General features: G+C 47.6%; 59 protein-coding genes (2 of these 59 cut by a window edge). 28 read left to right on the top strand and 31 right to left on the bottom strand.

Features of this window, described 5'->3' with window-relative positions; genetic code table 11:
• Positions 1-1,605 carry the 5' portion of a molecular chaperone DnaK gene (gene dnaK, locus H8K36_RS12645; RefSeq protein ID WP_186916838.1) on the bottom strand. The gene continues 333 nt to the left of window position 1, outside the view, so the window shows 1,605 of its 1,938 coding nt (coding positions 1-1,605); its start codon is at positions 1,603-1,605; its stop codon lies beyond the left edge, outside the window.
• Positions 1,606-1,782: 177 nt separating this feature from the next.
• Positions 1,783-2,373 carry a nucleotide exchange factor GrpE gene (gene grpE, locus H8K36_RS12640; RefSeq protein WP_186916837.1) on the bottom strand — a complete coding sequence of 197 codons (591 nt, stop codon included), beginning with the start codon at positions 2,371-2,373 and terminating at the stop codon, positions 1,783-1,785.
• 359 nt (positions 2,374-2,732) lie between these two features.
• Here grpE and rfbB point away from each other — a divergent pair, with 359 nt between their 5' ends.
• From rfbB to waaC, 15 genes are all read left to right on the top strand, one after another.
• A complete protein-coding gene (gene rfbB, locus H8K36_RS12635) occupies positions 2,733-3,788 on the top strand; it encodes a dTDP-glucose 4,6-dehydratase (RefSeq protein WP_186916836.1) in 1,056 nt (351 codons plus the stop codon).
• Between the two features lie 37 nt (positions 3,789-3,825).
• Positions 3,826-4,719, top strand: a complete 894-nt coding sequence (gene rfbA, locus H8K36_RS12630; RefSeq protein ID WP_186916835.1) for a glucose-1-phosphate thymidylyltransferase RfbA — start codon at positions 3,826-3,828, stop codon at positions 4,717-4,719.
• Positions 4,720-4,743: 24 nt separating this feature from the next.
• Entirely contained in the window at positions 4,744-5,289 is a 546-nt protein-coding gene (gene rfbC / locus H8K36_RS12625; protein ID WP_186916834.1) for a dTDP-4-dehydrorhamnose 3,5-epimerase, read from the top strand.
• A complete protein-coding gene (gene rfbD / locus H8K36_RS12620) occupies positions 5,286-6,224 on the top strand; it encodes a dTDP-4-dehydrorhamnose reductase (RefSeq protein WP_186916833.1) in 939 nt (312 codons plus the stop codon). The genes rfbC and rfbD overlap by 4 nt, the downstream gene beginning before the upstream one ends.
• On the top strand, positions 6,221-6,640 hold the full coding sequence (locus H8K36_RS12615) for a sugar 3,4-ketoisomerase (RefSeq protein ID WP_186916832.1): 420 nt from the start codon (positions 6,221-6,223) through the stop codon (positions 6,638-6,640). Before rfbD ends, H8K36_RS12615 begins: the two co-directional genes overlap by 4 nt.
• Positions 6,637-7,098: an acyltransferase gene (locus H8K36_RS19625; protein WP_186916831.1), complete on the top strand. Its 462-nt coding sequence runs from the start codon at positions 6,637-6,639 to the stop codon at positions 7,096-7,098. Before H8K36_RS12615 ends, H8K36_RS19625 begins: the two co-directional genes overlap by 4 nt.
• Before the next feature lie 10 nt (positions 7,099-7,108).
• A complete protein-coding gene (locus H8K36_RS12605; protein ID WP_186916830.1) occupies positions 7,109-8,212 on the top strand; it encodes a DegT/DnrJ/EryC1/StrS family aminotransferase in 1,104 nt (367 codons plus the stop codon).
• Positions 8,213-8,246: 34 nt separating this feature from the next.
• Positions 8,247-9,494 (top strand): O-antigen translocase, encoded by a 1,248-nt coding sequence (locus tag H8K36_RS12600; protein WP_186916829.1) that lies wholly within the window; start codon positions 8,247-8,249, stop codon positions 9,492-9,494.
• Positions 9,495-9,496: 2 nt separating this feature from the next.
• Positions 9,497-10,939, top strand: coding sequence for a glycosyltransferase (locus tag H8K36_RS12595; protein ID WP_186916828.1), 1,443 nt, complete (start codon positions 9,497-9,499; stop codon positions 10,937-10,939).
• 95 nt (positions 10,940-11,034) lie between these two features.
• Positions 11,035-11,835, top strand: a complete 801-nt coding sequence (locus H8K36_RS12590; RefSeq protein WP_186916827.1) for a glycosyltransferase family protein — start codon at positions 11,035-11,037, stop codon at positions 11,833-11,835.
• The gene (locus H8K36_RS12585; protein ID WP_230404606.1) at positions 11,832-12,809 is read left to right on the top strand and encodes a UDP-glucose 4-epimerase family protein; all 978 of its coding nucleotides are present in this window, start codon (positions 11,832-11,834) and stop codon (positions 12,807-12,809) included. Before H8K36_RS12590 ends, H8K36_RS12585 begins: the two co-directional genes overlap by 4 nt.
• A gap of 25 nt (positions 12,810-12,834) precedes the next feature.
• The gene (locus H8K36_RS12580; protein ID WP_186916826.1) at positions 12,835-13,395 is read left to right on the top strand and encodes a sugar transferase; all 561 of its coding nucleotides are present in this window, start codon (positions 12,835-12,837) and stop codon (positions 13,393-13,395) included.
• Between the two features lie 79 nt (positions 13,396-13,474).
• Complete coding sequence (locus H8K36_RS12575) at positions 13,475-15,373, top strand: polysaccharide biosynthesis protein (protein WP_329604225.1); 1,899 nt, start codon at positions 13,475-13,477, stop codon at positions 15,371-15,373.
• A gap of 62 nt (positions 15,374-15,435) precedes the next feature.
• Positions 15,436-16,812 (top strand): phosphomannomutase/phosphoglucomutase, encoded by a 1,377-nt coding sequence (locus H8K36_RS12570; RefSeq protein ID WP_186916825.1) that lies wholly within the window; start codon positions 15,436-15,438, stop codon positions 16,810-16,812.
• A gap of 15 nt (positions 16,813-16,827) precedes the next feature.
• On the top strand, positions 16,828-17,817 hold the full coding sequence (waaC, locus tag H8K36_RS12565; RefSeq protein ID WP_186916824.1) for a lipopolysaccharide heptosyltransferase I: 990 nt from the start codon (positions 16,828-16,830) through the stop codon (positions 17,815-17,817).
• Positions 17,818-17,841: 24 nt separating this feature from the next.
• Here waaC and H8K36_RS12560 read toward each other — a convergent pair whose 3' ends face one another.
• From H8K36_RS12560 to H8K36_RS12540, 5 genes are all read right to left on the bottom strand, one after another.
• Positions 17,842-18,258, bottom strand: coding sequence for a VOC family protein (locus H8K36_RS12560; RefSeq protein ID WP_186916823.1), 417 nt, complete (start codon positions 18,256-18,258; stop codon positions 17,842-17,844).
• Between the two features lie 63 nt (positions 18,259-18,321).
• A complete protein-coding gene (gene ftsB / locus H8K36_RS12555; RefSeq protein WP_186916822.1) occupies positions 18,322-18,657 on the bottom strand; it encodes a cell division protein FtsB in 336 nt (111 codons plus the stop codon).
• A gap of 55 nt (positions 18,658-18,712) precedes the next feature.
• Positions 18,713-19,996 carry a phosphopyruvate hydratase gene (eno, locus tag H8K36_RS12550; RefSeq protein ID WP_186916821.1) on the bottom strand — a complete coding sequence of 428 codons (1,284 nt, stop codon included), beginning with the start codon at positions 19,994-19,996 and terminating at the stop codon, positions 18,713-18,715.
• A 257-nt stretch (positions 19,997-20,253) separates the two neighbouring features.
• Entirely contained in the window at positions 20,254-21,108 is an 855-nt protein-coding gene (gene kdsA, locus H8K36_RS12545) for a 3-deoxy-8-phosphooctulonate synthase (protein WP_186916820.1), read from the bottom strand.
• Positions 21,109-21,137: 29 nt separating this feature from the next.
• Positions 21,138-22,775 (bottom strand): CTP synthase, encoded by a 1,638-nt coding sequence (locus H8K36_RS12540; RefSeq protein WP_186916819.1) that lies wholly within the window; start codon positions 22,773-22,775, stop codon positions 21,138-21,140.
• 246 nt (positions 22,776-23,021) lie between these two features.
• Here H8K36_RS12540 and H8K36_RS12535 point away from each other — a divergent pair, with 246 nt between their 5' ends.
• Both H8K36_RS12535 and H8K36_RS12530 read left to right on the top strand, forming a co-directional pair.
• A complete protein-coding gene (locus H8K36_RS12535; RefSeq protein ID WP_186916818.1) occupies positions 23,022-23,636 on the top strand; it encodes a GNAT family N-acetyltransferase in 615 nt (204 codons plus the stop codon).
• Positions 23,637-23,671: 35 nt separating this feature from the next.
• Complete coding sequence (locus H8K36_RS12530; RefSeq protein WP_186916817.1) at positions 23,672-24,016, top strand: terminase; 345 nt, start codon at positions 23,672-23,674, stop codon at positions 24,014-24,016.
• Positions 24,017-24,109: 93 nt separating this feature from the next.
• On the opposite strand, the gene H8K36_RS12525 is transcribed toward H8K36_RS12530, so the two are convergent.
• From H8K36_RS12525 to H8K36_RS12465, 13 genes are all read right to left on the bottom strand, one after another.
• Entirely contained in the window at positions 24,110-24,703 is a 594-nt protein-coding gene (locus tag H8K36_RS12525; protein WP_186916816.1) for a HupE/UreJ family protein, read from the bottom strand.
• A gap of 67 nt (positions 24,704-24,770) precedes the next feature.
• The gene (gene ureG, locus H8K36_RS12520) at positions 24,771-25,430 is read right to left on the bottom strand and encodes an urease accessory protein UreG (RefSeq protein WP_230404604.1); all 660 of its coding nucleotides are present in this window, start codon (positions 25,428-25,430) and stop codon (positions 24,771-24,773) included.
• A gap of 90 nt (positions 25,431-25,520) precedes the next feature.
• Positions 25,521-26,201, bottom strand: a complete 681-nt coding sequence (locus tag H8K36_RS12515) for an urease accessory protein UreF (protein WP_186916815.1) — start codon at positions 26,199-26,201, stop codon at positions 25,521-25,523.
• Positions 26,202-26,222: 21 nt separating this feature from the next.
• Entirely contained in the window at positions 26,223-26,789 is a 567-nt protein-coding gene (gene ureE / locus H8K36_RS12510; protein ID WP_186916814.1) for an urease accessory protein UreE, read from the bottom strand.
• A 10-nt stretch (positions 26,790-26,799) separates the two neighbouring features.
• Positions 26,800-28,500, bottom strand: a complete 1,701-nt coding sequence (gene ureC, locus H8K36_RS12505; RefSeq protein WP_186916813.1) for an urease subunit alpha — start codon at positions 28,498-28,500, stop codon at positions 26,800-26,802.
• Positions 28,497-28,805 (bottom strand): urease subunit beta, encoded by a 309-nt coding sequence (locus H8K36_RS12500; protein ID WP_186916812.1) that lies wholly within the window; start codon positions 28,803-28,805, stop codon positions 28,497-28,499. Before H8K36_RS12500 ends, ureC begins: the two co-directional genes overlap by 4 nt.
• 38 nt (positions 28,806-28,843) lie before the next feature.
• On the bottom strand, positions 28,844-29,146 hold the full coding sequence (locus tag H8K36_RS12495; protein ID WP_186916811.1) for an urease subunit gamma: 303 nt from the start codon (positions 29,144-29,146) through the stop codon (positions 28,844-28,846).
• A 218-nt stretch (positions 29,147-29,364) separates the two neighbouring features.
• Positions 29,365-30,294: an urease accessory protein UreD gene (locus tag H8K36_RS12490; RefSeq protein ID WP_186916810.1), complete on the bottom strand. Its 930-nt coding sequence runs from the start codon at positions 30,292-30,294 to the stop codon at positions 29,365-29,367.
• Positions 30,295-30,470: 176 nt separating this feature from the next.
• On the bottom strand, positions 30,471-31,427 hold the full coding sequence (locus H8K36_RS12485; protein WP_186916809.1) for a lipid A deacylase LpxR family protein: 957 nt from the start codon (positions 31,425-31,427) through the stop codon (positions 30,471-30,473).
• A gap of 83 nt (positions 31,428-31,510) precedes the next feature.
• Positions 31,511-32,311: an alpha/beta fold hydrolase gene (locus H8K36_RS12480; protein WP_186916808.1), complete on the bottom strand. Its 801-nt coding sequence runs from the start codon at positions 32,309-32,311 to the stop codon at positions 31,511-31,513.
• A 12-nt stretch (positions 32,312-32,323) separates the two neighbouring features.
• Positions 32,324-34,876 carry a DNA internalization-related competence protein ComEC/Rec2 gene (locus tag H8K36_RS12475; RefSeq protein ID WP_230404601.1) on the bottom strand — a complete coding sequence of 851 codons (2,553 nt, stop codon included), beginning with the start codon at positions 34,874-34,876 and terminating at the stop codon, positions 32,324-32,326.
• Positions 34,877-34,884: 8 nt separating this feature from the next.
• Entirely contained in the window at positions 34,885-35,724 is an 840-nt protein-coding gene (locus H8K36_RS12470; RefSeq protein WP_186916806.1) for a TatD family hydrolase, read from the bottom strand.
• A gap of 56 nt (positions 35,725-35,780) precedes the next feature.
• Entirely contained in the window at positions 35,781-36,101 is a 321-nt protein-coding gene (locus tag H8K36_RS12465) for a metalloregulator ArsR/SmtB family transcription factor (protein WP_186916805.1), read from the bottom strand.
• A 232-nt stretch (positions 36,102-36,333) separates the two neighbouring features.
• Between H8K36_RS12465 and ubiG the strand changes: the two genes are divergently transcribed.
• Positions 36,334-37,050 carry a bifunctional 2-polyprenyl-6-hydroxyphenol methylase/3-demethylubiquinol 3-O-methyltransferase UbiG gene (ubiG, locus tag H8K36_RS12460; protein ID WP_186916804.1) on the top strand — a complete coding sequence of 239 codons (717 nt, stop codon included), beginning with the start codon at positions 36,334-36,336 and terminating at the stop codon, positions 37,048-37,050.
• Positions 37,051-37,052: 2 nt separating this feature from the next.
• Here the strand turns inward: ubiG and H8K36_RS12455 are convergent, their stop codons facing one another.
• Complete coding sequence (locus H8K36_RS12455) at positions 37,053-37,646, bottom strand: DUF4166 domain-containing protein (protein WP_186916803.1); 594 nt, start codon at positions 37,644-37,646, stop codon at positions 37,053-37,055.
• A 236-nt stretch (positions 37,647-37,882) separates the two neighbouring features.
• Between H8K36_RS12455 and H8K36_RS12450 the strand changes: the two genes are divergently transcribed.
• Genes H8K36_RS12450 through H8K36_RS12440 form a run of 3 tightly spaced genes read left to right on the top strand, consistent with a single transcriptional unit; the run spans position 37,883 to position 39,763 of the window.
• The gene (locus H8K36_RS12450) at positions 37,883-38,185 is read left to right on the top strand and encodes a DUF1272 domain-containing protein (protein ID WP_186916802.1); all 303 of its coding nucleotides are present in this window, start codon (positions 37,883-37,885) and stop codon (positions 38,183-38,185) included.
• Between the two features lie 11 nt (positions 38,186-38,196).
• Positions 38,197-39,165, top strand: coding sequence for a GlxA family transcriptional regulator (locus H8K36_RS12445; protein WP_186916801.1), 969 nt, complete (start codon positions 38,197-38,199; stop codon positions 39,163-39,165).
• 7 nt (positions 39,166-39,172) lie between these two features.
• Complete coding sequence (locus H8K36_RS12440) at positions 39,173-39,763, top strand: cysteine hydrolase family protein (RefSeq protein WP_186916800.1); 591 nt, start codon at positions 39,173-39,175, stop codon at positions 39,761-39,763.
• On the opposite strand, the gene H8K36_RS12435 is transcribed toward H8K36_RS12440, so the two are convergent.
• Complete coding sequence (locus H8K36_RS12435) at positions 39,760-40,329, bottom strand: hypothetical protein (protein WP_186916799.1); 570 nt, start codon at positions 40,327-40,329, stop codon at positions 39,760-39,762. The genes H8K36_RS12440 and H8K36_RS12435 overlap by 4 nt on opposite strands.
• Positions 40,330-40,731: 402 nt before the next feature.
• Here H8K36_RS12435 and H8K36_RS12430 point away from each other — a divergent pair, with 402 nt between their 5' ends.
• From H8K36_RS12430 to cydX, 5 genes are read left to right on the top strand one after another with little or no spacing between them, the layout of a single operon-like run.
• A complete protein-coding gene (locus H8K36_RS12430) occupies positions 40,732-41,304 on the top strand; it encodes a GbsR/MarR family transcriptional regulator (protein WP_186916798.1) in 573 nt (190 codons plus the stop codon).
• Positions 41,305-41,313: 9 nt separating this feature from the next.
• On the top strand, positions 41,314-41,577 hold the full coding sequence (gene cydP, locus H8K36_RS12425) for a cytochrome oxidase putative small subunit CydP (protein ID WP_186916797.1): 264 nt from the start codon (positions 41,314-41,316) through the stop codon (positions 41,575-41,577).
• A gap of 1 nt (position 41,578) precedes the next feature.
• Positions 41,579-43,159 carry a cytochrome ubiquinol oxidase subunit I gene (locus H8K36_RS12420; RefSeq protein WP_186916796.1) on the top strand — a complete coding sequence of 527 codons (1,581 nt, stop codon included), beginning with the start codon at positions 41,579-41,581 and terminating at the stop codon, positions 43,157-43,159.
• 9 nt (positions 43,160-43,168) lie between these two features.
• On the top strand, positions 43,169-44,308 hold the full coding sequence (cydB, locus tag H8K36_RS12415) for a cytochrome d ubiquinol oxidase subunit II (protein WP_186916795.1): 1,140 nt from the start codon (positions 43,169-43,171) through the stop codon (positions 44,306-44,308).
• Between the two features lie 10 nt (positions 44,309-44,318).
• Positions 44,319-44,480: a cytochrome bd-I oxidase subunit CydX gene (gene cydX, locus H8K36_RS12410; protein ID WP_186916794.1), complete on the top strand. Its 162-nt coding sequence runs from the start codon at positions 44,319-44,321 to the stop codon at positions 44,478-44,480.
• An 89-nt stretch (positions 44,481-44,569) separates the two neighbouring features.
• Here cydX and H8K36_RS12405 read toward each other — a convergent pair whose 3' ends face one another.
• The 3 genes from H8K36_RS12405 to H8K36_RS12395 all read right to left on the bottom strand — a co-directional run bounded on the left by H8K36_RS12405 (position 44,570) and on the right by H8K36_RS12395 (position 47,759).
• Positions 44,570-44,782, bottom strand: a complete 213-nt coding sequence (locus tag H8K36_RS12405; protein ID WP_186916793.1) for a hypothetical protein — start codon at positions 44,780-44,782, stop codon at positions 44,570-44,572.
• Between the two features lie 139 nt (positions 44,783-44,921).
• Complete coding sequence (locus tag H8K36_RS12400; protein ID WP_186916792.1) at positions 44,922-46,373, bottom strand: FAD-binding oxidoreductase; 1,452 nt, start codon at positions 46,371-46,373, stop codon at positions 44,922-44,924.
• A gap of 372 nt (positions 46,374-46,745) precedes the next feature.
• The gene (locus tag H8K36_RS12395) at positions 46,746-47,759 is read right to left on the bottom strand and encodes a DUF1338 domain-containing protein (RefSeq protein ID WP_186916791.1); all 1,014 of its coding nucleotides are present in this window, start codon (positions 47,757-47,759) and stop codon (positions 46,746-46,748) included.
• A 109-nt stretch (positions 47,760-47,868) separates the two neighbouring features.
• Here H8K36_RS12395 and H8K36_RS12390 point away from each other — a divergent pair, with 109 nt between their 5' ends.
• The gene (locus H8K36_RS12390; protein ID WP_186916790.1) at positions 47,869-48,789 is read left to right on the top strand and encodes a LysR substrate-binding domain-containing protein; all 921 of its coding nucleotides are present in this window, start codon (positions 47,869-47,871) and stop codon (positions 48,787-48,789) included.
• The gene (locus H8K36_RS12385) at positions 48,782-49,342 is read left to right on the top strand and encodes a pilin (RefSeq protein ID WP_222611214.1); all 561 of its coding nucleotides are present in this window, start codon (positions 48,782-48,784) and stop codon (positions 49,340-49,342) included. The genes H8K36_RS12390 and H8K36_RS12385 overlap by 8 nt, the downstream gene beginning before the upstream one ends.
• 86 nt (positions 49,343-49,428) lie before the next feature.
• Here the strand turns inward: H8K36_RS12385 and H8K36_RS12380 are convergent, their stop codons facing one another.
• The 6 genes from H8K36_RS12380 to H8K36_RS12355 all read right to left on the bottom strand — a co-directional run.
• Positions 49,429-51,669 carry a TonB-dependent receptor plug domain-containing protein gene (locus H8K36_RS12380; RefSeq protein WP_186916789.1) on the bottom strand — a complete coding sequence of 747 codons (2,241 nt, stop codon included), beginning with the start codon at positions 51,667-51,669 and terminating at the stop codon, positions 49,429-49,431.
• Between the two features lie 302 nt (positions 51,670-51,971).
• Positions 51,972-53,426: a cobyric acid synthase gene (locus H8K36_RS12375; protein ID WP_230404598.1), complete on the bottom strand. Its 1,455-nt coding sequence runs from the start codon at positions 53,424-53,426 to the stop codon at positions 51,972-51,974.
• 90 nt (positions 53,427-53,516) lie between these two features.
• Positions 53,517-54,314 carry a cobalamin-binding protein gene (locus H8K36_RS12370; RefSeq protein WP_186916788.1) on the bottom strand — a complete coding sequence of 266 codons (798 nt, stop codon included), beginning with the start codon at positions 54,312-54,314 and terminating at the stop codon, positions 53,517-53,519.
• Position 54,315: 1 nt separating this feature from the next.
• Entirely contained in the window at positions 54,316-55,674 is a 1,359-nt protein-coding gene (locus tag H8K36_RS12365; protein WP_186916787.1) for a cobyrinate a,c-diamide synthase, read from the bottom strand.
• Positions 55,668-56,294, bottom strand: coding sequence for a cob(I)yrinic acid a,c-diamide adenosyltransferase (cobO, locus tag H8K36_RS12360; RefSeq protein WP_186916786.1), 627 nt, complete (start codon positions 56,292-56,294; stop codon positions 55,668-55,670). Before cobO ends, H8K36_RS12365 begins: the two co-directional genes overlap by 7 nt.
• On the bottom strand, positions 56,291-56,959 hold the 3' portion of the coding sequence (locus H8K36_RS12355; RefSeq protein ID WP_186916785.1) for an ABC transporter ATP-binding protein. It continues 135 nt past the right edge of the window; 669 of the gene's 804 nt are visible here — the last part of the coding sequence; its start codon lies off the right edge, out of view; the stop codon is at positions 56,291-56,293. Before H8K36_RS12355 ends, cobO begins: the two co-directional genes overlap by 4 nt.

Raw genomic sequence — 56,959 nt, 5'->3', positions numbered from 1 at the left:
CTCAGCCAATTCTTTGACTTTTTTGTCTTCTTCCGCATTCAATTCAGCGTCTTTCACCATTTTTTGAATTTCTTCTTCAGTCAAACCAGAGTTTGCCTTGATGGTGATCTTGTTCTCTTTACCCGTTGCTTTATCCTTAGCACCGACATGCAAAATACCGTTGGCATCGATATCGAATGTCACTTCAATTTGTGGAGTGCCACGCGATGCTGGTGGAATACCTTCCAAATTGAATTCACCCAAGCCCTTGTTACGCGCTGCGATTTCGCGTTCACCTTGGAACACTTTAATCGTTACCGCTGGCTGGTTGTCATCCGCAGTCGAAAACACTTGGCTGAACTTAGTTGGGATAGTCGTGTTCTTTTGAATCATCTTTGTCATCACGCCGCCCAAAGTCTCGATACCCAAGGACAATGGCGTTACGTCCAACAACAAGACGTCTTTACGATCACCAGACAACACAGAACCTTGAATCGCAGCACCAACGGCAACCGCTTCATCAGGGTTCACGTCTTTACGTGGTTCTTTGCCGAAGAATTCTTTGACCAATTCTTGAACTTTAGGCATACGTGTCATACCACCGACCAAGATCACGTCATCGATGTCAGAGGTTTTCACACCCGCATCTTTGATCGCCAAACGACATGGTTCCATCGTTTTTTGGATCAATTCTTCAACCAACGCTTCCAACTTGGCACGTGTAATTTTCAAGTTCAAATGCGTTGGTGCGCCATTTGCCATGGCAATGTATGGCTCATTGATTTCTGTTTGCTGTGAGCTAGACAATTCGATCTTCGCACGTTCTGCAGACGCTTTGATACGTTGCAAAGCGATAGGATCTTTGGACAAATCCAAACCATTGATTTTCTTGAATTCATCGATGATGTAGTCAATCACGCGTTGATCGAAGTCTTCACCACCCAAGAAGGTATCGCCGTTCGTCGACAATACTTCAAATTGCATTTCACCATCAACGTCAGCGATCTCAATGATAGAAACGTCGAACGTACCACCACCCAAGTCATACACCGCAATCTTACGATCGCCTTTTTCTTTTTTGTCGAGACCGAAAGCCAATGCCGCAGCTGTTGGTTCGTTAATGATACGTTTTACGTCCAAGCCAGCGATACGGCCGGCATCTTTAGTTGCTTGACGTTGCGCATCATTAAAGTAAGCTGGAACAGTGATAACTGCTTCAGTCACTTCTTCACCGAGGTAGTCCTCAGCCGTCTTTTTCATCTTACGCAAAACTTCTGCAGAGATTTGTGGTGGCGCCAATTTCTTGTCACGCACGGAAACCCATGCATCACCGTTATCTGCTTTAGAAATACTGTATGGCATCAAGCCGATGTCTTTTTGTACTTCTTTTTCATCAAACTTACGGCCGATCAAACGTTTTACCGCATATAAAGTATTTTTTGGATTTGTGACAGCCTGACGCTTGGCCGATGCACCGACCAGAATTTCACCATCTTCTTGGTAAGCGATGATCGAAGGCGTCGTACGCGCGCCTTCCGCGTTTTCGATTACTTTTGGTTGGCCGCCTTCCATTACAGCGACGCAAGAATTGGTTGTACCCAAATCAATACCGATCATTTTTCCCATGATATTTTCCCTATCCTAAAAATTTTATTTTTAAACTTGGTGGTAGCGTTTCTAAGAAGCGCTCCCGTCTGATTCTGATGTATGGCAATAAAACGCTTTTTCAAGACACTTTTTGCTGTTTTTTTCGCTTTTTCTGCTTTTTCCAGCGTTTTCCTGCGTTTTTACACTACTTTTTGCTTATTTTCCTTGCGCCACCGTGACTAAAGCCGGCCGCAATAAACGATCTGCGATGGTGTATCCTTTTTGCAAGACAGTCACTATCGTGTTCGCTTCTTGTTCTGCGGGCACCATAGAGATAGCCTGGTGCTTCATTGGATCGAGTTTCTCGCCTTGTTGTGGATTGATTTCCAACAAGCGGTTCTTTTCAAAAGCTGCGCTGAGTTGCTTCAATGTCATCTCCACACCTTCTTTGAGAGAATCTACTGTTGGCGCTTCTACTTTCAAACCCATTTCCAAACTATCTTTAACTGGAACCAAAGATTCAGCAAAACTCTCGATCGCAAACTTGTGCGCCTTTGAAATATCTTCCTGAGCACGACGACGAATGTTCTCGCCTTCCGCTTTAGCACGCATAAAAGCATCTTGCAATTCCAACACTTTCGCTTCGAGCTGGGCCAAGACATCAGCCGAAACACCAGGTTCGATCACGTTTTCTTGATTGGTCTCAGTTGCGGCGTCAGCTGCGGAAGTTGTCTCAACAGCTGGGTCAGCACTTGCATTATTCGCTTGCGCTTCAGTCTGCTCTTGGTTTTTTTCTTGCTCTTGCATTAACAATCTCCATAAAAATCGCATATCAGCGACACTATTTGAAGTCGAGTTTGCGTATTTCAAGGGTAATTTTTGATTTTTTTCACCGAATTTTGCTCTTTACTTGCGTAATAACAGTTTTTGATCGATGTTTTTTGCGGTGAACTCCTGAGCTTCTTCCAAAAAAGGAAGCCTTCATCATTTGAAAATTTGTCGTATAGACTTATTTCCAAGCAAACTTGACACAAAACACCGCATTCGAGAGTAGATGTCGTAAAATTGCGGGCTTTCATTGACGATTTCAACGTAGTTACCAACTTCAACCATGCTTTGCAGATGTTGGGATAAGCTCGCTGCGAATAAAAAGAACGGATTTTTTTATGATTTTAGTGACTGGTGGTGCAGGTTTCATTGGCGCAAACTTTGTGTTGAATTGGCTCGCAAGCCAATCTGAACCGGTAGTTAATGTCGACAAACTGACTTATGCTGGCAATTTGAATAACTTAGCCAGTTTAAAAGGCGACTCCCGTCATATCTTCGTTCATGCCGACATTGGCGATAGCGACACAATTTCTGCACTTTTAGCGCAGCACAAACCTCGTGCGATTCTCCACTTTGCTGCAGAGAGCCACGTGGATCGCTCAATTCACGGTCCCGCCGCCTTCATCGAAACCAATGTTAATGGTACTTTCCGCCTATTAGAAGCAACCAGAGCCTACTGGCAATCTCTAGACGCTGAGGCCAAACAAAGCTTCCGTTTTTTACATGTCTCCACCGATGAAGTGTACGGCAGCTTGGAAGCTGACGACCCTCCATTTAGCGAAACCACGGCTTACGCACCGAATAGCCCGTATTCTGCCTCCAAAGCGGCCTCTGATCACCTAGTGCGTGCTTATCACCATACTTACGGCATGCCAACGCTGACAACCAATTGCTCGAACAATTATGGCCCGTATCATTTTCCAGAAAAGTTAATTCCACTGGTGATTACCAATGCTCGTGCCGGGAAAGATTTACCGATCTATGGCGACGGCAGCCAAGTTCGTGATTGGCTGTTCGTTAGTGATCACTGTGCGGCCATTCGTCGCGTACTCGAAAATGGTCGCGTCGGAGAGACCTACAACGTGGGTGGTTGGAACGAGAAAACGAACTTAAATGTTGTGCACACCATTTGTGACTTACTCGACGAATTAAAACCGAAATCCGCTGGCAGTTACCGCGATCAAATTCGCTTCGTCAAAGATCGCCCAGGTCACGATAAACGCTATGCCATCGATGCCCGAAAACTCGAGCGCGAACTTGGCTGGAAACCTGCAGAAACCTTTGAAACTGGCCTGCGTAAAACGGTGGAATGGTACCTTGCGAATGATGTTTGGACCGATCAAGTGCTCTCAGGCGAATACAAAAACTGGGTTGAACTGCAATATCAGTCCTAACCAAATCAAAACCTAAAATAAAATAATAGGAGGCGCGATGTCGCTCACTTCAACTCACACAAGTCGTCGCAAAGGCATTATCTTAGCTGGTGGCTCTGGAACTCGACTGTATCCCGTCACTCAAGCGGTTTCGAAACAATTGCTGCCGGTCTATGACAAGCCAATGATTTACTATCCACTAACATCATTAATGTTAGCTGGTATCCGTGAAATATTGATTATTTCAACCCCACAAGACACACCTCGCTTTAAAGATTTACTAGGTGACGGTAAACAATGGGGCATCGACATTCAATACGCAGTGCAACCATCCCCTGACGGTCTCGCACAAGCCTTCATCATCGGCAAAGAGTTTGTCGGTGATTCACCATCTGCATTGATCCTTGGTGACAATATCTATTACGGACATAATTTTGAAGCGCAACTGATGGCAGCTGATCAAAGCACCGATGGTGCGACCGTGTTTGCTTATCACGTTAACGATCCTGAGCGTTATGGTGTTGTCGAGTTTGATGCCGAGAATCGAGCCGTGAGTATCGAAGAAAAACCGGTCAAGCCAAAATCAAATTATGCGGTGACAGGCCTTTATTTCTACGACCAACAAATTTGCGACATTGCAGCCAATATCAAACCATCGGCACGCGGTGAACTAGAGATCACCGACGTAAATAATGTGTATCTCAAACGAAATCAATTGAAGGTACAGTTAATGGGCCGCGGTATGGCGTGGCTAGATACAGGCACACATGAGTCTTTGCTCGAAGCAGGCCAATTCATTGCCACAATTGAAAAACGACAAGGATTAAAAGTAGCCTGCCCAGAGGAAATTGCCTTCCGCAAGGGATACATTGATGCCGCTCAATTGGAAAAATTAGCGCAACCGCTGAAGAAAAACGAGTACGGCCAATACCTCTTGCAGCTACTCAAATAATCGAAAAAATAAGAAAATTTACGCATGAAAATTAAAGAAACAAATCTTCCCGGCGTTCTCTTGATTGAGCCAACAGTTTTTGGTGACGATCGAGGCTATTTTTATGAAAGCTTCAACGAGAAAAAATTCGCCGAGCTGACCGGCCTGCATGTTAACTTCGTACAGGACAACCATTCAAAATCAACTAAGAATGTTTTGCGCGGCATGCACTATCAAATTCAACAAGCACAAGGCAAACTGGTGCGTGTCGTGGCGGGAGAAGTATTTGACGTTGCAGTAGATTTACGTAAAGACTCGCCAAGCTTTGGTCAATGGACCGGTGCATATCTCTCCGCGGAAAATCGTTTACAAATGTGGATACCTGAGGGATTTGCGCACGGTTTTGTCGTCACCAGCGATAGTGCTGAGTTCCTCTACAAAACTACCGACTTTTGGGCGCCTCAGTATGAACGTTGCTTACAATGGAATGACCCAACAGTTGGCATACAATGGCCGTTAAGTGCGGAACCATCGCTGTCAGCTAAAGACCAAGTCGGAAAACTTCTTGCTGAAGCCGAGGTTTTTGCATGAAAATCCTGTTAACAGGAAGCTCAGGGCAAGTCGGTCACGCATTGCTAACAAGTTTGGCCGGCCTTGGTGAAATCATCGCCCCCCAAAGGTCACAACTTGATCTCAGTGACAGCGCCGCAATTGAAGAATGTGTGCGGGCGACGCGCCCAGATCTAATTATCAATCCAGCCGCCTACACCGCTGTTGATTTAGCGGAAGACGAAGTTGCTGTGGCTCATGCAATCAATGCGCAAGCAGCTAAAGCCTTTGCCGATCAAGCTCATACCTTGAATATACCGTTGATTCACTATTCAACAGACTATGTTTTCGATGGTGAGAAGCGTGACGACCAAGGTAATTTTTGTCCCTACGAGGAAAGCGATGACTGCGCTCCGATTGGCGTATACGGTGCCAGCAAACGTGCGGGAGAACTTGCGATTATGGCGACTGGATGTCGTCATCTAATTTTGCGCACCAGCTGGGTCTACTCTGACTTTGGCAAAAACTTCATGCTAACGATGCTGCGTTTAGGCGCAGACCGTGATCAACTCAAGGTAGTCAAGGATCAATGGGGCGCGCCTACTTCAGCACTATGGATAGCAGATAAAACCGCAGAAATCATACGTCAAATCCAATCTGCGGATAGCAAACAAGACTGGTGGCAACAGCATCAAGGCATTGTGCATCTGACTCCGGCGAATAGCACGAATTGGCAAGGTTTTGCCCAAGCCATTTTCGACGCTGCGTTTGAACTCAAACTGATGACAAAGAAACCGGAAGTCTTAGGTATTCCAAGCAACGAATATCCAACGCGTGCCAAACGCCCTCACAATTCCATGTTATCGACTGAACGTCTAAAAAAACTGTTTGGGATCGATGCACCAAAATGGGAAGATAGCCTTCAGCATTGTCTGCAGCAAATGAAGAATAAACAATTAACGAAGGAGCTCGCATGAGTATTGCATGTGAGAATCCAGAATTTCGCTTACTCGGTGATGAGCGTGGAAGCCTGATCGCGGTCGAAGCACATAAAGATATTCCTTTCGCTATAGCACGCGTGTACTACATCTTTGGCACCAAAGAAGGTGTCGAGCGCGGCTTTCATGCGCATAAAGAATTGAAACAAGTGGCCGTGGCGGTGCGGGGCTCTTGCATTATGAAACTCGATGATGGCAGCGAGCAGCAAGATATCCTGATGAATGACCCTGCGAAAAGCGTTTATATCGCCCCCATGGTTTGGCACGAAATGCGCGAATTCAGTGAAGACTGTGTGCTCTTGGTATTCGCAGATCAAGCTTACGACGAAAGCGATTACATTCGTAATTACACGCAATTCTTAGAAGCAATTGAGCAACAAGGAAAGAACACATGATTCATCCGAGTAGCGATGTGCAAAGTTCACAGATAGGTGCAGGTACTCGTATCTGGCAGTTCGTGGTGGTGCTTTCTGGTGCCAAGCTTGGCGCAGATTGCAATATTTGCTCGCATTGTTTGATCGAGAATGACGTCATCGTTGGTGACAGAGTGACGGTCAAGAGCGGTGTCCAATTGTGGGACGGTATTCGCATCGAAGATGAAGTATTTATCGGACCGAATGTTACTTTCAGTAACGACCGTTTTCCACGCTCAAAACAATATCCCGAAGCCTTCCTACAAACTATCGTCAAAACAGGCGCCTCCATCGGCGCTAACGCTACACTTTTACCAGGTATCACCATCGGTCGTTATGCAATGATTGGAGCCGGTAGTGTAGTGACTAAAGATGTACCCGACCACGCACTGGTCGTCGGAAATCCGGCTCGGATTATCCGATTTTTGCCTGCTAATTGAATCAATGATCATGACTATTCCTTTTCTCGACCTCAAAAAACCTCATCAAGATTTACGTGATGAACTGACCGCAGCATTTCAAACCGTGCTCGATAGTGGTTGGTTCATTATGGGCCAACAACTTGTCGAGTTCGAAAAGGAATACGCAGCTTATTGCGGCAGCAAACATTGTATCGGCGTTGGCAACGGATTAGACGCCTTACATCTCATCTTGCGTGCCTATGATATTGGCGAAGGTGATGAGGTCATCGTTCCCTCCAATACCTATATAGCCACCTGGTTGGCCGCCTCATTTGTTGGGGCAACACCGGTTCCGGTCGAACCTAATCCGAATTCTTACAACCTCGATCCGAACAAGATCGAAGCTGCAATCACGCCACGTACCAAAGCGATTATGGCCGTCCATCTCTATGGCCAAACGGCTGACATGGCACCTATCAATGCCATCGCCAAGAAACATGGTCTAAAAGTGATCGAAGACGCTGCTCAATCACAAGGTGCACGTTATCAAGGAAAACGTGCTGGCGCATTGGGCGACGCCGCTGGTCACAGTTTTTACCCTGGAAAAAATCTCGGGGCATTAGGCGATGCTGGCGCGGTCACGACTGACGACGATGAACTCGCACATAAGCTCCGAGTGTTGCGTAACTACGGCTCACAAATCAAATACAAGAATGAAGTCAAGGGTTACAACTCAAGACTGGACGAGCTACAAGCTGCCCTTTTGCGTGTCAAATTGCCGCAACTTGACCGTTGGAATGAACAGCGACGCGCCCTCGCCGCCATTTATCTGGAAGAACTCAAAGATGTGGCACAGATTCGCCTACCTCAAACCGATGCCGATAATGAGCACGTATGGCATGTGTTCGCGATCTTACATCCACAACGCGATGCACTACAAAAACACTTGCAAGATGCGGGGGTTGGTACAGTGATTCACTACCCTATTCCGCCACATCTGCAAGATGCCTATACGGAACTGAATCTGGGTGTGGGGAGTTTCCCCATTTCGGAATCCATCCATCAGCAAATCATTAGCTTGCCTTTAGATCCTTATCTGAGTATCGATGAGGTTCGTCAAGTTGCAGCGGCCGTGCGCAGCTTCCAAGCCTGATGGTAAGCACTGCACCCTCGATCGCACTTAACTGATGTCACTGATCCGTACTAGCCTGCTCAACGCCATTGCTGTTGCGATTCGCATGCTGGCAATGCTTGGTCTCAACAAAGTGCTGGCGGTCTTGGTTGGGCCAGCAGGCTATGCTTTATTCGGTCAATTTCAAAACGCTGTCACGGTGATCAACACCTTTGCTAGCGGCGCGATCAATACCGGCGTGACTAAATATACCGCGGAGTTCCAAGACGATGCCGCACACCAGCAACGCCTTTGGGGAACTGCGGGCAACATCTCACTCGCTTGCTCGATCACAGCTGCCGTCTTGATCGCCCTGTTCCATCAAAGTTTGGCCAAATTAATACTCGGTGATGAAACTCATGCTCCCGTCTTATTATGGCTTGCTGGAAGCTTGGTGTTATTCGTACTGAACACCTTGCTGATGGCCATACTCAATGGCAAAAAGGAAGTGAGCCTGTATGTCCTCGCTAATATTAGTACCAGCATCGTCACTTTACTGGCCACTTGGTTGTTGGCGCAAACCTGGGGTTTGCAAGGTGCATTGATTGCCTTGAGTATAAATCAGTCGGTCGTGTTCTTTGTTACGCTCACGCTATGCTGGCGCCAAGATTGGTTTCGTTTCCGCTATTTAGTCGGTGGTTTTGATCGCAATCTCGCGAAAAAACTAGCCGCTTATGGCTTAATGGCTATGGTCACCGCCATCGTGGTACCGCTCAGCCAAATTTTGATTCGAAATCATTTAGTCGCCGAATTCGGTTGGCAACAAACGGGCATGTGGCAAGCGGTAACGCGCATGAGCGATGTGTATTTAATGTTGATCACGACTACCTTGACTGTGTATTACTTGCCACGCTTAGCCGAGATTAAGTCGAAGTCCGAGTTGCATCAAGAAATTTTAAAAGTCTATCGATTTATCTTGCCGCTGACTGCGCTTGGCGCCATGCTCGTGTATCTCTTGCGAGATTGGATTATCAGTCTTTTATTTACCCAAGAGTTCAGCGCCATGCGTGAGCTATTGGCGTGGCAACTGGTCGGGGATGTGGTCAAAATTGGCAGTTGGATTTTGGGCTTCGTGATGTTAGGGCGCGCTATGACCAAAGCCTATGTGTGGACAGAAATCATTTTCGCCTGCAGTTTATTCGCCCTCACCTATTTGCTGACGCCCTATTTTGGTTTAAGCGCTTCGGTCATCGCATTTTTCATCAACTATGTCGTGTACTGGATCACCACTGCCTTCATTGTTTCACAAGTAAAGTTTGATTAAGCATGCTCAATACCTTTATCGCTCGTGCCGAAGCTATGGTCAGAAACAGTACATCGTTCGAACAAGCGATGCGCCGCGCTCGTTTTTTGGGAGAACTCTGCTGGAAAAACAGCATAGGCTGCTATCAACTTATGCAACTGGAAAACGACTTACTCGATCAATATGCACCGCTGTTTCACGAGACTACGCGGCAACTTGAACAAGCGAACGACACCACCTCTATTCCTTTTTTACATGTACTCACGAAGGCATACGACACTGGCGGACATACACGCGTTGTAGAACGATTTATCAGTAGTCAAGCATTAAACGAATCAGCAGTCTTGGTCACTGAAAAAGTACAAACCAACACCCAACAACGCTTAGCGCAAGCCAAACATGGCCTCCATTGTTTGCCAGCCAAGCTAGAAGCCAGGAAAAAAATTGAGCATCTATTGATGCATTTTGCACGTGCTCAAACCGTCGTTCTGCACATTCATCCAAATGATATTGAGACTGCGTTCGCTGCAGGATTAGCGAAACGAATCTTTGGAACCCAGGTTCTGTTCTATAACCATGCCGATCATGTTTTTTCTTACGGCTATGCTTGTGCCGACAAAACACTAGAACTGAGTTATTTTGGCTGGACCCTCACCCAAGAGCGTGGCGTCGACAAGAAAGCGCATTTCGTCGGCATTCCGCTCAAATTACCCAAAGCAAATACAGAGATCAAAGGCCCTACCCAGTCATCGAGTTCTGGGTATTTAGCCACTTCTGGATCTCCTTACAAGTTCAAACCCAGCCAAGGTTATTCTTTCCCCGAAGTGGCGAGACAATTAACCCAAGCCACAGGCCTAAACATGGTATTGGTTGGCCCTAGCCCCAAGCGAGATTGGTGGTGGTGGCTGCCGCGGCTACAATTCGGCCAACATCTTCACTTTACGGGCAAATTGCAGCACCAAGCCTACTTAGACTGCATAAGCCAAGCCTCGGCATACATTGACAGCTTTCCGATGACAGGCGGCACCAGTTTTTCAGAGATTTTGTGCCAAGGCGTGCCTTGTTTCGGTATTTTGACGGGGGCGCATGGTTACTCTCCAGCGGATCAGTTGAAGTCCAGCGACGCAAATTCACTCGTACAAGACGTGGTGAACTATCTGAAAGCACCAGACATAGTGCAACAAAGAATGAAGCAAATCCAACCTGAGGTCGTGCATGCCCACGACCTTGAAATCGTTGCCGAGCGGATAGTGAGTGCTGCGCGTTCCGATTCTGCGCTGCTGACACCTCCTTGGCACAATCCAATTCCCGTGAATACACGTTTTTATGAGAAAATCTGGCAATCGCAGTTCTTTTTTAGCGTGCCAGTTCATAGCCGTCCGGACGTAAGCATATCGCTGCACTTCTTGCGTTTCTGGATAACGCAGAAATTGGCTCGCAAAATAAGCGAAACTGCCGCTCACTAGCACCCATTAACATAAAAAAGACGCTATTTTGAGCCTTGTACTATAAACATAGTAACGACCATATTGCCAATTTAACAGAATCATATTTGCGACCAATGAACCATATCGCCATCATCAGTCATGGACACGAAGACTTACTGATCTCCAGTAAGCTCGGTGGTTTATTGGGTGCCGCGTCTTGCCGAATTTGGCTCAAAGATAATCGCCCCAGTGCGGCTCTGAAAGCCTATTGCGCTGAACATGGTGTGTTTTACACAGACGCATCGCCAGGTCTTGGCTTCGGTGAAAACAATAATTTCCTGTTTCGACAAATCGAGCAAGGGTCTGGATTCGCTGCTAACGATTTATTCATTGTGATGAATCCCGATATCACCATCAGCGAAGAGACACTACTCGCCTTCGCCGAGAAAATGCAGAGCTCAGCGCATGCGATCGCCACCTTGAATTTATTCCGCGATCAAGCGATGCAGGTACCCGACACCAATATCCGCCACTTTCCAGGTGTACTGTCGATTATCAAAATGCCAGTCGTCAATTCATTTAGCGAAACTTACGATAAAGAAAAGCTTGCAGCCAGCCTTAATGATATCGAGGTGGAATGGGCTTCTGGCGCGTTCTTGGGCTTTACGCCCGAGCATTATCGCAAGCTTGGTGGATTTGACCCTGCCTATTTCATGTATTTCGAAGACGTCGATATTTGCTATCGCTCGCGCAGATTCCTCCAGCAGAATGTTCATTTTTATCCGCATTTGAAGGCCATTCATTTAGCAGCGCATAAAAATCGCAAACTATTTTCGCAGCATGCGAAATGGTTCTTCCAAAGTTTTTTCCAGTTTTTGCTGCGTCGTTATTTACGCAGTACTCCTGCGCATCCTTCTAGCAAGGTGCGCAAATGATGAACTCGAACACTGTCGCGCCAAGCAAAATCTTGGTCACAGGAGCGAGCGGTTTTGTTGGTTCCCACTTAGTCGCCTATTTGATGGCACAAGGGCATCAGGTGCGCGTTTGCAGCCGTCAAGCTTGGCCAACTGCCCCAACGAACAATATTGTGGTGGGGAATATTCATGCGCATACCGACTGGAAAGCCGCCTTGAAGGATATCGAGGTCGTGATTCACTGTGCGGCGCGTGTGCATATCATGAACGATACCGCAGCGGATCCACTCAGTGCATTTCGCGAAGTCAATCGTGATGCAAGTGTGCGCTTAGCGCAGCAAGCTGCTGAGGCTGGCGTCAAGCAATTGATTTATCTGAGCTCGGTCAAAGTTAATGGCGAAATGACAGAACACGGCAAGCCCTTCACTGAGTCTGACATTCCTGGGCCAACAGACCCTTACGGCATTTCGAAATACGAAGCAGAACAAGCTTTGCTGGCGATTGGCGAACAGACGGCACTGAAAGTGACGATTATCCGCCCTCCCTTGGTCTATGGTGCTGGCGTTGGTGCGAATTTCTTGAGCCTATTACGTTGGGTAAAAAAAGGAATCCCCTTGCCGCTTGGTGCGATTCACAATCGCCGCAGCTTTGTCTTTGTCAAAAACTTGGTCAGTTTTATTTCGCATTGCATACTCAAGCCGGCTGCCTACCAACAGAGCTACTTGATATCGGACGACCATGACCTCTCGACTACCGATCTACTAAAAGCCGCAGCTGAAGCACAGCAGGTTTCTGCACGCTTGCTACCGATTCCTGCAGACTGGATTTCTGCTGTTGCCACATTAGTGGGAAAAAAATCGATTTCGGACCGCCTTTGTATGTCCCTGCAAGTCGACATCAGCAAAGCGAAAAATCAATTGCAGTGGCAAGCGCCCTACAGCGTTGCTGAAGGACTACGTGAATGCACAAAACTCAACAATACACCTCACCACTGATTTCACCCATTTCCTATCCAATATAATGAAACGCCTCGCTGACTTAATTCTTGCCCTCATCGCCAGCTTAATCTTGCTGATACCCGTGATTGTCGTCGCCCTTATGGTGGGATTCACATCACGCGGGCCTGTTATTTATTGGTCTGATCGTGTTGGCCGATACAATAAGATATTTAGAATGCCCAAGTTCAGAACGATGCTGGTCGATACGCCAGCAGTCGCGACACATTTACTCAGCAACCCAGATCAATACTTAACGCCAGTCGGTTCATTCTTGCGTAAATCTAGCCTGGATGAATTGCCGCAGCTATGGAGTATTTTGATCGGCGACATGAGCTTTGTTGGCCCACGTCCTGCTTTGTACAACCAAGACGATCTCATTGCCTTACGTACCGAAAAAAATGTACATACGATTGTTCCAGGCCTGACAGGTTGGGCTCAAGTTAACGGACGTGATGAATTGCCGATTCCGCAAAAAGTGGAGCTTGATGCTTATTACTTGAAAAACCAATCTCTGGTGCTCGACATCAAGATTTTGTTTTTAACCTTCTTCAAAGTGATCAAACGCGATGGCGTTACACATTAATACAGTCAAGTTGGCTGCGCTAAGTTATAGTGATCGCCGCATTTTGGTTTAGTTTTTCCTTATCGAAGGTTCTGAAAATATGATGCAAGCCCTTGTCAATTTACCGCGATTGAAAAAGCAAATGATCGCTGGCTTAGTTGACTCCATTTTCTTACCGCTCGCCTTCATCTTGGCCATCATGACTCGATATGAGTCGGTCAATATAGAATTACTCAAGCATTACGCGTGGCTGATCTTTGCTGTGCCGGTGATCTCTGTTCCAATCTTTATCCGTATCGGCTTATACCGCGCCGTTATACGCTATATCGACCAGAAAATGGTACGCGTGGTTGTTGTTGGTGTCACACTCTCGGTAGCCGCTCTCGCATTTTTCGGATTCATGCTGCAATTAACCGGGATCTCGCGTGCGGTGTTTATCATTTATTGGTCTGGCGCTATTCTTTATGTTGGCGCAAGCCGTTTGCTTGCACGTGCCTATCTGTCTGGAATCCACCGCAACCCGCATAGCATCAAAGTAGCCATTTACGGTGCAGGCAATGCCGGCGTTCAACTCGCCAACGCCCTTCATGCCAATGACGAATATGATTGCGTCGCTTTCATTGACGATAATCGCAATTTACAAGGTTCCTCGATTGGCGGTGTCAAGGTCCATGCTCCTGACCAAGTGAACCACTTGATCAAGACCTTGCACATTAAAGAAATACTGCTGGCCATGCCACGTATCTCAAAAGCTAAACAGAAGCAGATTCTCGATCAACTCGAAGAATACAAATTACGTATCAAAGTGACGCCTTCGATCAAGAGCCTCGTCAACGGCGAATTGCGCGTGCAAGATATTCGCGATGTCGAAATTGAAGACTTGTTAGGGCGTGATCAAGTTGAGCCAGATGAACAGCTGCTTGCCGCATGTATCTACCAACAAAATGTCTTGGTCAGCGGTGCCGGTGGTTCAATTGGTTCCGAGCTATGTCGTCAAATTCTCAAACAAAAGCCTAAGCATTTGGTTTTGTTGGAGATGTCAGAATTTTCTTTGTACTCGATCGAACAAGAGTTGACGCAGCTACTTCCGCAGCTTGCGCCTAATTGCCGCATCACACCTTTCCTCGGATCTATTCATGATGGCGCCAAGCTGGAAAAGATTTTCACCAGCTTCACCATCGACACCGTGTACCACGCAGCTGCCTATAAACATGTCCCATTAGTGGAACATAACCCTATCGAAGGCATACGCAATAACGTCTTTGGTACTTTGCAGTTAGCACAGTCGGCAATCGATGCAAAGGTCAAACAATTCGTCTTAATTTCGACCGATAAGGCGGTACGTCCTACCAATGTGATGGGAGCGACCAAACGCCTCGCCGAACTTATCTTGCAAGCAAATGCGCGCCGTCAAACAGGAACCCGTTTTTGCATGGTAAGGTTTGGCAATGTATTGGGTTCCTCTGGATCTGTAGTTCCGCTGTTCCGTAAACAGATTATGCAGGGTGGACCGATTACCCTGACGCACAAAGAAATTACGCGTTACTTCATGACTATTCCTGAAGCTGCACAATTGGTGTTACAAGCCGGTGCCATGGGTCAAGGTGGCGACGTCTTTGTACTCGACATGGGTGAGCCAGTCCGCATTATCGATCTCGCACGCCGCATGGTGCATCTGTGCGGCCTAGAGGTGAAATCCGAGGAGCACCCTGAAGGCACGATTGAGATCAAAGAAGTCGGCTTACGCCCTGGTGAAAAATTGTATGAAGAGCTGCTGATTGGCGACAACGTTACCGGTACCACTCATCCCTTGATCATGCGAGCACAAGAAGCGGAATTAGAGTGGCCAGTCCTGCAAGCCTCGCTTTCTGAGCTAGATGCGGCCTGTACTCAGTTCGATTATCAAAACGTTCGCCGCTTGATTCAAGAATTAGTGCAGGAGTATCAGCCACAATGTGGCATCGAAGATTTTATTTGGCGTGAGAAGAACAAAACCTGATGCGAGTAAACGCTAGGACTCGCTGAACATCACACAATTTGTATTTTTTTATTGAGATTATTATGTCCCTACTCTCCAAGAGCATATTCAAAGCCTACGACATTCGCGGCATTATTGATAAAACACTCGATGCTGATGTCGCTTATTCGATTGGTCAAGCGTTCGGCACGGCCGCCTTGGCGAAAGGTGAGAAGACTGTCGTGATTGGTCGCGATGGGCGCTTATCTGGCCCTTCCCTCGCAGCCTCCTTAGCCAAAGGCTTGCAATCAACGGGCGTCAACGTCATCGATTTGGGTGTCGTTGCGACGCCGATGGTGTATTTCGGAACTAATGTACTCGGCGCCAGCTCGGGAATCATGGTCACTGGCAGCCACAACCCACCCGACTACAATGGTTTCAAAATGGTACTTGCGGGTGAAGCAATTTATGGTGATACCATCTTGGCCTTGTACGATCGTATCATCGCCAAAGATTTTGTCACAGGTAACGGACAGTATAGTACGCACGACATCAAAACTAGCTACCTTGAACGTATCGTTAGCGACGTAAAATTGCAGCGCCCGATCAAAATCGCAGTCGATTGCGGTAATGGTGTTGCGGGGGCATTTGCAGGCGACTTATATCGCGCTATGGGTTGCGAAGTGACCGAACTGTTCTGCGAAGTCGATGGAAACTTTCCTAACCACCATCCAGACCCAGCGCACCCAGAAAATTTACAAGATTTAATTCGTTGCTTACAAACGTCCGACGCGGAGATCGGCTTGGCATTTGACGGCGATGGCGATCGTCTTGGCGTCGTCACCAAAGATGGCCAGATCATTTATCCAGACCGACAATTAATGTTATTTGCGGCAGATGTCTTAACACGCAATGCTGGTGCACAGATTTTGTATGACGTGAAGTGTACCCGTCATCTAGCGCCATGGATCAAATCACACGGTGGTCAGCCATTAATGTGGAAAACGGGTCATTCCTTAGTCAAAGCCAAACTCAAAGAAACGGGTTCACCACTCGGCGGCGAAATGAGTGGCCACGTGTTCTTCAAAGATCGTTGGTATGGATTTGATGACGGCTTATATGCCGGTGCTCGCTTGCTTGAAATCTTGAGCAAGGTCGCGGATATGACCAAAACTCTAAACGATTTGCCACAATCTACCAGCACGCCTGAGCTGCAACTCAAACTCAACGAAGGCGAGAATTTCGCCATCATCGAGCAAATGCAGAAGAATGCGAACTTCCCAGGGTCCACTGAAATCATCAGTATCGATGGCTTGCGCGTGGAGTATCCAGACGGCTTCGGTTTGGCACGCTCATCAAACACAACGCCAGTAATCGTCATGCGCTTTGAAGCGGAATCTACTGAAGCTTTGGCGCGTATTCAAGCTGCCCTGAAGACAGCTATCTTGGCGGTCAAGCCAGATGCGGTGTTGCCTTACTAAGTTGTTAGGGTCCCGATGAAAATTCTTCTAATTCGTGTTTCTTCTCTCGGCGATGTATTGCATAACATGCCCATCGTCGATGATATCAAGGCTCACTTTCCAGACGCACAAATTGATTGGGTGGTCGAGGAAGCCTATGTCAGCTTGGTCAAATTACAGCCAAAAGTAAACAAGGTCATCGCCTATGCACAACGCCGTTGGCGCAAAAGTTTGGGCAAAAAAGAAACGCGCGCAGAGATCAAACACTTTTACCGTACGCTGCGCGAAGAAGAGTATGACTTCGTGCTTGAAACTCAAGGTCTATTAAAGACTGGCATCATCATGGGTATGGCACGCACCACTCGCGCAGGTAAAAAGGTAGGACTGGCGAATGGCACGGAGGGTTCTGGTTACGAGGGTATATCACGGATTTTTCATGACATCAGCATCCCCACAGAACGTCGCACCCATGCTGTCGAACGTGGGCGTATTGTAGCCGCAGCGGCGCTCGGTTATTCCATCGATGCACCCGCCAGTTTCGGCCTTCAAAAACTCGATATACAGCCAACATGGTTGCCGAGTACGCCGTATATCGTTTTCTTTCACGCGACTGCTGGAGCATCGAAAAAATGGCCGCGACATCATTGGGTTGATACGGCACGCGATTTGCAAGTGACAGGTTGGCCAATTTTGCTGCCGTGGGGGAATGAAGCGGAAAAAACGGAAGCCGAAGCAATGGCTGAAATGATGAGTAATGCTCGAGTCTTGCCGAAGCTTTCCATGCAAGAAGCGACGGTATTAGCACAACGTGCAGCCTTAGTGATCGGTGTCGACACCGGCTTAGTTCATATTGCCGCTGCCTATGAAACACCGACAATTGAAATCTATTGCGACTCACCTCGTTGGAAAACCGAAGGCAATTGGTCACCGAAAATCATTAATTTAGGTGACAAAGGCGCACCCCCTAGTGTGGCCGAAGTAGAAATTGCGTTTGAGAAGTTATTGGGTTTAGTAAAGTCTCGATAGCATATGCCGGTTCCGCAATTCAAATTACGGTGAAGATGCATCTGCAGGCCCAATCAAATCCCACAAATTCCCGTATAGATCTTTAAACACAGCAACCATTCCATACGGGGCTTGATTCGGTCCACGCACAAACTCAACGCCTTTGCGCTGGTAGCTTTCGAAATCACGTTGAAAATTATCCGTATGCAAGAAGCCCATCACGCGACCGCCGGTCTGATCGCCGACGCGTTCTGCCTGCGTGCTATTGCTAGCGCGTGCAAGCAATAACTTAGTTGTAGAAGCTGCCTCGCTTCCGGCAGGTGCTACCACCACCCAACGCTTATTTTGTTCGGCAATAAAACTATCTTCGATCAAAACAAAGCCGAGTTTCTCAACATAAAACAGTAATGCTTCATCGTAGTCGCGTACGACTAAGGTGATTAGTCCTAAGGTTTGTTTCATATCTTTAAAGCGTAAAATTGAGGCGCGCAATCGCTGCGCAAGTGACTACCCAAAAGGCATCAATTAAGGTTTGTTAGAGGTAGCGGCTGGTTTTGGTAGCACTTGTGACTTCGCATCAACTTTACTGCCAGGCTCAAGGATCTGCACGAAAATTTCGTCTTTTTTGACCATGCCTAATTCAAAGCGAGCACGTTCTTCGACAGCCTCGGTACCATTTTTCAAATCTTCGACTTCAGATTCAAGTTTGGCATTACGTTGTTTGAGTCCATCGTTCTTAACATGCGCCTCATTGACTTGCTTATCGAGTTCTGAAACGCGTAACCAACCGCCCTTACCCAGCCACAGTGGGTACTGGATCAAAATCACCAGAGCAAGCAAGATCAGAGTAATTAGGCGCATAGAGAATCGAAGGTCGAGAGCGTAGCCTAAAATCTGCTACGCCCTCGTTGACATCTTATTTCAAATTGTAGAACGCATCACGACCTGGATAGCTAGCGACTTCGCCCAAATCTTCTTCAATACGCAAGAGTTGATTGTACTTTGCCATACGATCAGAACGTGACATCGAGCCTGTTTTGATTTGCAAAGCATTCATACCCACAGCGATATCCGCAATGGTACTGTCTTCAGTTTCGCCAGAACGGTGAGAGATCACAGCTGTATAACCTGCACGTTTCGCCATTTCGATCGCTGCGAAAGTTTCGGTCAAAGTACCGATTTGGTTGATTTTGATCAAGATAGAATTAGCGATACCTTTTTGGATGCCTTCTTTCAAGATTTTCGTGTTTGTTACGAACAGATCGTCACCAACGATTTGTACTTTTTTACCGAGTTTTTCAGTGAGAATTGCCCAACCTTCCCAATCGCCTTCAGCCATGCCGTCTTCGATAGAGATAATTGGATATTTGTCGCACCATGTCGCCAACAAGTTGGTGAAATCGGTGGAAGACAAAGTCAAACCTTCGCCTTCCAAATGATACTTACCGTCTTTGTAGAATTCACTCGCAGCGCAGTCTAAGCCCAAAGCGATTTGCGTACCTGGTGTGTAACCCGCTGCTTCGATCGCTTGAATGATCAACTTGATTGCTTCTTCGTGGTTTTCAACGGAAGGAGCAAAGCCACCCTCGTCACCAACAGCAGTCGTCAAACCTTTGTCATGCAAAATCTTTTTCAAGCTGTGGAATACTTCAGCACCGTAGCGAATCGCTTCACGGAAGGTTGGTGCGCCAACTGGAATGATCATGAACTCTTGCAAGTCCAAGTTATTGTCAGCGTGTGCGCCGCCGTTGATGACGTTCATCATTGGCACTGGCAATTGCATTGCGCCGGAGCCGCCGAAATAACGGTACAAAGGCAAACCTGCTTCTTCTGCCGCTGCTTTAGCCACCGCCATTGACACTGCCAACATCGCGTTGGCGCCCAAACGGCCTTTGTTTTCTGTACCGTCCAAATCGATTAATGTACGGTCCAAGAAAGCTTGTTCATTCGCATCCAAGCCCATGATCGCTTCAGCGATTTCGGTATTGATATTTTCGCAGGCTTTCAATACACCTTTGCCGAAATAACGAGATTTATCGCCATCGCGCAATTCAATTGCTTCGCGTGAACCAGTCGATGCGCCTGATGGTACGGCCGCACGGCCCATTACACCAGATTCCAACAAGACATCACATTCCACTGTTGGATTGCCGCGTGAATCAATCACTTCACGACCGATAATATCTACGATAGCACTCATTCAATTTCTCCTAAACGATCAAATTACAGTAAATAAAGGTTCATGCTTAAGCAAGGATTACAAAAACTCAACTTCGACGATATAGCACTCTCTGTCAGAGTTCTATATGGTGCAGACAAATACCGCGAGTCGCGGCGCATTCATCGGGTTTATCGCCCCATGACATTCTGCGTCAGGACAGCGATTAAGGTAAAACCAAGCTTGCAAACCGATGATAAAAAATGCCTCGCAAAGCGTTTGCTCTGAGAGGCATTTTCTTAATTAAAACTAGATTCTAGGAATCCATTTTTCTTCACTACACGATCTAAATCCATCAATGTAGCTAACAACTCTTTCATACGCGCTAGTGGCACGGCGTTTGGACCGTCTGACATCGCTTGCGCAGGATTTGGATGGGTTTCCATGAACAGGCCTGAAATACCCACAGCTACCGCTGCACGCGCCAAAACAGGCACGAACTCTCGTTGACCACCTGACGAAGTTCCTTGACCACCCGGCAATTGCACAGAGTGCGTTGCATCGAACACCACTGGGCAATTTGTTTCGCGCATGATCGCCAACGAGCGCATATCGGAAACCAAGTTGTTGTAGCCGAAGGAAACACCACGCTCACAAGCCATGAAATTATCCTCTGGCAAGCCTGCTTCCTTCGCTGCCAAACGAGCTTTAGCAATGACGTTTATCATATCGTGCGGTGCTAAGAACTGCCCCTTCTTGATATTAACTGGCTTACCCGATTGTGCACATGCTTGGATAAAATCCGTTTGACGGCACAAAAAAGCAGGCGTTTGCAACACATCGACTACAGCTGCCACTGGTTTGATTTCATCGATTTCATGAATATCAGTCAGCACCGGCACATTCAATTGTTTCTTTACATCGGCCAAAATTTCCAAGCCTTTTTCCATACCCAAACCACGGAAGGAAGTACCAGAAGAACGATTCGCTTTATCGAAAGAGGACTTATAGATAAAAGGAATACCGAGCTCCGCCGTGATTTCTTTCAAAGCACCTGCCGTATCGAGCGCCATTTGATGCGATTCAATCACACAAGGGCCTGCGATCAAGAAGAAAGGATGATCAAGACCTACGTCAAATCCACATAATTTCATGCTGTTTTTCCTTCAGACTAGGTCGCGTATTAGGCTTGTTGTGCACGTTTGTGTGCGATAGCTGCTTTAGCAAAAGCCGTAAACAGCGGATGACCATCACGTGGCGTCGACTTAAACTCAGGGTGATACTGCACGCCCAAGTAGAAAGGATGCACGTCTTTCGGCAACTCAATAATTTCACACAGATCTTCTGTTGGCGTACGTGCAGAAACAACCAGACCAGCATCTTCCACGCGTTTCAGATAATGATTATTAGCTTCATAGCGATGACGGTGACGTTCTGTCACGACATTACCGTAAATATCCGCAGCTAAAGTATTTGGCTGAATTGCACAGGTTTGGGCACCCAAACGCATAGTACCGCCGAGGTCGGAATTTTCGTCACGCAACTCAACTTTACCGTCATGACTTTGCCATTCATTGATCAAAGCAACCACTGGCTGTTCTGTTTCCAAATCAAATTCAGTCGAGTTCGCTACAGATAAGCCGGCTTTGTTACGAGCATATTCAATCAAAGCGACTTGCATACCAAGGCAAATACCCAAATATGGAATCTTGTTTTCACGAGCATAGCGCGCAGCTAAAATTTTACCTTCAACGCCGCGCTTACCAAATCCACCTGGCACCAAAATCGCATCATACTTTTCCAAAGACTTCGTGCCATGAGCTTCGATTTCTTCAGAATCAACGTATTCGATATTCACGCGGCTTTCTGTATGGATGCCTGCGTGACGCAAGGCTTCAGTCAAGGATTTGTAAGACTCTGTCAAATCAACATACTTACCAACCATGCCGATGGTCACTTCTTCTTTTGGATTTTCCAAAGCGTAGATTAACTTGTCCCACATGCTGAGATCGGCTGGTTTTGCGGTCAAACCGAGCTTATCGCAAACGATACGATCCAAACCTTGGTCATGCAACATTTGAGGAATTTTATAGATCGTATCTGCATCCCATACAGAGATAACACCCTCTTCTGCCACGTTGGAAAACAGGGAAATCTTGGCACGCTCGTCATCAGGAATTCGGCGATCAGCGCGGCACAACAACGCATCAGGGAAGATACCGATTTCACGCAATTTTTGTACGCTATGCTGAGTTGGCTTAGTTTTCAACTCGCCCGCAGACGCCAAGTAAGGAACCAAAGTCAAATGCACAAATGCGGAAGAATTCTTACCTTGACGCAGGCTCAATTGACGTGCTGCTTCGAGGAATGGCAAAGACTCGATATCACCAACTGTACCGCCGATCTCAACCAAGGCAACATCAAAACCTGCTGCACCACGATGGATAAAATCTTGAATCTCATTGGTGATATGAGGAATAACTTGTACTGTCTTACCCAAGTACTCACCACGACGCTCTTTACGAATCACGGATTCATAAATTTGGCCAGTCGTGAAGTTATTCACTTTCTTCATCTTAGCAGTGATGAAGCGCTCATAATGGCCTAAGTCCAAGTCAGTCTCAGCGCCGTCATCTGTGACGAACACTTCACCGTGTTGGAATGGACTCATGGTACCCGGATCGACGTTGATATACGGATCGAGTTTGAGCATAGTGACTTTGAGACCGCGCGATTCAAGAATCGCAGCGAGAGAGGCGGCGGCAATGCCTTTGCCTAAAGAGGAGACGACGCCCCCGGTAACGAATACGAACTTAGTCATTGCAGAAGGTGCCCAACGGCACAAGCGGGAAATTCGAATTATACATCACGAACGATGTTATCGCACGGACACGCTGAAGATTTTTATGCAAGTGCAGGCTCAGATTTATTGTCTTAATAATATTTTTTAGTGATCCGACAAATGGACAGCAACAGCTACACGTGAGATTTTGTGCCTTCCGTTTTTAGTACACAGATACAATTGCTTAATCGGACTCGTTTGCGAGCTATCAAGGAAACCAACGATATGGAAAAATTTCATTTCTCATATGGATTCACCCCTCACCAACACCAGCTAACAAGGCCTGCCCCAGCACTGATAGCCTTCGCGAGCGCTCAACTACCGCAAACTGGGATCGGTGATTTTGTTATACGGCCAGTTCGAACTACAGACTTAGCCGACTGGTATGGATACCTTCAAAAAGAACAAGTGAAAGCACTGATGAGCTGGGATGTGAAAAGCCCCGAAGACCTTCAACAATTTATTCAATCACAATGGCACAACCCACAACAAAATCAGATTAAGTGGGCGATTACCGATCAAAGTCAGGACCGACTTATTGGAACGCTAGGCTTTCATAGTATCGACCAACAAAATGAGAGCTGTGAAGTGGCTTATGACCTCAATCCCAATTATTGGAATCGCGGCATCATCACGCAGGTCTGCCGCAAAATGACAGCTTGGGCACATGAAGAAATAAAGTTGCGGAGAATTGCCGCCAGCGTCATGCTTGAAAATCAAGGTTCACGCAGAGTCTTAGAAAAATCTGGATATAATCTGGAAGGAGTAATGCGCAGCTACCGCAAGGTCCGTGGCATACACAAAGACTATTGGCTGCTCAGCAGTCTCCGCAACATTTAATGCGCCCCATAAATATTTAGAAAAGAAAGCAAGCAATGCTCAAGTTAATTCAATGGCAATGGAATGAATATCATGATTTTCATCGCTCCAGAAAAAACCTTTTAATACATATCTTCGCGGTCCCCCTACTATTGATCGCAAATATCAATCTAGTCTGGGCATTAACTCAATCGGCATGGATACACGCGATTATTTCAGCTGGTCTAATGCTACTTTCCTTAGTCTTACAAGGAAAAGGTCACAAGATTGAAGAAACGCCGTCTATTCCATTTAGCAGCCCCCTTAACGCCATCTCCCGCTTGTTCGTCGAGCAATGGATCAATTTTCCACGATTTGTCGTCAGCGGTGGTTGGTGGCAGGCTTTCCGTTCTTCGAAGTAAAGTTTTGCAGGTCCTAGACCACAGGATGTGCTTTGCCTGGGACACCTATTTCAAATCGCCATCAGTTCGTCTCACTCGATTAAGCGCTAGTAACTAACTGACTAAAGCGACCGCGCATAAGGCAAATGCCAAGCCACGATGCCATCTAGGTTGCCGTGTGAGACATGTTGCAACCACATAACCCACAGCAAGCGTTGCAGTCGACGCCAACATCAAACCAAAGAAATACGCGAGACTTGATACCGATGATGGCATCTCTAGGCCATGTGGGACTCCATGCATTACACCAAATATGGCAATTACCAGCGCAGAAGCAAAAGTAGGTAACTGGCGAGCGGAAATCAGCAAGAGCGCCATCAATAGCAAACTCAGGACAATACCATTCTCAACGAAGCCCAAGCCTATTCCGTTCAAGCCAACAAAAAAACCCAAAGTAAGTGCCAATAAAAAACAAAGCGAGAAGAATTTAGCCTTCAAGCTCGAAACTCGGGATGAGAAACAAGCGACCGAAATCAACATCAGCAAGTGATCTACTCCCGTCAAAGGATGAAGAATTCCTGCACCAAAACCCGATCCTGCATGCTCGGCACTTTCATGAGCCGAAGCCCAAGATGGAAATATCAGCATCAAACCAACAGCAGTCAAATACAGCAAGAAGGCGAATCGCCTATCATTCAAAAATCGCATAGCTAACACCTCGCAAAATTAAAATTTTTCTGTCTCATACATAAACTAGTCACTAACCAAACACTCGTTAATCGCCTAACAAGCCTTGGTCACGAATAAACTCGAACACCGTTTCTAAGCCATCACCAGCGCGCAAATTCGTGAAGACAAAGGGCTTGTCGCCACGCATACGTTTCGCATCGCTAGCCATGATGTCGAGGTTGGCTCCCACATGCGGCGCCAAATCGGTCTTATTAATGATCAACAAATCCGAACGCGTAATTCCCGGCCCCCCTTTCCTTGGAATCTTTTCGCCGCCAGCGACGTCGATGACATAGATCGTCAGATCAGATAATTCGGGACTAAACGTCGCCGCCAAATTATCACCACCAGATTCCACCAAAATGAGATCCAAATTTGGAAAATCGGCAGACATACGCGCAATGGCTTCTAAATTGATTGATGCATCTTCGCGGATTGCGGTATGCGGGCAACCACCGGTCTCCACCCCCATTAAGCGTTCAGCTGGCAAGGCATCGGCACGCAGCAAGATTTCCATATCTTCTTTGGTATAGATATCATTGGTGATCACCGCCATGTCGTAATGATCACGCATGCGTTTGCAAAGCATTTCGCATAATGCCGTTTTACCCGAGCCTACCGGGCCACCTATTCCGACTCTTAAAGGCTCTTTCTGTCGCCCCTGCGGACTCACCATTTTGTTCTGCCCTTGCATTGCCAGATTCATCGTTTCCCCTCAATATTTTTCAAATTTCAATTTCTGTTGCGCCGAGGTTTTCTCTGCATGTTATTCGCTTCTTTAAACAAGCTTGTAAATCTAAGATCGATACAAACGGCTGTACTGCACTTCATGTTGCATCGACAGTAGTGAAAGTCCTGGCGCCCAATTTGAAAGTGCATCATCCTCCAACTGCATGGCAAGGTTCGAGGCATTCGCAATGTCGTCGCGCATAGACAATAACAAACGTTGTCCTGCAACTTGTCCTAACGGCACGGACTTTACACACACCAAAACTTGATTTTCGACCCAAGTGAACAAACTGGCATGAATCACAGCTTCCGCAGGAATTTGCAAGGCCACTGCAGCGCAAGCCATCGCTGTTGGTAGGGGAATATCGACCAACTGCTGCAAGCTCGCCATCGCCTCGTCATCAGCGATCGCGAGTTCCGCCACCAATTTCGCCAAGGAGTAACCCATTTGTACGGTCTCCGCGCGAAATTCCGCGGTGTCACGTGAGGCCAAAAACACTTCACTCCAATAACGCACTGCATCGCTATCTTGCTCATAAAAAGCGCGCATTAACCGCCACAACATTGGTGCTTCAAAGTACGCCACCACTTGATTTAAATAAGACGAAATCCACACTCGCGCGGTCTCGGCATCTTTCACCTCCCCACGTTCTATCGCCGTTTCGAGGCCCTGCGAATAACTAAACCCACCGATAGGCAAAGAGGGACTCGCTAATTGCAATAAATGAAGTAAGGCAGTGGTTTGCATGATCAGATGAGAGGAAGAAGGTCAAGAACCTAACTTTTCAGTTGGCGAATCTTCCGCTTTGTCTGAGGGACGATGAATCTTCTGACGTAGTGGTATCGGTGCCAATAGGGATGGAAAGCCATGATGATGTCCATCATCAGCGCCATGATGATGTCCTCCGCCATACGCGCCCGATTCAGGCTCAAAGCTCGCTAGTTCCTCTTGTACAGTCGCACCTAGGCCTTGCAGCATTTCTTTGAGCACAGGGTCTCTGCGGATACGCAAATAACCATCACCCAATTGTGCTTGTGTATGTCGATTACCTAAATGAAATGCGCAGCGCAAGAGCTGAAACGCATTTTCACATTGAACCCGATAACAAGCTTCTTCTGCAGCGACAATCTTCACTACTCTTCCATCATCGCCCACCATCAGATCACCATCGCGCATCACCGTTCCACGTACAGTAAACACACCAACTTCCTCACCATTGCTCATCTTTGCGCGCAATCGACTTTTTTCGCGCAAATCATATGGCAGGATTAATTCGGCAACGATCACCGCATCCTCTTTTTTTTCGTGCTCAAGCTTGGAATGAAGAGTCAACATAGCTTTTCCATCAAAATAAAAAATAGCGCTGCGCCATGGGCAGCACTGTGGCGGGTTCACAGACGAGATGCTCGCCGTCAGCACGCACCTCATAAGTTTCTGGGTCGACTTCCATTTTCGGTGCAGCGTCGTTATGTATCATGTCCGCTTTGCGTAAGCCACGGGTATTCTTAACTGCAACGACTGTTTTTTGTAGTTGCAACTGCTCGGCGATGCCAGCATCAAAAGCCGCTTGTGAAACAAAGCTCAAACATTTCTTCAGCGCGCCGCCATAAGCGCCAAACATCAAGCGCGAGTAGACCGGTTGTGGTGTCGGAATGGACGCATTAGGGTCACCCATTTGCGCGGCAGCAATCATGCCGCCCTTCAAAATCATGCTGGGTTTTACACCAAAAAAAGCTGGTTTCCACAACACCAGATCAGCGAGCTTGCCAATAGAGATCGATCCGACGATGTGCGAGATGCCATGTGTAATCGCAGGATTAATTGTGTATTTCGCGATATAACGTTTGGCGCGATAGTTATCGTGACGTGCATTGTCTTGAGGCAGGCTGCCTCGTTGCACCTTCATCTTGTGCGCCGTTTGCCAGGTCCGCATAATCACTTCACCAACACGCCCCATCGCTTGCGAGTCAGATGACATCATTGAGATCGCGCCGATATCATGCAAGATGTCTTCAGCGGCAATCGTTTCGCGGCGAATACGCGATTCCGCGAAAGCCACATCTTCAGTGATCGCGGGGTCCAAGTGATGACAGACCATCAGCATATCGAGATGTTCGTCTAAGGTATTGACGGTATAAGGTCTCGTTGGATTGGTGGACGAAGGCAGAACGTTTGATTCTCCAACTGCCGCAATAATATCGGGAGCATGTCCGCCGCCAGCACCTTCGGTATGAAAAGTATGAATTGTGCGATTCTTAAAAGCTGCAAGAGTATGCTCAAGAAAACCAGCCTCATTGAGCGTATCACTATGGATCGCAACCTGCACGTCGTAACGCTCTGCCACGCTTAAACAATTGTCGATGACGGCTGGTGTGGTGCCCCAGTCTTCGTGCAATTTGAGTCCGATAGCGCCGGCCAAGATTTGCTCTTCAATCGGCCCGGGCAAGCTGACATTACCTTTACCCAAAAAGCCTAAGTTCATCGGAAACGCATCAGCCGCTTGCAGCATCGAATGAATATGCCAAGGCCCTGGAGTACAGGTCGTTGCTGCGGTTCCCACCGCTGGCCCAGTACCGCCACCAAGCATCGTGGTGACGCCACTCATTAAGGCTTCTTCGATTTGTTGCGGACAGATGAAATGAATATGCGAATCAATGCCACCTGCCGTAACGATCATACCCTCACCGGCAATGATCTCAGTGGCGGCGCCAATGACAATATTCACTCCCGATTGAATATCGGGATTACCAGCTTTACCAATGGCAGCAATCAAGCCATCTTTCAAGCCGATATCTGCTTTAATCACGCCCCAATGATCTAAGATAACGGCATTGGTGATCACGGTATCCATCACCTGCGCATGCAATGCTTGCGATTGTCCCATACCATCTCGAATCACTTTGCCGCCACCAAACTTTACTTCTTCTCCGTAGAAAGCATAGTCGGCTTCGATTTCGATAAATAACTCGGTATCGGCCAGACGAATACGATCACCCTTTGTAGGGCCGTACATTTCTGCATAGGCTTGACGCGAGATTTTTGTCATTGCAGATCTCCCATCACTAAACCATTGAATCCGAATACTCTGCGAGCACCACCCAAACGCACTAATTCAACTGTACGCACTTGCCCAGGCTCAAATCGCACCGCTGTTCCCGCTGCAATATTCAAACGCATACCATAGGCAAGCTGACGTTCAAATTGCAAAGCAGGGTTGGTCTCAAAAAAATGAAAATGCGAACCTACTTGAATCGGTCTATCACCGCTGTTAGCCACTGCGACTGTCAAGCTCACACGTCCCGAATTCAATTCAATCTCACCCGCTTCAATCAACATTTCACCTGGTATCATGATTTCTCTATCGCTTCACTAATTCGTTAATTTGACGCTCAAGGAATAGGCTGATGAACGGTCACCAACTTCGTACCATCGGGAAAAGTTGCCTCAACTTGAATATCGGGAATCATTTCTGCAATCCCCGACATCACATCATCGCGCGACAAGATCTGGGTGCCTTCTGACATAAGTTGCGCCACCGTTTTACCATCGCGTGCGCCTTCCATAATTGCACATGTGATGAGGGCGATCGCTTCTGGATAATTGAGCTTCAGACCCCGTGCACGGCGCCGTTCAGCTAAGAGACCTGCAGTAAAAATTAATAATTTGTCGCGCTCGCGCGGGCTTAATTCCATAACCTTGCCTTCACCGAATTACCTTCATCAGATTGCTTTCATCACAGGCTTACACAAAAATAGCTTGTATTCTTGTTTCACCGACCAAAATCTAAAAGCAATTCCTATGCCATGAAGGCAGATCGCAATAAAACACCAAAAGCAAAGAATAGAGGCGAGAACGAGTGAAGCTTGCAGGTATCCCTGAGCTTATTTCCTGGTTAAAAAGTGGATTGGAATTACGTACGCCAGATTCTTAGATCAATCGCCTCACGTCCCACAATCGCGGGTCGTAGCATTTGCCAAGCGAGCAGCATAAGTTGACGTGCTCGCTCACTGGAACCACCGAGATAGCGCACAGAGATCAGGTGCTTAATTTGGGTGACCCCGAATTCCTCGTTGGCTTGCAGGATACCCTGTGCGGCTTCGCGCAGAGACTTGATCAGATGCACACTCACTATCTGCCCAACGCCGATCAAACTAGCATTAACGCTGTGCCCATGCAAACCAAATACACTTCGCATAGACGCGCTTGGTGCCGCAATCGCCCCTTGCTCAAACCACAGCAATTGTCCTTCGCGCTTAATCTGTACACGTTGCCGTATCAAACCTTGCTCGAATTGTTCACCCGAAGCGGTGCGCCCAAAGCATTGAATATCGCATAAGAAGCAGCTCGCATTCGCTGCCAGATCAATCTCTTGTTCGAGAGCGACGTGTGCTTGGTCGTAGAAGATACTCTCTTGTGGCATCCATTCAAAACATGCATCTGCCGCGATTTTAAAGCGTAGCGACTGCCGCGACACCTTGCCGTTTGATTTATACCATTTTGCAGCGCCAGGATTACTGATCAATGCATGGCTCGACTCACCTATCTCAAGATCAATTTCCAAAGCATCGCCACCAACCACACCTCCAGGTGGATGCAAGACCAACACGTGGCAAACGGCATCGCCTTCTGGATAAAGTGCTTTCTGTACGCGTAAGGGACCGAAATGTTGTCGCTTGGTTAGTCTCGTTGTTTGCGCATCACGACCAAATGTCAGACGTAAAGCCGCCCGCCATCCAGACTGGCTATTGCCATTGTCAATGGATGTAGCAAAAACAGGGGCGCTCGATGGTTGGAGCTCCGCTGATTCAGTTAAGACTGAAGTTGGTGATAAAGCATTCATACGCTTACTATAAACTGCGTTAGCGAAGCACGTCTTGCTTTTCGTTGTAGAAAACTTCTATTTTTTACAGATAAAAATGAAACGCTACTTTGCAGTGCGAAGCGCATCCAGATGCACCAAATTATCTGCGTCGATGCACTGAAAAAATGCAGATCATCGAATCGCCATTGTCAGATTTAATAGGAAAAATCCAACTGCACTTTCGCAAAATTTTGCGCACCCTTGGCGTTACTCAGCTCAGCGATTTCATTCCCACGTCGGATCACGGAAGCATAAAAGCGCCATTCGGTTCCCTGATAAACATAGGCAAGCTCGGCTTCGGGAACTAATCGTTTGGGGCTCACAGCGAGGTCTTGATGGCGGAAAAAGCCACCTTGAATACTCGCATTGTAGGCAACTGCTCGGGCACCAGTTCGCAGCTGCAAATAACTTGCCGCTTGCGTCGGTAAAGCATTGAGTTGCCCTAGTCGCACACTGAGATCAACACTCGCATCGGTAAAAATATTGCCGAAGCGCGCTTGCCATTGCGTGTTCAAATCAACATTCGAATTCAGCTGTATTCGTGCTGGACTGTATGCCATTTTCGCTACGGCACCCCACTCTTGCTTCAATTGTGTATTCCAGGCTTGCGGCAAAGGTTGATTTAAAGCGCGATGCAGGTTGGTTTGTGTCCATTCTCCGCCTGCACAAGCCCCCAAGCACCCAATATCCAAGCCGACGCTAGTCGCGCTGCCGTCATTCTTAAAAAGCTCTTTCGCCACACCCAGATACAGCCATCCGGCATAAGGGTGATCCTGTTTTTGCAGTTGAGATGGCTTCAGTTTGATGTCAGAAGCGGTGTACAGATCTTGCCCAAGCTGCCAACGGTAGCTCAAAACTTGAGTTTCACTAATCAGTACATTCTTTCGTTGGAGGTGGATGCCGCTCGTATAAAAACCATCATCTTTCTTCAGCAGCATGCTGTCATTCTCGACATCGAGCGACCAGGTTAAACGTCCTTTCTCTTGTACTTGCTGGTATTCGGCAGTAGATGGCCATAGCTGTTGAGCCTGAACCAAAGACGGTAGGCTGCAGCTGGCAAGGCCTAGGCAACACAAAAAAAGTGACGGCTGAGAAAGAAGATGTAAGCGCATCGTGAAAGCCCTTGAATAAAAAAAGCGAACTCTATGTTCACAAGTTCGCTTATTTTACGTGAGACTGTAGAAGGCTGTGCAGTTCATTTGTTTTGCAATACTGCTTGTATCATCGCGTGGCAAGCTGCTGCTGTCTTCTCCGGCATTTCCATTGGCAATAAATGCCCTGCGGGTAATTGAACAAAGTTTTTTCCACACATCTTGCGTGTTGCCCCGAGACCACCCTGCCGACATTCGACTGACTCAGTCCCACCGACAAATCCGATCGGTACCTTGAGACCGCGACGCGCAATCTTGCCCAAGATACTCGGCAAAGTAACGTAAATTGCACTTTCAATTTCGCGTGTAAATTTGAGCGTAACGCCGTCAGGATGCGGAATAGTTCCAGCATCAATGTAATCTCGTAACACTTGCGGCGGCCAAATCGCGAATTTGTCTTTGGCAGAAAAATGTTCGAAGGCCTCTTCTTTATCTTTCCAAAGTATTCGACGCTTCAGCGAAAACTGCGCAGGCGAATACTTATCGAGCAGACCCAGAATGCGGAAGGTCTTCAAAAACCAGGCGCGCCAACCAGTAACAACTGGTGAATCTATCATCACCACACAACGAACCAGATCTGGACGCTGACTCGCCGCCATTAATGAGAGAATCCCCCCCAAAGAATGTCCTAACAAAATCACAGGCTCAGCATACTTGGCCTGCAAAGTATCAATTAATTCTTGGACTAGATACGGCCAATTCGTCGTCACTGGATATTGCGTATTGTGCCCGTGCATCTCGAGCGCATCGATGTCGTAATGAGTTTCCAATGCTGCAAACATCTGACGATAGCTCCCTGAGGGGAAGCTATTACCGTGACAGAAATGGACTTTTGGTTTGCTCATACACTCTAAACTTCATTTATCAACTGCGGATGGATACCAGTAACGCGGATGCGTTTGGCGAAAATCTTCGATTTGGATTTGTTCGCCAAATTGTAATGTGATTGCACCGCTTGTGTCCGTCCTTAGAGGGATTACTCCAAAATCGAGGTAGCGTTGCCACACTTCTGGTTTAGGGTGACGATAGCGATTCAGATAGCCGAATTGATATAAAGCATAGCGCGGATGTACCGCTTGCACAAAAGCAGATGTTGACGATGTACCACTGCCGTGGTGCGGCACTAATAACACCGAAGCTTGCAGTCGCTCCGGAATACTATTGACGAGCTCGTCTTCTTGTACCGCTTCAATATCCCCGGCCAACAGTAAGCTATGCTGAGCGTTTGAAATTTTCAGGGTACAGCTACGGGCATTGGTTTTCCATTTATCACTAGTGTAAATCACGGGTACTGGATGTAAGATTTCAAAATGCACACCATCCCATTCCCAACTTTGTCCTGCGACGCAACGTTGATGCTCGGCAGCTGATCTCACAATCTCATGTTCATAGGCCAGTGAAGTTCTCAGTAAGGGAATCGAGAGACTCTTCATCAAACTTAAAGCGCCACCAGAATGATCACTATCTGCGTGTGAAATGACCATCTCATCCAATTGGTGAATACCTCTCCCATGCATATACGGCAAAATCACCCTCAAGCCACTATTGCTATCATCGCTTTGCCCAGGTCCTGAGTCATACAGTAAACGATGATGCGCGGTCTCGATCAAAAGCGAGGTCCCCTGCCCAACATCAAACGCTGTCACATGAAACTGACCTACTAAAGGGGACGTTACTGGGTTCACCAACATAGGCAAACAGCAAAAAGCACCTAGCATCCGCGCAGGCCAAGCACGCGGCGCCAATATCCACAACAAACCGAGAATCGCCAATACCAGCATCCACCAAGTTGGCTGCGGCGCGCTCCAGACCGCGAAGCGTCCAACACTCAAATACTGCAACAATTCAACCAAGGAGGACATCGTTGCATGCGCGAATGCAAGTAACGCTTGTGCCAGCGGAAGTGGGAGAACACTTCCAAGCAATGCTAAAGGCGTCACTACAAAACTAATGAGTGGTATCGCGATCGCATTTGCAATCGGGCTGATCAAGGAAATTTGCGAGAACAAAAAGAGCGTCAAAGGAACCAGACCCATTGTAATGGCATATTGAGCTCGAGCCGCGCTCAATAGTTGCTGTTTGAGCTTTCCCCATATGGTGTACATCACCCCTCTTGGCGATGACTTGGTCGAAGTATCTGCCTCGTCTTTCATCAGCAATTCGTCGGTGCTGTTGGTCGTTTGCTCTTGCGTATTCGAAGCGGCATCACTGGCATAAAGCAACAGAGCAACCGCTGCGAAGGATAACCAAAATCCCGACCAAAGAACGGCCCAAGGATCGAACAAGAGCACTATCCACAAAGCCAAACACAATATTTGGCTGGCTTGCCCTGTGCGTCCAGTCCACACCGCGAGTGCCACCACACTGAGCATATACAAGGTACGCTGAGCTGGAACGCCGAAACCTGCGAGTGCAACGTAGATCAAGGCTGCGAGTGCCGCCGACAACACCATCACTTTCCGGACAGGCATCAATAAAGGCCAGTCCCGCCAGAAATAGAAGGAACGACGCCACAAAAACCCAAAGCAGGCCGCACACATCCCTGCGATCATGGTGATGTGCAAACCTGAAATCGAGACCAAATGACCTATGCCAGTGCGATTAAAAATGGTCCAATTACTTTGACTAATTTCACTCTGATCGCCGATCACTAGGGCGACCAACACACCCACATAAGTCGCATCACCATTAGCAAGCAAAGCTCTATGCAAACGTTCACGTAAAGTCGATCGAACTCGTTCAAGCAAATTATTGGGGCTCCAAACAAAATCATTGATCAGTATCGCCTGTGCTGACCCACTATTCTCACTTGCAATACGTACACTCGCACTGGCACGCACACCCTGCTCTAGCATCCATGCCTCGTAATCAAAACCAAAGGGATTGGCGTTGCCATGTATGGGCTTAAGCTTTAACGTGAGGCGCCAACGTTGCCCAGGTTGTAGGTTGGCAAACTGACTTGGATTGTTGGGATGATCAAACCATGAGACAGCAAGTTTATGTGGAATCGAAGCCTGTGCTTCACTCAAGCTACTCTGCACATCATCACGTTGAAATTGAAAATGCCATCCTTGTGGGGAACGCGTTGGTAGGCTTGTAATCACGCCGCTCAATGCAAATTCTTGTCCGATAAGATTGCTCGCTAACTGTTCATTCAAACGATAGTGTGCAAATCCTCCTGCCCAGCTCATGCCAAATGCAAAACCAAAGGCGATTTGGTAGGTATAAAGTTTCCAGGAAGATTTCCTTGAGACGCTTGTCTCAACACTACGTTTATCTCTTGTTCGAGGGAAGAAAACAAAGATCAAATTCAGTAACAGGCAAACGAGGGCTGCAATATAGATCGGCAGCGGAAACAAAGAGGCTTGCTGCTGTAGAAAAAACACACCGACGGTGAATGCCAGTGCCATGCAACGCATTATGCACCCTGCACACTCGAAGTTTTGATCAGTCGAGCTAAACGTGGCAGCACATCCAAGACATTATTGCTCGTCTGCCGAGCTGCCTCTTCGATAGAACAGCCTCGTAATTGCGCAAATTCATGGCCAATCTGTACCAATTCGCCTGGAGTATTGATTCCTGGATGACACCAGTGAGGAGCAATGTCAGGCGCATCTGTTTCCAAGACGATACTGTTGAATGGTAATCCACTCGCTAGGCGTCGTAATTGCAAGGCACGAGTGAAAGTCATAGCGCCGCCGAAACCAAGCTTAAAGCCATGCTCAATAAAATTTTTTGCCTGTTGTTCGCTACCATTGAAGGCATGAGCAATACCGCCAGGCACTGGTATGCGCCTCAGATATTTCAAAATTTGGTCTTGCGATTTTCGAACATGAAGAAGTACAGGCAATTCAAAATCGCGAGCAATCTTGAGTTGCTCACTGTAGAAAAAGATTTGTTTCTCTTTCAGCGGGCTTTCGCACAATGCCGGCACAAAGAAATCAAGGCCGATCTCGCCAATCCCGATAAAGCGTGAAGCAAGTGCTGAGCCGGAATCTCGCATCAATGCGGCTACCAGCTCGCGTAGAAACTGCAAGTCTTCTTCCTTCGACGTTGGTACATACATGGGATGAATACCAAGCGTGTAATAACAATGCGCATGGTTTTGTGCCAACTCCTGCACCGCGGAAAAATTCGATCGATGTACTGCTGGAATGACAATGGCAGAAACGCCCATGCGCTCGGCCTCATCCGCGAGTTGCAAGGACTTCCCTGCGAACTCACTAGCATCAAGGTGACAATGGCTATCGATCCACATATGGTCTCAAAGTAGTATCACTTTCGTTTCCAGCTTAAAAAGCTGACCACAAAGTATCAAGCCTCTTGTGCTTTTTTCTTCGCGGCCAGGGCCTTACTCTCTTTCTTCAGCCCTTTTGACACTGGGCATACAGCCTGCATAAATCCAGCTAAGGTATTCGCCAAATTTTCACCTTGAAGGCGATAAAACACATATTGACCGCGTTTGTCACTGACGACCAAACCCGCAGACTCCAAGATTTTTAAATGTTTCGATAAGGACGGCTTCGTCATATCGAATCGCTCAGCGATCTCACCGGCCGACAGTTCTGTTTCCGATAGATAGGCCAAGATTTTTCTGCGCGGGGTCGAGGCCAAGGCTTCGAATATTTTGTCCATGTTTTGCCTTTTTTTCAACTAAAAATCACATTAGGACGGCGATTGCGGCACTAAGTTCGCCGAAATGTCGCTTTTACTTCACTGCATCCCCATGCCAACAGCAAGGCGCAATTGGCACGGTGACTGATATCAACTATTTTCAGTGTACATGATAATGAGTTAGTTAGACAATTAGCCAGTTAGCTAAATACAGGATACAATAAAGCACAATGTAGAACATCGAGGAACGATCATGAATAGCGCCCATTCAACAAACGCCAACGTCGACCACCAAGAAATTGCACGATTCAATGCATTGGCTAGCCGCTGGTGGGACGAGAATTCTGAGTTTCGCCCTTTGCATCGCATCAATCCACATCGGCTTGAGTGGATAGATCAATTGGCTTCGCTTGAAGGGAAGAAAGTCATCGATATTGGTTGCGGTGGTGGCATCCTCGCGGAAGCGATGGCGAAACGCGGCGCGCAAGTGTGCGGCATTGATTTGGCAGGCAAGCCATTAGAGATCGCTCGTTGGCATGCAACGCAAGGAGAAGTAAAACTTAACTATGCCGACAGTAGTGCCGAAGAGTGGGCGATCGAACATCATGAACATTATGATGTCATCACCTGTATGGAAATGCTGGAACATGTGCCCGATCCATCCAGCATCATCGCTGCTTGCAGTAGCATGCTAAAACCGGGCGGTTGGTGCTTCTTCTCAACCATTAACCGCAACCCTTTAGCTTATCTAACAGCCATTATTGGTGCAGAGTATATCTTGCGAACATTACCCGTAGGCACCCATCACTATGGTAAATTTATACGCCCCAATGAACTTGTGGCGATGGCGGGCAAACAGGGATTACAACTCGTTGAGAAAAAAGGATTGGGTTACAACCCTATCACACAAAATTTTCGTTTGATTAACTTTACCGGCATGGCATATCTGCTGGCGATGAAGAAAGCGTGATTTCAACGCGCTCTTCGCAATCGACCTGAGTAGGAAAACAGAAATCCTAGTAGAGGATAGCTAAAAGCAACTTGAAACAGATAGTTGTCGCCGCCTATTGTTTTTTTGGCGACCAGCCTAGGGAAAACAGCCAAAGGAATTGGCAATCCAAACCAGAACACCCGCAACAAACGCCACTGCCAACCACCCTGCTGATCAAGCTCCACCGCCAAATGCAGGCGTAGGTGTCCATGTTGCTCTATCCAATACCCTGTCTGAAAGTGGTTCACTGGTTTGAACCGGCTTTCCACGACAGATGCTGCATTGTTTGCAGATCGCAAATCCGCTCCAAATGTCCTACACCAAAACATCGATTGATCACGATGAGAAACCTCCAACGAAAAATCACAACGCCCCGCCGTAATCAAGTGCGCAGGGATTCCCATACTTTTGGCAATGCGCCGCCCTAGCCAGCCCGCCGCTCCCTTACCAACTTTCAATTCAACCTGCCCACGCAGTATCCCGCCGTCGCGATGCAGACTTTGCAGCAAAGGATGTAAAGCTGTGAATTGGGCTCCAAACCAGGTGACTGTAGAATTTTCTTGAATGACTGACATTAGGCTATAAAGATTCCGGTTCTCGATGCAAAGAGTGTAGCAGTTTATCCTGAAAGCAACATTCCCAACTTCAGAATAATCCTTCAATTACTTCGATCAAGAATGTCCTGAAATGACCGCAATCTGTCGCAAACAGGGCTAATAAAGTAACGCCGCTACTGTTATTATCTTCTCCATGGCGCCATCTCGAATGTGGCGCAAACCTAGACTCTAAATGAGAAGGCATCGAGGAAATCATGTTAGAACTACGCCCCAGCTGCGAGCATTGCAATAAAGATCTCCCCCCTGATTCCGACCAAGCCATGATCTGCAGTTTCGAATGTACTTTCTGTCTCGATTGTGTCGTTCAGGTGTTACAACATGCATGCCCAAATTGCGGTGGCAGTTTCAGCCATCGCCCCATTCGTCCGGCATTTGACGGAAAAAATGAAAATGATTTACAACATTATCCAGCCAGTACGGCCCGCAAATATCGCCCTGTTGACACGCAAGCCCATGCTGCTTGGCTTGCTGCCCGCAATAAAAATCAAGAGGCTTAAGAGCGATGCCCATGATATCTTCCACACCACAAGCACAGATCATTTACTTTTTAATCTTGCCTGAAATTTTGATGGTGGACTTGGCAGGGCCGGCTGATGCATTTTTGTTTGCCAATCGACGTAGTGAACAAAGTTTATTTGACTTGCGTTATGTGAGCCCTGTTCAAGATCCAACAACCTCATTGGGATTAACGTTACATGCGATAGCCCCACTTCCGACCACGATTGAAGACGACGCGTGGGTCATCATTCCAGGTACTTTATGTCAACGATTCGATGCCAATACAGAATCAGCGAAAGCGGCAATCCATTGGTTGAAAGACACGCTGCATCAACAACGCCTCATCTGCATTTGCGCTGGCGGCCTGATCGCAGCCCACGCTGGTCTCTTGAGCCACAAACACGCTACTACACATCATAGCCATCTCGATGAGATGCGAGAGATCGATCACAGTATCCTTGTTGAAGACAATCGCATTTTTGTCGAAGATGGACATGTCGCCACTAGTGCGGGCGTGACCGCAGGCATAGACTTAAGCCTACATCTGATTAGCCAACACTGCTCCCCACCACTAGCGATGGAAGTGGCGCGTGCAATGTTGATTTACTTTCGACGCAGCGGACAGGATGCGCAACTATCGCCTTGGTTAATGCATAGAAACCATGTCCACCGCGCGGTCCACAAAGCACAGGATTTATTAAGCCATCACCCTGCATACCCGTGGCAATTGGATGAGCTAGCCAACAAACTTGGCACCAGTACTCGCCACCTGACACGACTGTTTAAAGAACATACGGAAGTATCGGTGCATGACTACTTAAATAGTTTGCGCCTGAATCTTGCCGATCAGTTTCTCTCACAAACAAATTGGTCTATCGAACGCGTTGCCGAATCTGCGGGTTTTGGCTCAGCGCGACAATTTCGTCGTGTTTGGCAGGCAAAGCATGATAGCCCTCCTTCGCAATTTCAACGGAAATGAGTTCAATATGAAATCACAAACTGTCACAAACCCACAGGCAGGCCCTGCACTGCTCTTAGTTGACGTACAAACTGGTTTCGACGATCCATTTTGGGGGCCGCGCAACAATCGACAGGCCGAATCGAATATTGCTCGCCTGCTCGCTGCTTGGCGCCAAGCTCAGCTCCCGGTGATTCACATACGACATTGCTCAGTTGAGCCCAATTCGACCTTACGCGAAGATCGTCCCGGCAATGCATTCAAACCAGAAGCCATGCCCATCGCCGGCGAGATTGAATTCAAAAAATCCGTCAACAGCGCCTTCATTGGCACGTCGCTGCATGAATATTTGCAAGGGCGAAGTCTGCAAGAGTTGGTGATTGTTGGCATCAGTACCGATCACTGCGTATCAACCACGACGCGTATGGCTGGTAACCTCGGTTACATCAATTTTTTAGTGGAAGATGCGTGTGCGACTTTTGACCGTATCGATCATCACGGTCGCCTGCACTTAGCACAGGACATTCATGATATCCATCTTGCGAGTTTGAACGGAGAATTTTGTTCAGTCGTGCGGACCGACGATGTCATCAAAAAATTCGCCCCAGTTGCAATTTAGTTCGAGGGACTAGTCTCTTCTGGAGTGAAGCCCCACTGCGGACTCAATAAAATCGCAAGTACCGAGGCCGTCGCAATCGCGATCGATAGCCATAGCGCAAAAGATGAATCCGCAACGCGTTGCGGATAAATCTTCACCACAGCGCCCAAACCAATCAAGTTCCCGCCCGCCACTAACACTGCCGAGGCGTAGTCATGAAAACGACGCGCTTTGTTCGCGCCAATTGCCCATTTCTGATGTGTGTTATAGCTCGGCAGCACCAGATGAGCATCATCTAATTGTTCAAGTGCCGAAAGAAATCGACGCAGATTCGTAATGGCACGCTCAGCCTTATAGTTAAGAAATGCCAAGCTCAGCGAGGCCACTGGGAAGCCCAACATTAACCATTCGACGGGTACTTCGCCACGAGTTTCACTCGATTTCAAAGCGACCAAAGCCGCCAACAAACTCACTACTAAGGTCACATACAGAGCGAGCGCCTGCTGACGCTGCGTGATACGCGCATTCACCTCGTTGTAGGCAGCAATAAATCGGTAATTGGCGTCAACAGCAAAAGATTTACTCATAGTGAGCTCATTCAAAAATTAGCCTTAGATTATACGGCCTTCGCTTGGACCTCATCGAAACACATTGGCGATCAACCGCAGTCATCGATGCAATTAAAGAACGCAATTATCCTCAGGCATCGAAATTAGTATCAAGAAAACAATTGTTCACCACTCAAACAAGAAAGCCTTGAATTACCTATTTAACAGACATTGACAATAATAGAGCAAAGATAAGCGAATAAAGCCAATATCATTGAGAAATTGAGCCGTGCTCAGCAAGAAATTTTTAGATGTTCTAGAATTTCAGTAATTCGTGAAAATTCAGAAAATTAAAGAAATTACTCAAACCCGAACACAAATCGTGCAGTTTCAAACAATGCCTAACGCCACATCCAAAACAAGAACCACAAGGAAACCATCATGGAAACACTTAGCCCTCTAACCCAACGCTTCATTTTGCATTTTGGCGAAATGGGCAGCCGCTGGGGCATCAATCGCACCGTTGGCCAAATGTACGCGCTGCTCTACGTGATGGGCAAACCGATGAATGCCGATGAGATCGCAGAGCATCTTTCCTTTTCTCGTTCCAATGTCAGCATGGGTCTCAAAGAATTGCAGGCGTGGCGACTGGTGAAATTAATGCATAAGCCGGGCGATAGACGCGAATACTTTGAACCACCGAAAGATATCTGGGATATTTTCAAAGCCTTACTGGAAGAACGTCGTCGTCGTGAAATTGAGCCGACACTCTCAATGTTGCGCGACGCACTGCTCGAAAACCCTGCATCAGAAGAAGATAAACGTGCACAAGAACGTATGCGAGAAATGTATCAACTCATTGAGTTATCCACCTCATGGTTTGACGATGTACAAAGGCTCTCCCCAGAAACCCTCGCCTCGCTGATGAAAATGGGATCGAAGGTCGGAAAACTACTCGACATCCGCGACAAGTTCCGTTTTAGCGATAAAGACGAGCAAGCAGAAAACAGCTAAGGAAGCATCATGAAGATCCAACAGCTTTGGCAAAAGAGTCGTCATACCGGACTGCCCTTGTATTTGGAAATTAGCATTTTCCTTTGCATTAAGCTGTTGGCCATCTTCATCATGTGGAAGCTTTTCTTCTCACAACCGCAAACCAAGAAGATGCGACTACCCACCACAACGGTGGAACAGCATTTACTCAGCACACCCCCAGACATCAAAAAAGCACAGAGCATCGCCGCACCAGACGCCGCCGCATCCCAACCGAGAAAAACAGGTCAATGATATGAATCCCATCGAAGAAGTCGTCAACCTCTCACGACTACAATTTGCACTCACTGCCATGTATCACTTCCTCTTTGTTCCTCTTACACTGGGACTATCTTGGATACTAGTGATTATGGAATCCGTTTATGTGATGACCGGACGCGAAGTCTATCGTGACATGACCAAGTTTTGGGGTAAGTTATTCGCCATCAATTTCGCCATGGGTGTGACAACCGGTATCACTTTGGAATTTCAGTTCGGGACGAACTGGTCCTACTACTCGCACTATGTGGGCGACATCTTCGGTACACCATTAGCGATCGAAGGCATGATGGCCTTTTTCTTGGAATCCAGCTTTGTCGGCTTAATGTTTTTTGGCTGGGATAGGCTCTCAAAACAAGCCCACTTAGGCGTGACCTTTCTCGTCGCGCTTGGCTCCAATCTTTCTGCGCTTTGGATCTTGATTGCGAACGGTTGGATGAATAATCCTGTCGGTGCGGAGTTTAATTACGAGACCATGCGTATGGAACTCACCAGCATCGCTGCCGTGATTTTCAATCCGGTCGCGCAAGTGAAGTTTGTGCATACCGTGGCGTCGGGTTATGTCGCCGCTTCGATGTTTGTACTCGGCGTCTCGTCCTACTATTTACTCAAAGCACGTGACACTGGCTTTGCCATTCGTTCGTTTGCGATTGCTGCGGCCTTTGGTCTTGCTTCCACTTTATCGGTGATCGTTCTCGGTGATGAATCTGGCTATACGGCCGGCGAAGTTAATAAAGTTAAACTCGCGGCCATTGAAGCAGAATGGCATACCGAGCCAGCACCCGCCCCCTTTACCGTAATTGGCTTACCGAACGACAAAAAAGAACACACTGACTACGCGGTAAAAATCCCCTATTTGATGGGCATCATCGCCACGCGCTCAACGGACACCCAAGTCACCGGCATCAAAGATCTCAAACAAGAGAACCGCGATCGCATTATCAAAGGTATGTACGCCTACGACCTTCTCACGCAACTGAAATCAAACACATTGGAGGGCGAAGCACTTCAAGCAGTGAAGGATGAATTTAAACTCGCCAAGGTCGATTTAGGGTATGGCCTATTACTCAAGAAGTACACAGATAAAGTCGTCGATGCCACACCACAGCAAATCGATCAAGCCATGCACGATTCCATTCCCAAAGTGGCGCCTTTGTTCTTTGGCTTTCGTCTCATGGTAGGACTAGGCGTGCTCTTCTTATTTATCTTTAGCACCTCCTTCTATTTCTTGATCCGCAAACGCCTCGCAAAGCAACGTTGGTTACTGAAGCTCGCTCTGTTTAGCATTCCGCTTCCTTGGGTGGCGATTGAAGCAGGTTGGATTGTGGCGGAATATGGTCGGCAGCCTTGGACTATCGCTGGCGTTTTACCAACCCACTTATCTGCATCGACCTTAAGTGCCAACGACCTCGTGTTCAGCCTTACAGGTTTCTTTCTGTTCTATACCGCGCTGTTGATCGTGGAGCTTTACCTCATCATCAAGTATGCACGTCTAGGGCCGAGCGCACTGCATACGGGTAAGTATCACTTTGAAACCGAACATAAGCTAAGCGCATAAGGACAGATCATGTTTGACTATCTCACACTCAAAATAATCTGGTGGTGTTTCGTCGGCATCTTACTGATAGGCTTCGCTCTGATGGATGGCTTTGATTTCGGTGTTGGCATGCTTTTACCGTTCGTCGGCAAGACCGACGTCGAACGACGCATCATGCTCAATAGCGTAGGCCCAACCTGGGAAGGCAATCAGACTTGGTTCATCACCGCAGGTGGGGCTCTGTTTGCGGCATGGCCATTAGCGTATGCAGCAGCATTCTCTGGTTTCTATATCGCCTTAATGGTGCTCCTGTTTGCGTTATTTTTTAGACCTGTGGGTTTTGACTATCGCAGTAAATTAGCGGATCCGCGTTGGCGCTCCACTTGGGACTGGCTGCTATTTATCGGCGGTTTCGTCCCTCCTTTGATTTTTGGCATTGCTTTCGGCAGTCTGCTACAGGGTGTCCCCTTCCATTACAACAGTGAAATGCGCTTAGCCTATGAAGGCGGATTCTTCGATTTGCTCAATCCCTTTGGCATTTTGTCTGGCATCTTAAGTGTGGCAATGTTGTGCATGCATGGGGCCGCCTTCCTTCTATGTAAAACAGATGCCGCTATCGTCGCTCGTGCCCGTATTGCGCTTAAGTTGAGTGCCGCGATCACTGTCGTATGCTTTATCATCGGCGGATGGATGATTGCGACGCAAGTACAGGGATATCACATCACCAGCATGCCGGACGCAAATACTGCATTTATGCCGATTGCAAAAACAGTAGAACGTATCAATGGCGCTTGGCTCAGCAATTTCCAACAACACAGCGCCCTATACCTCATTCCAGGAACTGCGATAGTTGCGGCATTACTCAGCATGCTCTTCACCCATCTACTACGACCAAGGCTGGCATTCATCGCCACTGGCACAAGTGTGGCGGGTATCATTCTGACAGCCGGTGTGGCAATGTTTCCTTTCGTGATGCCTTCCTCTTTGCAACCGAATAGCAGCCTGACGGCTTGGGATGTGGTCGCGAGCCATAAAAGTTTGGGCATTATGTTTTGGGTGGTCGTATTTTTCTTGCCCATCATAATGATGTACACCGCTTGGATCTATCGTGTCATGCGAGGCAAAGTCGACGCCCAGCACATCGAAGATCACCAACACTCAGCCTACTAAGGAGAACACGATGTGGTACTTTAATTGGATACTCGGCATAGGATTAGCGCTGGCCTTGGCCATCATTAATGTCATGTGGCTAGAAGCAAATTATGCGTTTGGTGAACGTGATGAGGCAAAAACGCAAGAGCGTTTTGAAGAGGCCATGCGCGAAGAACAAGCTGAGAATTAGAAAACATGAAAAAGCGCTCAGACATATCTTTGAGCCAATAAAAAAGCACGAGGGATACTCGTGCTTTTTTCCTCGATCCGAATTAAGATTTAGTTCTGAGGGCGAATGATACGGTCCTTGCAGCTGAAGCTCGTGGTTGTGACTTTTTCGACGTTACCTGCACCACAAGTAGTGACTGCTTGTTGCGACATAATGGCAATTTGTTTGCCACTTTCGACATTGCTTTCGCTGACCGAAATACATGCGCTCAGGCTGATTGTGGCAGCAAAGACTGCAACGACAGCGACTATTTTTTTCAACATACTAGTCTCCAAAATTTATTTAACTTGATTCAATTGATTAAGGGCCTGACTACCTTCAATCAATGCTTTCGACAGCGTTTAGGTTGACATCAAAAAGCATGTTGTTCGACCAAGCTATTAAGTCGATTTCAATCGCCTACTATTGAACCGGGCCAAACCAAGTTAAACCCAGCAAACGCTGAGGGTCCAGCATGCTTTGCATCTTCCCTGCCAAGACTTGGGCAGCTGTTGACGTATAGCGCTGGTAAAAGTCGAGGTTGTAAGGGCCAACGCCATGTTCCGCACTGAAGCTACCGTGGTAACGATGGACCACCAAATCATATATTTCAGTACGAATCGCTTGCACGACCTGATTGTCAAACTGAGGTATTCCTTCTCCTTGTGGCCACACCATATTGAAATGACATCCACCATCTGCCCAATGGCCAAAATCCATCACTTTGATCCAAGGATATTTCTCCGCCATCAAAGCTAGGCCTTCATCACGGAATGCAACAAATGATGAGCGTGGCATGGAGATATCGAACGCAATCATCTTTCCCTCGTGACGCAAGGCTTCACTGATGGCATGACGGATGCGCCAGAGATCTTTACCACGACCAACGACAGCGTTTTCAACAACATCACCGAACAAATTCTCAAGACAGCGCATGAGAACGCTCTCTAAATCGATACCAGTCACTTGCGGATCAGCCGTGCTAGCCAATTCTAGCAAGACGCAATAATTCGGCAAAGGCTCTGGCGCAAATGGATTACTAATACTAGGAATATGTTTCAAAACAGCCTGTAAAGCAGCACCAGAGACACCTTCAAATGCCGTTAAAAATTCACTGCAATCGCGTTCTAAGATACTTAGCAACTCCAATACCGCAGCTTGATCGCGCGGAACGACCAAGGCCGTTGCCGTTTGCTTTGGAATACGATGCACTTGCAATACCGCGCGCGTAATAATGCCGTAGGCACCGCTGCTACCAATAAATAATTGTTTTAAATCCGGCCCAGTATTGTTTTTGCGCAAAGCAGACTGCAAGTCTAAGACCTCGCCCGCCGGCTGCATCAACACTGCACGCAACCCCAGCAAATTTTGACGCACATCACCATACTTTATCAAACGCGCACCACCTGTGTTGGCAGCTATCATGCCACCGATCGAAGGATTCGCACCGAGATCAATAGGGAAAAATAACCCCTGTGGTTCTAGCGCATCGTTCAGCTCTTGCAAAGTCACGCCCGCATCCACCGTCACTGAACGATTAATCGGATCAATCTCAATATGCTTTTTCAAACGCTCGAGGCTCAACACCACAAAACGTCCAGTGGCATCGGGTGTACTTGCGGCCACTAAACCTGTATTCGCCCCCTGCAAAACAAGCGCCTGTCCTGCTTCCGCACACAAGCGTACGCAATCAACAATTTGCTCATGGGTATCAGGACGTAATACAGCCAAAGTCGAACCCTGACCATAACGCGCCCCCGTCGTAAAACGCGCGCAGTCATTCGCATCGGTCAACAAACCATGCGCACCAAGCACACCAGCCAGCGCCACCAAAAGAGCTTGTTGTTGAGAATTAGAGGTCGTAGGTGTCAGCATAGGTTTCAATTAAAGAGTAAAGACAAATTCCAACGCGAATTCAAATTCGTTTAAAGGGTGCAGCTAGCGAAACAATCTCGAGTTACGACACTGGATTCCCGCCTTCGCGGGAATGACGGCAATCTGAGATGACTCAAGTAAGTACATCGAAAAAAATTCCCCTAGTCGAAAACGCCAATTCGCGCAATGCTGTCCCAGCAAGGCGTATCGCCACAAAAAGTACCTTAGTACGGCGAGGCGTTACAACGCCCCTGGGGCTGCATTTCGCGGATTAGATAAATCGTGCAATGCGTTCCCAGCAAGGCGTAGCGCTGAAGACAGTACTTGAGTACGGCGAGGCGTTACAACGCCGCTGGGGACGCATTTCACGATTTATCCATTGGCGGTCATCTTGAAAATGCCCGTAGCATTCCCCGCATCAAACCCCAAATCCAACTTCACTTGCGCGCCATCTTTATAACTATCACGCGTAATAAATTCATAGAAAGAGCCTGGCACTTCACGCTCAACGATCTCACCGCTTGCTGCCACGAACTGACGCACAACTGGGTCAGCTTTAAACGCAGTCTGTTTGATACGACCGGAACCTGAGACTTCAACATTCGGTTTCATTGGACGACCAATTTGCTTTTGCTCTTCCGCCAAAGCGAACACGTCTTGAACACGATCGGTAGCATGGTTAAACACATTACCTTCTGTCGCAATCCATGCCATCTCAGCAGATTCTTTCAACAGGATTTCGTAGTCAGCCATGCTTGGGATTGGGTGTTGACGTTCGAAGCAAGCGACCAATACTGGCAACAATTCTTGTGCTTGCGCCAAAGGCAAACTTCCGTCGCGCTCTAACTCGTTGAGCATAGACACGGCGGCTGGCGTTAATGGATCACGCGACTGGCCCAAAACACGCGTCACGGCTTCTTGGAAGTCTTTGCTGAAACGCTCTGGGTGCAATTCGCTCACAAAAAATTGAGAGATATTGTCGGCGTCGTCAATTTGCGCATAGGAACGGCCAGTCATATTCAAACGGTCTAATGGGAACACACCATTCAAGCGGAAACCCAAAGGTTTCAAGATACGGGTAATGGCCGCTTCGCCCGGCGGCAATTCACCCAGACCAAACCAACGTACTGTGCGCAATGCGCCATGATCTAACATTACTTTACCGCCATTTGCAACAACATCCAATGTGTAAGCCTTGCCACTTGGCACACGTTCGAGCACGCCAGCGAACAAAGCCATATTCAATGCTTGTGCCAATTCAGAACGGGAAACATGTCCCTCTTCCCAGACACGAAATTTTGGCGAAATTTGCATCAAGGTCGCAAGTTCTTGCGTCTTGGTCGCACCCAACAAAGCGTTCAACAAGGATTGGAGATTGGCGTTCATATTGATTCCATGAGGTAAAAGTAAACAATGAGCGCCATCCTAGTCAGTTTGCGATGCCTAGACAAACGATATAAAATCATGACTTAGTGAATAAATGGAATGAACTCTTATGCGTCGCAAAGTTCCTAGCCTCAACGCCCTGCTGATTTTCGAGTCCGCGGCCCGCCTACAGAGCTTTACTCAGGCGGCCGACGAATTGGCGTTAACGCAGAGCGCCGTCTGCAAACAGATCGCCAATTTAGAGGAATGGCTCGGTTTGGCGCTATTCTCACGCATCAAGAAACGTGTGGTATTGACTGCTGCCGGGCGCGATTACGCAGGGAAAATACGCATCCACCTTGATAAGATAGAACGTGACACTTTGGAACTAATGGGCCACAAAGAGGGTTCAGATATTTTAGAATTAGCAGTCATTCCGACTTTTGCAACACAATGGTTGATACCGAAATTACAAGAATTTCAAAGCTTGCACCCTGATATCACGATTAATCTCAGCACCAAAACCAGCGCCTTTCTTTTCTCAGAATGCCTCTTTCATGCCGCGATTCACTCTGGAAAGGCACCGTGGCCTGGCACCGTTGGTGACTATTTAATTCCTGAGGACAATGCGATTCCAGTTTGTAGCCCTACCCTTTACAAACAATTCTTGGGGAAACGACGCCACCTACAATTTGACGATATCGCCGGCATGCCTTTGCTGCATTTATCGAGTCGTCTGGAAGATTGGCGACGCTGGTTTGAATTGCATGATCATCCAAACGACATTTCGGCAGTTAAAGGTGCTCGCTACGAACTCTTCACGATGTTACTCGAAGCCTGTATTGCGGGCTTAGGCGTTGCCTTAATACCGCGCTATATGGCCCAAAAAGAAATCGATGCAGGTAAGCTCATGATTCCTATGGACCGCAGTCTGCCGGAACAAGCTTCTTACTTTTTAGTGTACCCCGAGGAGCAAAGCAATTATGGTCCACTACAAGCCTTCCGCAGTTGGCTACTAGAAAAAACCTCACAGCAACTGACGAATGGCTGATATTGAAACATTCGCCTCTGTTAAAATTGAGCAATCACCTATCTGGAAGAGACTCATGATGAAAAAAGTGCTCGGCTTTTCACTACTCGAGGCAATGGTTGCGTTAGTGATCATTGCTATTTTAGCGGCAATGGCGCTACCTTCTTATCTGTATAAAATTACTCGGGAACAAATTGAAAAGTCCCTGCCCCTTGCAGCCGAGACCGCGCAACCAGCGATCGCGATGAAATGGAAGTTAGAACAAAAACTCCCTGAAAACAACCAAGCCGTTGGATTGCCAGATGCCGACAAAATCGTCAACAACTATGTGAAAAGTGTAGCGATTGAAGATGGCGCTATTCACATGACATTTGGCAACCGTGCCAACGACAGAATTAAAAACAAAGTCCTCACTTTACGACCAGCGGTCATTCAAGACTCACCATTAGTCCCAGTAACTTGGGTCTGTGCAGGTGCTGAAGTACCTGAAAAAATGACCGTGCATGGCAACAATCGAACTACGATCGATAAACAATATTTGCCACTTATATGCAGGTCACGTACCAAGAATTAGATTCACACACCGCAAATAAAAAAGCGTCGATTGGTTTTCAACCATTCGACGCTTTTTTTAATCACAACTCAAACTAACTAAACATCTTAGAATTTATGTTCGAAGTTCACACGCAAAGCCAAGTTGGTTGGTGTCTTGGTGCTGCGCACTAAAGAACCTGAGGCGTCCGTATAAGAACTTGAGTTAATGTTATCTTGATGCAGCGCATTTCCAAGTGAAACGCGAATATTAGTCAAGTTATCAAATTTCCAAAGTGCATACACATCGAGTACGCGTTTTGGAATCGAGTAAGAACCTTGATTTACCGAGATACGCACTGGACCACCACTCTGGAAGTTTAAATTTCCACCGACGGTGAGTGGCATATCATTGAGCTTGTAATCCACACCAAAGTTGGCGCTCACGGGTGTTTGAGCATCCAAACGATTATTTGGACCGGGCACAGAATTGACTGTCGAAGAATTAAACGCCAAGTTAGCGCGGAAGTCGATTGCTGGTGCATCATCCATCAATGTGCGCAATGGGAACTTTGCATCAAATTCGACACCACGCGTAGTCGCTTGACCATCATTAACTGGCATCGCAATCCACGTACCATTCACATTGCTTACGCCGGTGCGAGTGAAATCGTCTATCTTACGCAAGAAGAAATTCACACTCAAAATACCGCCATCAGGCAAATAGTGCTCAAAGCCAGTATCAAGACCCCAAGCCAGCTCTGGCTTCAGGTTTGGGTTACCCATACGGTCTGGGCTAGTCGCACTATTATTGCTAGAAATAAAGCGGCGCGGAATCAAATTACCTGTGTCCGGTGCTTTGTAAGTGCGAGTCAAACCTACACGAATCTGGTCGTTCTTGCTGCCTGGTAGTTTGTACAAAGTTTGCAAAATTGGGCTCATCACACTCGAACGATTATTCACTTCAGCATAATCGCTACCTTGACTATGGGTATCAATACCTTCCCAACGAATACCTGCATAAATAGACCACAGCTTGGACACAGTCCATTCATCTTGCACGTACATAGCAAGACGCGTGACATCTGCGTTAAACGTTTCGTTCAAGTTAATTGGACGAATCGCGCCATTGCCGGTTAAAGTATCCGCCTGTTTATTGTCGTCTTCGCGTGTGCTGTAACCACCATCCCAGCCCGCTGCAATCGCATGATCCTCAACGAAAGGCGCGGTGTATTTACCACCGAAAGTAAAGCCATTGTCGGTATTACTTGAGTTTGCGGTACGTATTAAGGTCTGTTTTGACGAATTGCCGACAAATGTATTATCACTGGTGCGACGGTTGACGTTCGCTCCAAAACGCACATCAAGTTTAGCGCTGTCAGCGAGTTTATGTACCCAATTCAAATTGGTGCGGGCCGAAGCGGAAGAGGAGCTACCATTCGAAGCACTATTCAAATATAAACGTTCATCTGGCACCGTTGTGCTGGTCAGATCTGAGTTATTGAAAGTAAAGCGATTGGCGTTAATGAAGCTCTGTGACGTGAGCATGTCACCATTTTCGAGCATCCAATTAATGCGTGGTGATAAACCGATAAAACTAAAGGTACCATTGCTTTTTGATTCTGTACGACGTGCATATACTTGCTTGCCATTGGCATCGGTCATCACTTCATCGCTAATTGATGGTCGTTCAAAATCGCCATGATTCAAATTGCCAGAAACGGAGTAGGACATACGACCAGCCTTGTCGGACAATTGCAAGCTGGCGTTCGCACCATATTTACCATTCTCTTCGCTCATCCCCAGTTTTAGTTCACGTTGGGCAGTCACGATCGCTTTTTTCAAGACGATATTAATCGCGCCGGCAATCGCTTGCGTACTTAATTCGGCGGTTGCGGAACGGAATACTTCGATACGTTCGATATTGTCAGGTGCAATCGAATCAAGCGAGAAACCTGGTGGACTTGGCTCGCCATTCAACATAATTTGTGTGTAGCCAGCGCCAAGACCACGCATGCGAATTGCGCCTCCACGGCCTTGCACACCACCGATCGTCACGCCAGGAAGGCGTTTTAAAACATCTCCAATATTGGAATCACCATAGCGCTGGATTTCTTCTTGGGTAACAACGATTTTGCTTGCCGTGTCTTGACGGCGCTCGTCATATCCTTTTGCACCACTGATCTCAACCTTTTGTGTTGGCGCTGCGACTGGCTTGGCCGGCACTGCTGGCTTCGCTGGTACTACAGGCTTTTGCTCTGGCTTAACCGTTTCTTTAGGCGCTTCTTGCGCCAATGCGGAGGCATTGAAAGCCAAACTTAAAGCCAAAGGAATTAAGGCGAGACGAAATGGGGATGTTGCTGATGACATATGGGAACCAAAAAGTAATTAAAGATGTAGCTTCGACGTGGTGCAGCGCAAAAAAGTTCAGCGCGATGCTCTAAAAGAAACACTTTGATACAAAACCTGAGAGGAACGAAACAAAGACTACGTTCCATTTACATTGAGACACAATCCTATCTTTTCAGCGACCAAGACCGTGCAAAGGATAGTTCGTGACAATTGGCGCGCATTATAGCGGAAATAGGTAAGCGCAATTGCAGAAGAGAAATTATCGAATGTAAAGAGCCCTATAAATTGACTAGAAAGATTGTTTAAGAAACACAATATCGCTACAAGGCTTGTAATTTATCTAACAATCCTTGGCAAGCGTCTGCTACTCTGTCAATGCTTTGTTCGCGCAATTCATTCAGGTCTACTGCAACTTCACTAGTTAGACCAGCCCATTTTAGCAAAGCACGACAGGCTTGTGGATGATCAAAAACACCATGCAAGTACGTTCCCAAAATTTGGTCGTCTGGCGAACGACAGCCCTCCTCCTCAATTCCAGCCTCAGTTTGCATCAAGAATGCGGGCAAGGTATCACTGCTGGCATAGGTCAAGCCCATATGGATTTCATAGCCTTCAACCCGACTATCTTTAACATCGCTGAAAGCGCACACACCCTGTACCTGCTGCAAACGTTTCTCTTGTGTCAGTTCAGTTGTGATGTCGAGGAGCCCGAAACCATCAGACTCCCCAGCCTGTCCTTCAACGCCATGTGGGTCATCAATCACTTGACCCAACATTTGATAGCCGCCGCAGATACCGATCACTTTGCCACCGTACCGTAAATGGCGCTCTAACACAGTTTGCCAACCGCCACGCTTTAAGAATGCGAGATCGTCACGGGTATTTTTACTGCCCGGCAGAATAATTAAATCTGCGGCGGGGATAGGATGATCGGGACCAATAAACTGTAAATCCACATCGGGATGCGCGCGCAAAGCGTCGAAATCTGTGTGGTTCGAAATACGCGGCGTTGCTGGCACAATCACTTTAAACTTACCCGATTGGGTTTGTTTCAGTTGAATTGCGTCTTCTGCGTCGAGCATCAGACCATGTAAATACGGTATCACGGCTAACACGGGCTTTCCTGTCTTCTGCTCCAACCAATCAAGGCCCGGCTCCAACAAGGAGATATCGCCACGAAAACGATTAATCACAAAACCAATAATGCGGTTTTGTTCGCTCTCAGACAAACAAGCGAGCGTCCCAACAAAGTGCGCAAACACACCGCCACGATCGATATCAGCGACCAGAATAACCGGGCAATCGACCGCCTCAGCAAATCCCATATTGGCAATATCACGTGCACGTAAATTGACCTCCGCTGGGCTTCCCGCTCCTTCGACAATGATGCTGTCATATTGTGACTGCAATCGACCGTAAGACTCCAACACCGCCGACATCGCAATTGTTTTGTATTGATCGTAATCGCGAGCATTCATGTCGGCGCGCACTTTGCCGTGCACAACGATCTGAGCGCCAGTGTCAGACGAAGGTTTGATCAACACAGGGTTCATATCGGTGTGAGGTGCAAGCCCGGCGGCTTGCGCCTGCAAAGCTTGAGCGCGGCCAATCTCGCCACCATCGGCGGTAACAGCGCTATTCAACGCCATATTTTGTGGCTTCATCGGTACTACGCGCACTCCTTGGCGTTGCAGTAGCCGACATAAAGCGGTCACGATAGTGGTTTTGCCCGCATCGGAAGTCGTACCCTGTACCATTAAGCTTTGAATTTTCATGCTACTTCGACTCTTTGTTGATTCTATTTATGATCTCTGATTGAAAACAGCACAATCTCACGACGCAATTCAGGTGCCCATTTAAGTCGTCTATTGCGCTTCATGCCAACGCTCAATGCAGCGATGTAATTGACTCAATCCTTCACGTATCGCCGCTGGGCCCGGCGACAAAATATCAGGCGATTTAATCTCAAACAGCATGTTGTTCCTTACTGCGGGGATTTGATCCCATCCGTCTCTCGCGGCTAAGGTTTCAGCCCGAAACTTCTTACCACACCAAGATCCGATGATGATATCAGGCGCACGTCGCACGACTTCCTCCGCGTCTTCGATAATACGATGTTTCGCTTGTTGTTGTGCTCCCAAGTCTGCGAAAACATCTACCCCACCAGCAATGAGGATCAGCTCAGACACCCAAGAAATTCCCGAGATCATCGGTGCATCCCACTCTTCAAAATAAACTCGAGGGCGACGTGACCATCGAGCCGCGGCTAACCGTATTGCAGCGATATGATCTTCTAATTCTTGTACCAATTGTTCTCCCGCATCGCGCTTATCAATCAATGCCGCGACACTACGTATCATGCGAAAAATCCCGGCGATGGTGTACTGATTATAGGCGTGCACCTCCACACCTTCAGCCACTAGCTGTCGACACAACTCAGACTGCATGTTCGAGAACGTCAATACCAGATCAGGCTCGACCGCCATTATTCTCTCAGGTTTTGCCGATGAAAAGCCGCTGACTTTGGGTTTCTCCAGCCGCGCTCGAGGCGGGTGAACAGAATACCCAGAAATGCCAACCACCAAATCTTCCGCACCCAAGGCGTACATCACTTCCACGGCTTCGGTACTAAGACAAGCAATGCGTTCATACAAACTCGCCATATCACTCCATCTTCAAAAATAAATGCGCTGATGCACGAGGGTTAGATGAAAAGTAGGCATGGAAATAGGAGGCATGTAAGCCATTTAGCTTATAGATTGCCTCACCTTCGACCGGTGCTAGCGTTTTCTCGTGCGCGATATGTTTGAGGGTGAACTGATTCGGCGTCAAATGTGTATCGAAACGTGAGAAATGAAAAGTGTGTCCGCGCAATTCACCATGTGCGTTCTGAATACTCTGCATGCCCAAAGCTTGCAGCGACTTCTGCATATGTATGACGCCGGGCAAAAGGCCCGCCATGTCCCAACTCTTTCCCTGACTATCGACCAGTTGTTCGCCAAGACTCATCATGCCACCGCATTCCGCATAAATAGGCAAGCATTGACGATGAGCACGCCTGATCGACGCTTGCCAAACATGCGCATCTTGCAGTGCCTTGGCATGCAATTCCGGATATCCTCCCGGCAGAAATACTGCATCTGCGTGCTCAGGCACAGCCTCATTACGGAGCGGAGAAAAGTATTCCAACTGCGCACCTAGTGCTTTTAGACAAGCGAGGTTAGCTGGATAGATAAAAGCAAAAGCCGCATCACGGGCGATGGCGATGGTTTTACCTTGTAGTAGTTTTGCTGTCTCAGGTAATACATTCACCGCTTGCGTTCTACCCGACTGTACGGCGAAATTTTGAGCGTTATTCGCTGACAGCAGTTGAGCCCATGCCTCGGTTTCCAGTCGCAGACTGCTTCCTAATTGATCTAAAGTTTGCTCCAAATCGATCTGCTCTTCGGGGAGCACCAAACCCAAATGTCGTTCTGGCAAAGTGCAGGGTTGACGCAGCAAGCTCGCCAATAAAGGAATATCACGCAATGCGCTTTTGACCATCTGCAGATGTCCATCAGATGCAATGCGATTGGCGATCACGCCTGCCAATTTTACAGGGCCGAAATCACGTAAGCCTAAGGCCACAGCTCCCACTGTTTGCGCCATGGCTGATGCATCAACCACGGCGACCACTGGTACTTCAAAAGCATTCGCGAGGTCAGCCGATGAAGGTGCGCCATCATACAAACCCATGACACCTTCAATCAAAACAAGGTCTGCGTTTTGCGCTGCTCGGTGGAGCAAACGACGGCATTCTTCTTCACCGTTGAGCCATAAATCGAGCGACTCCACGACATCACCACTGGCTTGTTCCAACATCATGGGATCAATGAAATCCGCACCTGTTTTAAACACGCGCACCACTTTTCCTGCTTGCCTAAAGTAGCGGGCCAAAGCTGCAGTGACTGTTGTTTTGCCCTGGCCTGATGCCACGGCAGAAATCATCAAGATCGGCGCCAAGGATGACTCAAAATTCACCATTCTATGCATTCCTGTGCAGTGACGCCGCTCTTGAACGCATGCTTAACTTCTTGCATTTCTGTGACCGTGTCGGCGATCGCAATCACCTCAGGCAAGGCACCTCGCCCAGTCAAAATCACGTGTTGCATTGGAGGTCTTTGCTGTAGATCTTCGATCACCATTTGTACATCGAGATAGTGATATTTGAGCGCAATATTGACTTCGTCTAACAACACCAGCGCGATAGTAGGATCGTTCAAAAACTTTCTTGCCTGCTCCCAAGCGGCCTGCGCCTTAGCGATATCGCGTTCACGATTTTGCGTATTCCAGGTATAACCTTCGCCCATCGCATGAAACTCAACTTCTTCTGGAAACCGACGCAGAAATTTTTCTTCACCAGTTGACATCGCGCCCTTGATGAACTGCACGACACCGACTTTCTTCTGATGGCCTAAGGCACGCATGACCATTCCCAAACCACTCGAGCTCTTGCCTTTACCATTACCGCAATTCATCACGATCAATCCACGTCGAATTTGCGCGCTCGCTATTTTTTCATCAATCAATTGCTTCTTACGTTGCATCCTTTGCGCATGGCGCTCATTGATGGCTTGGCGTTCGACTTCGTCCTTGATATTCATGCGCTCACCGTCGGTAGAAAAAGCGTTTGCGATCCGTGCACAAATCGCTCAATGGGGTGACCTAGGCAAGTGCCCAAATGATGGGCTTGCATCACTTCTTCTTTCAGTCCTAACAAGCAACTACCATCAGGCATCATCAATACAGCATGGGTAGCAACTTGGTAGGAGAGATTAAGATCATGGCTGACCATGATCACCGCTTTATTTTTTTGCTGGCAATTCTGCGCCAAAATTTGCATCACGCTCACTTGATGCGCCAGGTCTAAAGCATTGGCAGGCTCGTCCAATAGCAACAATTCAGCGTCTTGCGCCAACAAGGCGGCGATCGCCACACGCTGCCGCTCGCCACCCGACAAACTGCGCACATCACGTTGCGCCAAGTCTTCAACATCGAGCAAGCGCATCGCCGCCATCGCGATTTGCACATCATCGCCAGACTCCCAATAATGATTGTCTTGGTAAGGATGGCGCGCACTTAATACGGTTTCTAAAGCGCGATAGGCAAAGGCATCTACCCACCCTTGCGGCAGATAGGCACGCAGCTTGGCTAGTTCAAACAAATCCCAATCGTGCAGATTCTTATCCTGCAAGAGCACCTTACCGACTTGAATATCGCGCATGCCAGCTAAGGTGCGCAGCAAAGTCGACTTCCCAGCACCATTGCG

This window comes from Affinundibacterium nitidum, from assembly GCF_014284155.1.
Taxonomy (GTDB): domain Bacteria; phylum Pseudomonadota; class Gammaproteobacteria; order Burkholderiales; family Burkholderiaceae_D; genus Undibacterium; species Undibacterium nitidum.
This window is presented reverse-complemented; position numbering and strand designations above follow the sequence as displayed.

Coding starts and splice junctions, on each gene's coding strand:
- grpE (WP_186916837.1), bottom strand. CDS start 2,373: ATGCAAGAGCAAGAAAAAAACCAAGAGCAGACTGAAGCGCAAGCGAAT.
- rfbB (WP_186916836.1), top strand. CDS start 2,733: ATGATTTTAGTGACTGGTGGTGCAGGTTTCATTGGCGCAAACTTTGTG.
- rfbA (WP_186916835.1), top strand. CDS start 3,826: ATGTCGCTCACTTCAACTCACACAAGTCGTCGCAAAGGCATTATCTTA.
- rfbC (WP_186916834.1), top strand. CDS start 4,744: ATGAAAATTAAAGAAACAAATCTTCCCGGCGTTCTCTTGATTGAGCCA.
- rfbD (WP_186916833.1), top strand. CDS start 5,286: ATGAAAATCCTGTTAACAGGAAGCTCAGGGCAAGTCGGTCACGCATTG.
- H8K36_RS12615 (WP_186916832.1), top strand. CDS start 6,221: ATGAGTATTGCATGTGAGAATCCAGAATTTCGCTTACTCGGTGATGAG.
- H8K36_RS19625 (WP_186916831.1), top strand. CDS start 6,637: ATGATTCATCCGAGTAGCGATGTGCAAAGTTCACAGATAGGTGCAGGT.
- H8K36_RS12605 (WP_186916830.1), top strand. CDS start 7,109: ATGACTATTCCTTTTCTCGACCTCAAAAAACCTCATCAAGATTTACGT.
- H8K36_RS12600 (WP_186916829.1), top strand. CDS start 8,247: ATGTCACTGATCCGTACTAGCCTGCTCAACGCCATTGCTGTTGCGATT.
- H8K36_RS12595 (WP_186916828.1), top strand. CDS start 9,497: ATGCTCAATACCTTTATCGCTCGTGCCGAAGCTATGGTCAGAAACAGT.
- H8K36_RS12590 (WP_186916827.1), top strand. CDS start 11,035: ATGAACCATATCGCCATCATCAGTCATGGACACGAAGACTTACTGATC.
- H8K36_RS12585 (WP_230404606.1), top strand. CDS start 11,832: ATGATGAACTCGAACACTGTCGCGCCAAGCAAAATCTTGGTCACAGGA.
- H8K36_RS12580 (WP_186916826.1), top strand. CDS start 12,835: ATGAAACGCCTCGCTGACTTAATTCTTGCCCTCATCGCCAGCTTAATC.
- H8K36_RS12575 (WP_329604225.1), top strand. CDS start 13,475: ATGATGCAAGCCCTTGTCAATTTACCGCGATTGAAAAAGCAAATGATC.
- H8K36_RS12570 (WP_186916825.1), top strand. CDS start 15,436: ATGTCCCTACTCTCCAAGAGCATATTCAAAGCCTACGACATTCGCGGC.
- waaC (WP_186916824.1), top strand. CDS start 16,828: ATGAAAATTCTTCTAATTCGTGTTTCTTCTCTCGGCGATGTATTGCAT.
- H8K36_RS12560 (WP_186916823.1), bottom strand. CDS start 18,258: ATGAAACAAACCTTAGGACTAATCACCTTAGTCGTACGCGACTACGAT.
- ftsB (WP_186916822.1), bottom strand. CDS start 18,657: ATGCGCCTAATTACTCTGATCTTGCTTGCTCTGGTGATTTTGATCCAG.
- eno (WP_186916821.1), bottom strand. CDS start 19,996: ATGAGTGCTATCGTAGATATTATCGGTCGTGAAGTGATTGATTCACGC.
- kdsA (WP_186916820.1), bottom strand. CDS start 21,108: ATGAAATTATGTGGATTTGACGTAGGTCTTGATCATCCTTTCTTCTTG.
- H8K36_RS12540 (WP_186916819.1), bottom strand. CDS start 22,775: ATGACTAAGTTCGTATTCGTTACCGGGGGCGTCGTCTCCTCTTTAGGC.
- H8K36_RS12535 (WP_186916818.1), top strand. CDS start 23,022: ATGGAAAAATTTCATTTCTCATATGGATTCACCCCTCACCAACACCAG.
- H8K36_RS12530 (WP_186916817.1), top strand. CDS start 23,672: ATGCTCAAGTTAATTCAATGGCAATGGAATGAATATCATGATTTTCAT.
- H8K36_RS12525 (WP_186916816.1), bottom strand. CDS start 24,703: ATGCGATTTTTGAATGATAGGCGATTCGCCTTCTTGCTGTATTTGACT.
- ureG (WP_230404604.1), bottom strand. CDS start 25,430: ATGAATCTGGCAATGCAAGGGCAGAACAAAATGGTGAGTCCGCAGGGG.
- H8K36_RS12515 (WP_186916815.1), bottom strand. CDS start 26,201: ATGCAAACCACTGCCTTACTTCATTTATTGCAATTAGCGAGTCCCTCT.
- ureE (WP_186916814.1), bottom strand. CDS start 26,789: ATGTTGACTCTTCATTCCAAGCTTGAGCACGAAAAAAAAGAGGATGCG.
- ureC (WP_186916813.1), bottom strand. CDS start 28,500: ATGACAAAAATCTCGCGTCAAGCCTATGCAGAAATGTACGGCCCTACA.
- H8K36_RS12500 (WP_186916812.1), bottom strand. CDS start 28,805: ATGATACCAGGTGAAATGTTGATTGAAGCGGGTGAGATTGAATTGAAT.
- H8K36_RS12495 (WP_186916811.1), bottom strand. CDS start 29,146: ATGGAATTAAGCCCGCGCGAGCGCGACAAATTATTAATTTTTACTGCA.
- H8K36_RS12490 (WP_186916810.1), bottom strand. CDS start 30,294: ATGAATGCTTTATCACCAACTTCAGTCTTAACTGAATCAGCGGAGCTC.
- H8K36_RS12485 (WP_186916809.1), bottom strand. CDS start 31,427: ATGCGCTTACATCTTCTTTCTCAGCCGTCACTTTTTTTGTGTTGCCTA.
- H8K36_RS12480 (WP_186916808.1), bottom strand. CDS start 32,311: ATGAGCAAACCAAAAGTCCATTTCTGTCACGGTAATAGCTTCCCCTCA.
- H8K36_RS12475 (WP_230404601.1), bottom strand. CDS start 34,876: ATGGCACTGGCATTCACCGTCGGTGTGTTTTTTCTACAGCAGCAAGCC.
- H8K36_RS12470 (WP_186916806.1), bottom strand. CDS start 35,724: ATGTGGATCGATAGCCATTGTCACCTTGATGCTAGTGAGTTCGCAGGG.
- H8K36_RS12465 (WP_186916805.1), bottom strand. CDS start 36,101: ATGGACAAAATATTCGAAGCCTTGGCCTCGACCCCGCGCAGAAAAATC.
- ubiG (WP_186916804.1), top strand. CDS start 36,334: ATGAATAGCGCCCATTCAACAAACGCCAACGTCGACCACCAAGAAATT.
- H8K36_RS12455 (WP_186916803.1), bottom strand. CDS start 37,646: ATGTCAGTCATTCAAGAAAATTCTACAGTCACCTGGTTTGGAGCCCAA.
- H8K36_RS12450 (WP_186916802.1), top strand. CDS start 37,883: ATGTTAGAACTACGCCCCAGCTGCGAGCATTGCAATAAAGATCTCCCC.
- H8K36_RS12445 (WP_186916801.1), top strand. CDS start 38,197: ATGATATCTTCCACACCACAAGCACAGATCATTTACTTTTTAATCTTG.
- H8K36_RS12440 (WP_186916800.1), top strand. CDS start 39,173: ATGAAATCACAAACTGTCACAAACCCACAGGCAGGCCCTGCACTGCTC.
- H8K36_RS12435 (WP_186916799.1), bottom strand. CDS start 40,329: ATGAGTAAATCTTTTGCTGTTGACGCCAATTACCGATTTATTGCTGCC.
- H8K36_RS12430 (WP_186916798.1), top strand. CDS start 40,732: ATGGAAACACTTAGCCCTCTAACCCAACGCTTCATTTTGCATTTTGGC.
- cydP (WP_186916797.1), top strand. CDS start 41,314: ATGAAGATCCAACAGCTTTGGCAAAAGAGTCGTCATACCGGACTGCCC.
- H8K36_RS12420 (WP_186916796.1), top strand. CDS start 41,579: ATGAATCCCATCGAAGAAGTCGTCAACCTCTCACGACTACAATTTGCA.
- cydB (WP_186916795.1), top strand. CDS start 43,169: ATGTTTGACTATCTCACACTCAAAATAATCTGGTGGTGTTTCGTCGGC.
- cydX (WP_186916794.1), top strand. CDS start 44,319: ATGTGGTACTTTAATTGGATACTCGGCATAGGATTAGCGCTGGCCTTG.
- H8K36_RS12405 (WP_186916793.1), bottom strand. CDS start 44,782: ATGTTGAAAAAAATAGTCGCTGTCGTTGCAGTCTTTGCTGCCACAATC.
- H8K36_RS12400 (WP_186916792.1), bottom strand. CDS start 46,373: ATGCTGACACCTACGACCTCTAATTCTCAACAACAAGCTCTTTTGGTG.
- H8K36_RS12395 (WP_186916791.1), bottom strand. CDS start 47,759: ATGAACGCCAATCTCCAATCCTTGTTGAACGCTTTGTTGGGTGCGACC.
- H8K36_RS12390 (WP_186916790.1), top strand. CDS start 47,869: ATGCGTCGCAAAGTTCCTAGCCTCAACGCCCTGCTGATTTTCGAGTCC.
- H8K36_RS12385 (WP_222611214.1), top strand. CDS start 48,782: ATGGCTGATATTGAAACATTCGCCTCTGTTAAAATTGAGCAATCACCT.
- H8K36_RS12380 (WP_186916789.1), bottom strand. CDS start 51,669: ATGTCATCAGCAACATCCCCATTTCGTCTCGCCTTAATTCCTTTGGCT.
- H8K36_RS12375 (WP_230404598.1), bottom strand. CDS start 53,426: ATGAAAATTCAAAGCTTAATGGTACAGGGTACGACTTCCGATGCGGGC.
- H8K36_RS12370 (WP_186916788.1), bottom strand. CDS start 54,314: ATGGCGAGTTTGTATGAACGCATTGCTTGTCTTAGTACCGAAGCCGTG.
- H8K36_RS12365 (WP_186916787.1), bottom strand. CDS start 55,674: ATGGTGAATTTTGAGTCATCCTTGGCGCCGATCTTGATGATTTCTGCC.
- cobO (WP_186916786.1), bottom strand. CDS start 56,294: ATGAATATCAAGGACGAAGTCGAACGCCAAGCCATCAATGAGCGCCAT.